The 55,222-nt window shown below is 65.4% G+C and carries 54 protein-coding genes and 3 tRNA genes (2 of these 57 only partly in view); 23 read left to right on the top strand and 34 right to left on the bottom strand.

The genetic code is table 11. The features are described 5' to 3' along the window. The 4 genes from AC1D09_RS04800 to AC1D09_RS04785 all read right to left on the bottom strand — a co-directional run. Positions 1-160, bottom strand: partial view of an ABC transporter permease gene (locus tag AC1D09_RS04800; RefSeq protein WP_477660656.1) — the 5' end (the start) only. 1,043 nt of this gene lie to the left of the window's left edge; the window shows 160 of its 1,203 coding nt (coding positions 1-160); the start codon lies at positions 158-160; the stop codon falls past the left edge of the window. Beyond that, entirely contained in the window at positions 157-813 is a 657-nt protein-coding gene (locus AC1D09_RS04795; RefSeq protein WP_477660655.1) for an ABC transporter ATP-binding protein, read from the bottom strand. Before AC1D09_RS04795 ends, AC1D09_RS04800 begins: the two co-directional genes overlap by 4 nt. After that, entirely contained in the window at positions 810-1,313 is a 504-nt protein-coding gene (locus AC1D09_RS04790) for a Fur family transcriptional regulator (protein ID WP_477660654.1), read from the bottom strand. The genes AC1D09_RS04795 and AC1D09_RS04790 overlap by 4 nt, the downstream gene beginning before the upstream one ends. Before the next feature lie 104 nt (positions 1,314-1,417). Next, positions 1,418-1,801, bottom strand: a complete 384-nt coding sequence (locus tag AC1D09_RS04785) for a hypothetical protein (RefSeq protein WP_477660653.1) — start codon at positions 1,799-1,801, stop codon at positions 1,418-1,420. Between the two features lie 170 nt (positions 1,802-1,971). Between AC1D09_RS04785 and AC1D09_RS04780 the strand changes: the two genes are divergently transcribed. Then, a complete protein-coding gene (locus AC1D09_RS04780; protein ID WP_477660652.1) occupies positions 1,972-2,943 on the top strand; it encodes a M14 family metallopeptidase in 972 nt (323 codons plus the stop codon). 41 nt (positions 2,944-2,984) lie between these two features. On the opposite strand, the gene msrA is transcribed toward AC1D09_RS04780, so the two are convergent. From msrA to AC1D09_RS04765, 3 genes are all read right to left on the bottom strand, one after another. Beyond that, positions 2,985-3,527 carry a peptide-methionine (S)-S-oxide reductase MsrA gene (msrA, locus tag AC1D09_RS04775; protein ID WP_477660651.1) on the bottom strand — a complete coding sequence of 181 codons (543 nt, stop codon included), beginning with the start codon at positions 3,525-3,527 and terminating at the stop codon, positions 2,985-2,987. A gap of 104 nt (positions 3,528-3,631) precedes the next feature. Further along, positions 3,632-3,910 carry a hypothetical protein gene (locus tag AC1D09_RS04770; RefSeq protein WP_477660650.1) on the bottom strand — a complete coding sequence of 93 codons (279 nt, stop codon included), beginning with the start codon at positions 3,908-3,910 and terminating at the stop codon, positions 3,632-3,634. 227 nt (positions 3,911-4,137) lie between these two features. Beyond that, positions 4,138-5,022, bottom strand: coding sequence for a LysR family transcriptional regulator (locus tag AC1D09_RS04765; protein ID WP_477660649.1), 885 nt, complete (start codon positions 5,020-5,022; stop codon positions 4,138-4,140). Positions 5,023-5,166: 144 nt separating this feature from the next. Here AC1D09_RS04765 and AC1D09_RS04760 point away from each other — a divergent pair, with 144 nt between their 5' ends. The 9 genes from AC1D09_RS04760 (at position 5,167) to AC1D09_RS04720 (ending at position 16,129) form a co-directional block, all read left to right on the top strand. Beyond that, positions 5,167-6,363, top strand: a complete 1,197-nt coding sequence (locus tag AC1D09_RS04760; protein WP_074575656.1) for an acyl-CoA dehydrogenase — start codon at positions 5,167-5,169, stop codon at positions 6,361-6,363. A 28-nt stretch (positions 6,364-6,391) separates the two neighbouring features. Continuing rightward, the gene (locus AC1D09_RS04755) at positions 6,392-7,171 is read left to right on the top strand and encodes a YdcF family protein (protein WP_477660648.1); all 780 of its coding nucleotides are present in this window, start codon (positions 6,392-6,394) and stop codon (positions 7,169-7,171) included. Positions 7,172-7,329: 158 nt separating this feature from the next. Beyond that, the gene (locus tag AC1D09_RS04750) at positions 7,330-8,022 is read left to right on the top strand and encodes a TetR/AcrR family transcriptional regulator (protein ID WP_477660647.1); all 693 of its coding nucleotides are present in this window, start codon (positions 7,330-7,332) and stop codon (positions 8,020-8,022) included. Beyond that, positions 8,019-9,224 (top strand): efflux RND transporter periplasmic adaptor subunit, encoded by a 1,206-nt coding sequence (locus tag AC1D09_RS04745; protein WP_477660646.1) that lies wholly within the window; start codon positions 8,019-8,021, stop codon positions 9,222-9,224. Before AC1D09_RS04750 ends, AC1D09_RS04745 begins: the two co-directional genes overlap by 4 nt. 12 nt (positions 9,225-9,236) lie before the next feature. After that, positions 9,237-12,485 carry an efflux RND transporter permease subunit gene (locus AC1D09_RS04740; RefSeq protein WP_477660645.1) on the top strand — a complete coding sequence of 1,083 codons (3,249 nt, stop codon included), beginning with the start codon at positions 9,237-9,239 and terminating at the stop codon, positions 12,483-12,485. A 74-nt stretch (positions 12,486-12,559) separates the two neighbouring features. Beyond that, positions 12,560-13,249, top strand: a complete 690-nt coding sequence (locus tag AC1D09_RS04735) for a protein-L-isoaspartate O-methyltransferase family protein (protein ID WP_477700956.1) — start codon at positions 12,560-12,562, stop codon at positions 13,247-13,249. A gap of 51 nt (positions 13,250-13,300) precedes the next feature. Further along, entirely contained in the window at positions 13,301-13,657 is a 357-nt protein-coding gene (locus AC1D09_RS04730) for a rhodanese-like domain-containing protein (protein ID WP_007865951.1), read from the top strand. A 45-nt stretch (positions 13,658-13,702) separates the two neighbouring features. After that, positions 13,703-15,061 carry a TolC family outer membrane protein gene (locus AC1D09_RS04725; RefSeq protein WP_477660644.1) on the top strand — a complete coding sequence of 453 codons (1,359 nt, stop codon included), beginning with the start codon at positions 13,703-13,705 and terminating at the stop codon, positions 15,059-15,061. Positions 15,062-15,112: 51 nt separating this feature from the next. Further along, positions 15,113-16,129: a cupin-like domain-containing protein gene (locus tag AC1D09_RS04720; protein WP_477660643.1), complete on the top strand. Its 1,017-nt coding sequence runs from the start codon at positions 15,113-15,115 to the stop codon at positions 16,127-16,129. A gap of 177 nt (positions 16,130-16,306) precedes the next feature. Here AC1D09_RS04720 and AC1D09_RS04715 read toward each other — a convergent pair whose 3' ends face one another. The 3 genes from AC1D09_RS04715 to AC1D09_RS04705 all read right to left on the bottom strand — a co-directional run bounded on the left by AC1D09_RS04715 (position 16,307) and on the right by AC1D09_RS04705 (position 20,294). Then, entirely contained in the window at positions 16,307-17,635 is a 1,329-nt protein-coding gene (locus tag AC1D09_RS04715; protein WP_477660642.1) for a 3-deoxy-D-manno-octulosonic acid transferase, read from the bottom strand. Further along, positions 17,632-18,648: a lipopolysaccharide heptosyltransferase I gene (gene waaC / locus AC1D09_RS04710; protein WP_477660641.1), complete on the bottom strand. Its 1,017-nt coding sequence runs from the start codon at positions 18,646-18,648 to the stop codon at positions 17,632-17,634. The genes AC1D09_RS04715 and waaC overlap by 4 nt, the downstream gene beginning before the upstream one ends. A gap of 260 nt (positions 18,649-18,908) precedes the next feature. Beyond that, positions 18,909-20,294 (bottom strand): phosphomannomutase/phosphoglucomutase, encoded by a 1,386-nt coding sequence (locus tag AC1D09_RS04705; protein WP_477660640.1) that lies wholly within the window; start codon positions 20,292-20,294, stop codon positions 18,909-18,911. Between the two features lie 239 nt (positions 20,295-20,533). On the opposite strand from AC1D09_RS04705, the gene AC1D09_RS04700 reads away from it, so the two are divergent. The 8 genes from AC1D09_RS04700 (at position 20,534) to AC1D09_RS04665 (ending at position 26,623) form a co-directional block, all read left to right on the top strand. Then, positions 20,534-22,042 carry a DNA-3-methyladenine glycosylase 2 family protein gene (locus tag AC1D09_RS04700; RefSeq protein ID WP_477660639.1) on the top strand — a complete coding sequence of 503 codons (1,509 nt, stop codon included), beginning with the start codon at positions 20,534-20,536 and terminating at the stop codon, positions 22,040-22,042. A 196-nt stretch (positions 22,043-22,238) separates the two neighbouring features. Beyond that, positions 22,239-22,760, top strand: a complete 522-nt coding sequence (locus AC1D09_RS04695; protein WP_477660638.1) for a methylated-DNA--[protein]-cysteine S-methyltransferase — start codon at positions 22,239-22,241, stop codon at positions 22,758-22,760. Continuing rightward, positions 22,757-23,710, top strand: coding sequence for a DMT family transporter (locus AC1D09_RS04690; protein WP_477660637.1), 954 nt, complete (start codon positions 22,757-22,759; stop codon positions 23,708-23,710). Before AC1D09_RS04695 ends, AC1D09_RS04690 begins: the two co-directional genes overlap by 4 nt. After that, positions 23,707-23,877 carry a hypothetical protein gene (locus AC1D09_RS04685; RefSeq protein WP_175456055.1) on the top strand — a complete coding sequence of 57 codons (171 nt, stop codon included), beginning with the start codon at positions 23,707-23,709 and terminating at the stop codon, positions 23,875-23,877. Before AC1D09_RS04690 ends, AC1D09_RS04685 begins: the two co-directional genes overlap by 4 nt. Before the next feature lie 129 nt (positions 23,878-24,006). Next, entirely contained in the window at positions 24,007-25,188 is a 1,182-nt protein-coding gene (locus tag AC1D09_RS04680; protein WP_477700955.1) for a serine hydrolase domain-containing protein, read from the top strand. A 49-nt stretch (positions 25,189-25,237) separates the two neighbouring features. Continuing rightward, a complete protein-coding gene (locus tag AC1D09_RS04675) occupies positions 25,238-25,645 on the top strand; it encodes a hypothetical protein (RefSeq protein WP_477660635.1) in 408 nt (135 codons plus the stop codon). A 40-nt stretch (positions 25,646-25,685) separates the two neighbouring features. Beyond that, positions 25,686-26,192 carry a DMP19 family protein gene (locus tag AC1D09_RS04670; protein ID WP_477700954.1) on the top strand — a complete coding sequence of 169 codons (507 nt, stop codon included), beginning with the start codon at positions 25,686-25,688 and terminating at the stop codon, positions 26,190-26,192. 56 nt (positions 26,193-26,248) lie between these two features. Next, entirely contained in the window at positions 26,249-26,623 is a 375-nt protein-coding gene (locus AC1D09_RS04665; RefSeq protein ID WP_477660633.1) for a VOC family protein, read from the top strand. Between the two features lie 105 nt (positions 26,624-26,728). Here AC1D09_RS04665 and AC1D09_RS04660 read toward each other — a convergent pair whose 3' ends face one another. From AC1D09_RS04660 to pip, 22 genes are all read right to left on the bottom strand, one after another. Then, positions 26,729-27,274 carry a hypothetical protein gene (locus AC1D09_RS04660; protein ID WP_477660632.1) on the bottom strand — a complete coding sequence of 182 codons (546 nt, stop codon included), beginning with the start codon at positions 27,272-27,274 and terminating at the stop codon, positions 26,729-26,731. Positions 27,275-27,679: 405 nt separating this feature from the next. Next, positions 27,680-28,864, bottom strand: a complete 1,185-nt coding sequence (locus AC1D09_RS04655; protein ID WP_477660631.1) for a S41 family peptidase — start codon at positions 28,862-28,864, stop codon at positions 27,680-27,682. Positions 28,865-29,028: 164 nt separating this feature from the next. Beyond that, positions 29,029-29,688: a DUF1345 domain-containing protein gene (locus tag AC1D09_RS04650; RefSeq protein WP_477660630.1), complete on the bottom strand. Its 660-nt coding sequence runs from the start codon at positions 29,686-29,688 to the stop codon at positions 29,029-29,031. Positions 29,689-29,734: 46 nt separating this feature from the next. Continuing rightward, complete coding sequence (locus AC1D09_RS04645; protein WP_477700953.1) at positions 29,735-30,889, bottom strand: aromatic ring-hydroxylating oxygenase subunit alpha; 1,155 nt, start codon at positions 30,887-30,889, stop codon at positions 29,735-29,737. Positions 30,890-30,961: 72 nt separating this feature from the next. Then, complete coding sequence (locus tag AC1D09_RS04640; RefSeq protein ID WP_477660628.1) at positions 30,962-31,786, bottom strand: siderophore ferric iron reductase; 825 nt, start codon at positions 31,784-31,786, stop codon at positions 30,962-30,964. Further along, positions 31,783-33,666 carry an IucA/IucC family protein gene (locus AC1D09_RS04635; protein WP_477660627.1) on the bottom strand — a complete coding sequence of 628 codons (1,884 nt, stop codon included), beginning with the start codon at positions 33,664-33,666 and terminating at the stop codon, positions 31,783-31,785. The genes AC1D09_RS04640 and AC1D09_RS04635 overlap by 4 nt, the downstream gene beginning before the upstream one ends. Continuing rightward, positions 33,663-34,277 (bottom strand): GNAT family N-acetyltransferase, encoded by a 615-nt coding sequence (locus AC1D09_RS04630; RefSeq protein WP_477660626.1) that lies wholly within the window; start codon positions 34,275-34,277, stop codon positions 33,663-33,665. The genes AC1D09_RS04635 and AC1D09_RS04630 overlap by 4 nt, the downstream gene beginning before the upstream one ends. After that, positions 34,267-35,496, bottom strand: a complete 1,230-nt coding sequence (locus tag AC1D09_RS04625; RefSeq protein WP_477660625.1) for an MFS transporter — start codon at positions 35,494-35,496, stop codon at positions 34,267-34,269. Before AC1D09_RS04625 ends, AC1D09_RS04630 begins: the two co-directional genes overlap by 11 nt. A gap of 17 nt (positions 35,497-35,513) precedes the next feature. Next, on the bottom strand, positions 35,514-36,827 hold the full coding sequence (locus tag AC1D09_RS04620; protein ID WP_477700952.1) for a lysine N(6)-hydroxylase/L-ornithine N(5)-oxygenase family protein: 1,314 nt from the start codon (positions 36,825-36,827) through the stop codon (positions 35,514-35,516). 117 nt (positions 36,828-36,944) lie between these two features. Continuing rightward, positions 36,945-39,341, bottom strand: a complete 2,397-nt coding sequence (locus tag AC1D09_RS04615; protein ID WP_477660623.1) for a TonB-dependent siderophore receptor — start codon at positions 39,339-39,341, stop codon at positions 36,945-36,947. 124 nt (positions 39,342-39,465) lie between these two features. Continuing rightward, entirely contained in the window at positions 39,466-40,533 is a 1,068-nt protein-coding gene (locus AC1D09_RS04610; protein ID WP_477700951.1) for a FecR family protein, read from the bottom strand. A gap of 81 nt (positions 40,534-40,614) precedes the next feature. Next, complete coding sequence (locus tag AC1D09_RS04605; RefSeq protein ID WP_477660621.1) at positions 40,615-41,172, bottom strand: sigma-70 family RNA polymerase sigma factor; 558 nt, start codon at positions 41,170-41,172, stop codon at positions 40,615-40,617. Positions 41,173-41,411: 239 nt separating this feature from the next. Beyond that, positions 41,412-41,488, bottom strand: a tRNA-Asp gene (locus AC1D09_RS04600). Positions 41,489-41,591: 103 nt separating this feature from the next. Next, positions 41,592-41,667 (bottom strand) — tRNA-Glu (locus AC1D09_RS04595). A gap of 78 nt (positions 41,668-41,745) precedes the next feature. Next, positions 41,746-41,821: transfer RNA gene (locus AC1D09_RS04590), tRNA-Ala, on the bottom strand. Between the two features lie 77 nt (positions 41,822-41,898). Next, the gene (gene gltX / locus AC1D09_RS04585; protein ID WP_477660620.1) at positions 41,899-43,293 is read right to left on the bottom strand and encodes a glutamate--tRNA ligase; all 1,395 of its coding nucleotides are present in this window, start codon (positions 43,291-43,293) and stop codon (positions 41,899-41,901) included. Between the two features lie 8 nt (positions 43,294-43,301). Further along, positions 43,302-44,519, bottom strand: a complete 1,218-nt coding sequence (locus AC1D09_RS04580) for an O-succinylhomoserine sulfhydrylase (protein WP_477660619.1) — start codon at positions 44,517-44,519, stop codon at positions 43,302-43,304. Between the two features lie 2 nt (positions 44,520-44,521). Then, a complete protein-coding gene (gene purF / locus AC1D09_RS04575) occupies positions 44,522-46,042 on the bottom strand; it encodes an amidophosphoribosyltransferase (RefSeq protein ID WP_477660618.1) in 1,521 nt (506 codons plus the stop codon). Between the two features lie 34 nt (positions 46,043-46,076). Further along, the gene (locus AC1D09_RS04570; protein WP_477660617.1) at positions 46,077-46,562 is read right to left on the bottom strand and encodes a CvpA family protein; all 486 of its coding nucleotides are present in this window, start codon (positions 46,560-46,562) and stop codon (positions 46,077-46,079) included. Positions 46,563-46,568: 6 nt separating this feature from the next. Then, the gene (locus AC1D09_RS04565; RefSeq protein WP_477660616.1) at positions 46,569-47,363 is read right to left on the bottom strand and encodes an SPOR domain-containing protein; all 795 of its coding nucleotides are present in this window, start codon (positions 47,361-47,363) and stop codon (positions 46,569-46,571) included. A gap of 69 nt (positions 47,364-47,432) precedes the next feature. Next, positions 47,433-48,743 (bottom strand): bifunctional tetrahydrofolate synthase/dihydrofolate synthase, encoded by a 1,311-nt coding sequence (gene folC / locus AC1D09_RS04560; protein WP_477700950.1) that lies wholly within the window; start codon positions 48,741-48,743, stop codon positions 47,433-47,435. A 131-nt stretch (positions 48,744-48,874) separates the two neighbouring features. Next, positions 48,875-49,807, bottom strand: coding sequence for a prolyl aminopeptidase (pip, locus tag AC1D09_RS04555; RefSeq protein ID WP_477660905.1), 933 nt, complete (start codon positions 49,805-49,807; stop codon positions 48,875-48,877). A 169-nt stretch (positions 49,808-49,976) separates the two neighbouring features. On the opposite strand from pip, the gene AC1D09_RS04550 reads away from it, so the two are divergent. Together AC1D09_RS04550 and AC1D09_RS04545 are read left to right on the top strand one after the other, a co-directional pair. Further along, entirely contained in the window at positions 49,977-50,321 is a 345-nt protein-coding gene (locus tag AC1D09_RS04550) for an ArsC family reductase (RefSeq protein WP_477660614.1), read from the top strand. Positions 50,322-50,816: 495 nt separating this feature from the next. After that, entirely contained in the window at positions 50,817-51,512 is a 696-nt protein-coding gene (locus AC1D09_RS04545; RefSeq protein ID WP_477700949.1) for a glycine zipper 2TM domain-containing protein, read from the top strand. A gap of 91 nt (positions 51,513-51,603) precedes the next feature. On the opposite strand, the gene AC1D09_RS04540 is transcribed toward AC1D09_RS04545, so the two are convergent. Both AC1D09_RS04540 and AC1D09_RS04535 read right to left on the bottom strand, forming a co-directional pair. Next, positions 51,604-52,377 (bottom strand): anti-sigma factor, encoded by a 774-nt coding sequence (locus tag AC1D09_RS04540; RefSeq protein ID WP_477700948.1) that lies wholly within the window; start codon positions 52,375-52,377, stop codon positions 51,604-51,606. An 85-nt stretch (positions 52,378-52,462) separates the two neighbouring features. Further along, positions 52,463-53,038, bottom strand: a complete 576-nt coding sequence (locus AC1D09_RS04535) for an RNA polymerase sigma factor (RefSeq protein WP_477663966.1) — start codon at positions 53,036-53,038, stop codon at positions 52,463-52,465. A gap of 174 nt (positions 53,039-53,212) precedes the next feature. On the opposite strand from AC1D09_RS04535, the gene ppnP reads away from it, so the two are divergent. From ppnP to AC1D09_RS04520, 3 genes are all read left to right on the top strand, one after another. Beyond that, the gene (gene ppnP / locus AC1D09_RS04530) at positions 53,213-53,539 is read left to right on the top strand and encodes a pyrimidine/purine nucleoside phosphorylase (protein ID WP_074575699.1); all 327 of its coding nucleotides are present in this window, start codon (positions 53,213-53,215) and stop codon (positions 53,537-53,539) included. 28 nt (positions 53,540-53,567) lie between these two features. Continuing rightward, positions 53,568-54,905 carry an argininosuccinate synthase gene (argG, locus tag AC1D09_RS04525; RefSeq protein ID WP_477700947.1) on the top strand — a complete coding sequence of 446 codons (1,338 nt, stop codon included), beginning with the start codon at positions 53,568-53,570 and terminating at the stop codon, positions 54,903-54,905. 108 nt (positions 54,906-55,013) lie between these two features. Continuing rightward, positions 55,014-55,222: the 5' end (the start) of an AAA family ATPase gene (locus AC1D09_RS04520; protein ID WP_477663964.1), read on the top strand. Its footprint extends 754 nt past the window's final position; 209 of the gene's 963 nt are visible here — the first part of the coding sequence; its start codon is at positions 55,014-55,016; its stop codon lies off the right edge, out of view.

The following is a 55,222-nucleotide window of genomic DNA, read 5'->3' as shown; positions in this document are numbered from 1 at the left end:
CGATGCCAGCCAGGTCGCGGTCAAAAGCCTGGTTGATCTGGTGTCCCACCAGCAGCAGGAAGGTGATGGACGCCAGCCCCAGCGTGAGCAGCAGCAGGTTGAGCGCCGCGGCCAGCGGACGCGACCACAGGTAGCGCCAGGCGAAAACAATGGTCTTCATGGCTGGCGGCGCCCCAGCTGCAAGGCCTTGAGGCCTTTTTCGTCTTTGAAAAACTCGGCCACGCGGGCGTCATGCGTGGCAATCACCAGCGTCGCGCCCTGCCGCCGCGCCGTGGCCCGCAGCAAGTCCAGCGAGGCCGCGGCAGCCTCGTCGTCCAGGCTGGCCGTGGGCTCGTCCGCGAGGATCACCTGGGGCTTGAGCAGCACCGCGCGCGCCAACGCCACGCGCTGCGCCTGGCCGCCCGAGAGCTGCGCCGGCTTGCGCTGGGCCAGCGCCTGCACGTCCAGCGCGGCCAGCGCCTCGGCGATGCGGGCCTCGTCGGCCGGCCGGCCCGCGGCCCACTGCGCCATGGCCAGGTTGCCGTGCACCGTGAGCGCCGCGCTCAAATGCAGTTTTTGCGGCAGAAAGCCTATGGTGGCGGCCCGCCAGGCATCGCCCGCGACCTTGCCCAGCGCCTTCATGGCCTGGCCCGCCACCGTGATCTCGCCCCCGGCAGGCGCCAGCAAACCGGCGGCCAGCGCCAGCCAGGTCGACTTGCCCGAACCCGACGCGCCGCGCAGCAGCAGCACGCCGCCCTGGGCCACGTCCACGTCCTCGAAGCGCAGTTCGGGGCCTCCGGCGTAGCGGTAAACAAGCTCGCGCGTGCTGATCATGAAGAGGCCGTGCCCGGTGCGGTGCTCGCGCAGTCGGCGCACACGCCGCGCACCGCGAAGTCCATGCTCATGCCCTGGTAGCCCAGGGCCTTGAGCGCCTGCAGCGCGGTCTGCGCGGCGCGCTCCAGGTCGTTGGCATTGGCTTTTAAAGCCCCCGAGAACGCGCCGTCCAGCGGGCTGTCGCGGTGGCAGCTCTGGCATTCAAAGTGCGGGATCGCATGCACGCTGCTAGGCATGGCCTGGTAGCGCCGCACGCGATTGGCGTCGACCCGGCACAGCAGCAGCCCCACCTGCGTGAGCCGGTCTATCAGGCGGTACAGCGTGACGCGGTCCAAGGCCACTTCGGCGTCGCCGGCCAGCGCCGCCTGCAGCTGCGCATGGGTGTAACTAGTGTCTGGATGCGCCAGCAGCCAGCCCAGCACCCGCCGTGCCGCCGCAGTGCGGCGCAGCCCGTGGGCGGACAGCAAGGTGTCTATGGGGTCGTACGGACGGTCGGTCATGGGATGTGAAGTGCTGCGGACGTCAATTAACGCAATCGAGTTGCATTATTACCGCAATTACACCCCTTCCAATCCCTGCTTTGTGTAAAGCAGCCGAAACGGGCTCAGCTTTCAGGCCGTGTATCAGGCCAAACCACAGGCCGTTTCGCCACGGGCTTGCCCTTGCCGCTGGCCGTGGCCAGCCCGCCGAACAGCACGATCAACACCAGCCAGCCCAGCATCACGTCCCAGAAATGCTTGAGCAGGAAATACGGCGCCAGCAAGGTCGTGAACCAGTAGCTCAGCGGGCCGAAGCGCTCACTGACCACGCCGCCGCCACCGTAACCGCAGCGTATGGCCGGGTTGTCAAAACCGGCCGATGCGCAGCCCACCCACTGCAATACCTTGGCCGAGGTGAACATGCTCACGACAGGCGTTCCAAAGGCCAGGACAAACAGGGCCAGGCTGATGAGCAGCGCCAGGAAAAGGGTTTTACAAACAGCGTGCATGCGTTTTTTAAGATTGCTTTTCGCCGGATTGTTGTGCCGCATCGCGCGATGCCCGACCACGATGGAAGCTAATGTATACCGCCAACGGCGGCACAAGCCGGCGCTGCGCTATAAGCTCCTATGAACGCGCCATGCCCGGCGCTCCACCCATTCACCTCACGGTAACAGCCATGCCCCCCAAACACCCCACCCACCTGCGCGCCCACACCTACCACGGCCTGGCCCCCGGCCTACGGCTGCTGGTCACCGGCGCCGTGCACGGCAACGAAACCTGCGGCACGCGCGCCATCACGCAGCTGCTGGAAGAAATCGACGGCGGCGCGCTGGCCATAGCGCGCGGCACCGTGACCTTTGTACCGGTGACCAACCCGCTGGCCTACAGCCTCAAGCAGCGCATGGGCGAGCGCAACCTCAACCGCAACATGGCGCCCAGCGCGATCCCGCAGGACTTCGAGGACCGCATCGCCAACGTGCTGTGTCCGCTGCTGGATGCGCACGACGTGCTGCTGGATTTGCACTCCTTCCACACCGGCGGCGCGCCCTTTGTGATGATCGGGCCGCAGAACAACCACGGTGCGCTCGAGCCCTTTTCCCATGCAGCCGAGGAAATGCAGCTGGCGCTGCACACCGGGCCGCACCGCATCGTCGAAGGCTGGCTGGAGACCTATGCGCGCGGCGTGAAGCGGCGCACGGCCTCGGCCGAGGCCGGCAGCGGCAGCCGCGCGCAAAGCCTGGTGACCGACCCGAACTACGGCGTGGGAACAACCGAGTACATGCGCTCGCGCGGCGGCTATGGCGTGACGCTGGAATGCGGCCAGCACGACGACCCGCAGGCGGTGCTGGTCGCGCGTTACGCGATCCTGCAGACCCTGGGCTTGCTGGGCCTGGTGGAGCAGCAAGCCGCGCCGGTTCCCATGGAGCGCGAAATCCTGCGCCTGGTCGATGTCATGGACCGCGAACATGAGGGCGACAGCTTCACCCGCGAATGGCGCAGCTTTGACGCGGTGAAAGCCGGCGAGGCCATAGGCACGCGGCACGGCGGCGAAGCCGTCACCGCGCCGGCCGACGGCTTTGTGGTGTTTCCGAATCCGCGCGGCGAGGTCGGCCAGGAGTGGTTTTACTTCGCACAGCGGCGCGTGTAAGAACCCTGAACAACCTTATCCGCAGATAGACAGCGCCAGCTTCAGTCCTTCACCCGCGAAGCAAAAGTCTTGCGGAATTTCTCGACCTTGGGGCCGACCACAAAGGCGCAATAACCCTGGTTGGGGTTGTTCTCGAAATAGTCCTGGTGGTAGGCCTCGGCCGGCCAGTAGTTCTCGACCGGTAGCACCTCGGTGACGATGGGCTTGCCGAAAAGCTTGTCCTGGCTGGCCTGGCGTATGAAGTCGTCTATGACTTCCTTCTGCTCGGGCGTCGAGTAATAAATGCCGCTGCGGTACTGCGTGCCGGCGTCATTGCCCTGGCGGTTCAGGCTGGTCGGATCGTGGATCACAAAAAAGATCTCGAGGATTTCCTTGAGCGTGATCTGGTCCGGATCGTAAGTCAGCTTGACCACCTCGTTGCTGCCGGTGCGGCCGGTGCAGACTTCCTCATAGCTGGGCCGCGCGGCCTGGCCGTTGCTGTAGCCCGATTCGACGTCGGTGACGCCGCGCACCTTGACGTAGACCGCCTCTGTGCACCAGAAGCAGCCGCCGCCCAGGGTGATGGTTTGAAGGGATGAGGACATGGCTATCTCCGCTGAAAACCGTTGGTCGTGAAATGAGCGGAAATCTTACGCCGCGGGCCGCGCAAGCGCCGTGGCCGCCTCGCTTGCCCTTGCCCGGCAGGGGCTCAATCGCGGCGGCGCGGGCCCTTGCTGCGGTGCATGGGGCCGACGGCGCGGCGCATCAGCCGCAGCAGCACCAGCGCCGTGACGGCACCGGCAACGGCCAGGCCCAGCGAGCCCATGCTGAACACCGTGTCGTTGGTCTTGCCTCGGCTCAGGATGGCGGCCACGAAGTCGCCGCCTATATAGGCGCCGAACACACCGACACCTAGATTTTCGAGGATAAGGATTTTTTCGCGGGTGCCCGCGAGCAGGCAGGCGGCGCCGCCGAAGAGGGCACCCACCACACACCAGATATACAGGTTGATGCCGTTCTCCTGAGGACTATGAACTGCCCCATGGTCGCAGTTTTGGGCCCCCGGCGGTGGACATACTTTCCGCAAGGTCTTTCTCTTTCTTCTGGAGCCGCTCACAAAACCCAGCGAAGCGGTCCTGGCTAGGCGCGCCGCCGCAGACAGTGCACCAGCACGGCAAGGCGGCGCAACAACGCCAGGAGGGTTTTGTGAGTGGCTCAGGCCGGCGCAATCGCGCGCACCGCCTTGACAAAAGCCGCCAGCGCCTGGTGGTCGCGCGCGGTTTTCCAGAGGCAGTGCGTGTCGTAAGGCGTGGTGGCCGCATCCAGCGGCACAAAAGCCGCGCCGGCCATGGCCGACTGACGCAGCGCGGCCGGCACCAGCGCCACGCCCATGCCTTGCGACACCAGCGAGACCACGCTGAGCCAATGCCGCAGTTCGTAGCGCATCTCGGGGTAAAAGCCGGCTTCGGTGCAGATCGCCAGGATGCGCTCGTGGTAATCGGGCGAGACCGCGCGCGACACCACCGCAAAGGGCTGGCCCTGCAGGGCCGAAAGCGACAGCGAGCGCTTGCGCGCCAATGCATGGCCGGCGGGCAGGCAGCAGACCAAAGCCTGGCTGGACACCAGGATTTGCGAGAGCTCGGGCGGCACGCGCGTGGTGTGCACAAAACCCAGGTCCAGCCGGTCGTGCGCCAGCTCCACCAGTTGCTCGCTGGAGCTGAGCTCCTTGAGCGTGAGCCGCAGCAAAGGGTGCCCGGCCTGGAAGCGCTCCAGGATGGCGGGCAGGCCGCTGTAAAGCATGGTGCCCGAAAAGCCTATGGCCAGGCTGCCGGCCATGCCCTGGCCCACATCGCGCGCATGGCCGGCCGCCTGCGCGGCCTGGTCCAGCAGGGCGCGCGCCGCCGGCACAAAGGCCTGGCCCGCGGCCGTCAGGCTGACCTGCTTGCTGCTGCGGGTGAACAGCTTCGCGCCTATGGAGGCTTCCAGCTGCTGGATATTGAGCGACAGCGGCGGCTGCGAAATCGACAGGCGCCGGGCCGCGCGGCCGAAGTGCAGTTCCTCGGCCAGGACCAGGAAATAACGGAGGTGGCGGAATTCCATGAATATGTTTTTTATATCATTGAATCAATAATTGATATTAGACAACTATTCATGCTTGTCAAACAATCGTGCATGGCCGCCGGCGCCCCGAGCCGCGCCCCTACACTGCAAACCAAGCTTCCCTTCTTTCGGAGACACCAACCCATGAAAACCACCTTCAACTGGCAAGACCCGTTCTTCTTCATGGAGCAGCTCAGCGAGGACGAACGCGCCATCGCCGACGCGGCCCACGCCTTCTGCCAGGAAAAGCTGCAGCCCCGCGTGCTGATGGCGGCGCGCCATGAGAAGTTCGACCGCGAGATCATGAATGAGGCGGGCGCCATGGGCTTCCTGGGCTCCACGATTGAAGGCTATGGCTGCGCCGGCCTCAATTACGTGAGCTACGGCCTGGTGGCGCGCGAAGTCGAGCGCGTGGACAGCGGCTATCGCAGCGCCATCAGCGTGCAAAGCTCGCTGGTCATGCACCCCATCAACGCCTACGGCAGCGAAGCGCAGAAGCAGAAATACCTGCCCAAGCTGGCCACCGGCGAATGGGTGGGCTGCTTCGGCCTGACCGAGCCCAATCACGGCTCCGACCCGGCCAGCATGCTGACGCGCGCCAAGCCTGTCGACGGCGGCTTTATCCTCAAGGGCGCCAAGATGTGGATCACCAACAGCCCCATCGCCGACGTCTTCATCGTCTGGGCCAAGCTGCAGGATCCGGACGGCAAGGTCGGCGGCCAGGAAAGCATTCGCGGCTTTGTGCTGGAAAAAGGCATGAAGGGCCTGACCGCGCCCAAGATCGAGGGCAAGATGAGCTTGCGCGCGTCGATCACCGGCGAGATCGTGATGGACGACGTGTTTGTGCCCGAAGAGAATTTGCTGCCCAATGTGAGCGGCTTGAAGGGCCCCTTCGGCTGCCTCAACAAGGCGCGTTACGGCATCGCCTGGGGCGCCCTGGGCGCGGCCGAGGACTGCTGGTTCCGCGCCCGCCAGTACACCCTGGACCGCCAGCAGTTCGGCCGCCCGCTGGCGCAAAACCAGCTGATCCAGAAAAAGCTGGCCGACATGCAGACCGAAATCACGCTGGGCCTGCAAGCCTGCCTGCGGGTGGGCCGGCTCATGGACGAAGACAAGGCCGTGCCCGAAATGATTTCGCTGATCAAGCGCAACAGCTGCGGCAAGTCGCTGGACATCGCCCGCATGGCACGCGACATGCACGGCGGCAACGGCATCCATGACGAATACCACGTGATCCGCCACATGATCAACCTGGAAACCGTCAACACCTATGAAGGCACGCACGATGTGCATGCCCTGATCCTGGGCCGCGCGCAGACCGGCCTGCAGGCCTTCTATTAAGAAGCGCCTTTTCTTTCTGTAGCCGGCCATGGACCCAGGCGCGCTCAAGCCCGTGCTGGCCGCCCTGGCGCTGCCGCCGGTCTCTCCGCTGCTGCTGGCCTTGCTGGGCCTGCTGCTGGCCGGGTGCAACAAAAAAAGAAGCGGGCTCGCGCTGGCGACCATTTCCGTGCTGCTGCTGGCGCTGCTCAGTTGCCACGGCACGGCGGTATGGCTGGCGCGCACGGCCTTGCCGCAATTCGCGCCGCTGGACCTGGCCGAGCTCAAGGCCCGGAAAGTGCAGGCCATCGTCATCCTGGGCGGCGACGTGCTGCCGGTAGCGCCCGAATACGGCCACAGCCAGCCGAGCGCGGCCACCGCCGCGCGGCTGCGCTACGGCGCCTGGCTGGCCCGTCAGTCCGGCTTGCCGCTGGCTTTTACCGGCGGCCTGGGTTGGGCGGCCCACAGCACCCAGACCGAATCGGAGGCCGAAGTCGCCGCCCGCGTGCTGCAGCAGGACTACGGCCTGGCGCTGCGCTGGCGCGAATCCCAGTCGCGCGACACGGCGGGCAATGCGCGCCTGATGGCGCCGCTGCTGCGCCAGGCCGGCGTCCAGCGCATCGCGCTGGTGACCCATGCCTGGCACATGCCGCGCGCGATCCTGGCCTTTGAACAGGCCGGCCTGGCCGTCACGCCCGCCCCCATGGGCTATGTGCTGCCGGCGCAAAGCGAGCTGCTTGAATGGCTGCCCTCGGCCCAGGGCCTGCAGGCCTCGCGCCAGGTGCTGCGCGAGTGGCTGGGGCTGGCTGTTGGGCATTTTCTGCCGGCATAAAGCCCGCCCCCGCTGCATCCCCTGTGGCGCCAAAGCAGCGTCCACCAAGGCTTTACCGCGGGTTTACCTTTGAGTCCAGGCACCCCGGCGACACTCAATACTTTGGGTTGACGGTCGGAAAGTAAGCAGATATATTACTAACCAGTCAGTCAGTAACTATGTCTCTTTCCAAACTTTTCCACGACAACACAGCGGTCGCCGCCAAGCGCGAGCGCCGCAAGGAAGCACGGCCGGGCGAACTCCTGGATGCCGCATTGGACCTTTTTGTGGAAAAAGGCTTTGCCGCCACCCGCGCCGAGGAAGTCGCCGCCCGCGCCGGCGTCTCCAAGGGCACGCTGTTCCTTTATTTCCAGAGCAAGGAAGAGCTGTTCAAGGCCGTGGTGCGCGAGAACATCTCGGGCCGCTTCACCGAGTGGCGCGCCGAGCTGGAAACCTTTGAAGGCACCACCTCCGAATTGCTGGCCTACTGCATGAACAGCTGGTGGGAACGGGTGGGCCTGACGCGCGCCTCGGGCCTGACCAAGCTGATGATGAGCGAGGCCAAGAACTTCCCCGACATCGCGGCCTTCTACCAGCAGGAAGTCATCATGCCCGGCCACGGCCTGATCCGCAGCATCCTGCAGCGCGGCGTGGACCGCGGCGAGTTCCGTCCCATGGACCTGGACTACGCCGTCTACGTCGTGATCGCCCCCATGATTTTCCTGATCCTGTCCAGGCACTCGGGCGGCGTGTGTTTAAGCAGCGAGATTGACCTGGATCCCCAAAAATACATCGCCTTCCAGGTGGAAACCATTCTGAACGGCATCTCCGCGCCGGCCGTTGCCGCCGTGGCCAACAGGAAGGCCGCATGAAGCGCTGGGCCAAGTGGGCGGTCGCCGGCCTCATCGTGCTGCTCATCGCGGGCGGTGTGTTGCGCGCGCTGGGCGCGCGCAAGGCCCAGCAGCAGGCGCTGGCCGCCGGCAGCGCGGCCAGCAAGGACATGGGCCTGGTGGAGCTGGCCGCCACCGACGTGGTCAAGGCCCAGGTGCGCGAGCTCGTGCAGGGCCTGCCCGTCTCCGGCTCGCTCAAGGCCGTCAACTCCGCCGTCATCAAGGCCCGGGTCGCCGGCGAGCTCCAGGGGCTGGCGGTGCGCGAGGGCGATGTGGTCAAGGCCGGCCAGGTGATCGCGCGCATAGACGCCGCCGAATACCAGTCGCGCGTGCGCCAGGCCCGCGAGCAGGCCGAATCCGCCAAGGCCCAGGTCGACGTGGTGCAGCGCCAGTACGACAACAACAAGGCGCTGGTCGACCAGGGCTTTATTTCCAAGACCGCGCTGGACACCTCGCTGGCCAACCTGAACGCCGCGCAGTCCACCTACAAGGCCGCGCTGGCCGCGACCGACGTAGCCGCCAAATCGCTGGACGACACGGTGCTCAAGGCGCCTATCTCCGGCCAGGTGTCGCAGCGCCTGGCGCAGCCCGGCGAGCGTGTGGGCATAGACACCAAAATCGTCGAAATCGTCGACCTGAGCCGGCTCGAACTCGAGGCCACGCTGAGCGCCACCGACTCCATGGAGGTGCGCGTAGGCCAGAGCGCCCAGCTGCAGATTGAAGGCAGCCGCCAGCCCGTGACGGCCGTGGTCGCGCGCATCAACCCCAGCGCGCAGGCCGGCAGCCGCAGCGTGCTGGCCTACCTGAACATCGACAACCCGGGCGTTACCGGAACTCCAGGCGAAGCCGGCACCCCGCCGCTGCGCCAGGGCCTGTTCGCCCAGGGCACGCTGGGCACGGCGCGCGCCTCGCTGCTGGCGCTGCCCGTCAGCGCCGTGCGCACCGACAAACCCGCGCCCTATGTGCAGGCCGTGGAAAACGGTGTGGTGGCGCACAAGACCGTCGAGCTGGGTGCGCGCGGTGCCGCCGGCGGCGACAGCGTGGTGGCTGTCAAAGGCCTGGAAGAAGGCGCGCTCGTCGTGCGCGGCGAAATCGGCGCGCTGCGCGAAGGCACCAAGGTGCGCTTCACGCAGCTGCCCTCCGCGCAGCCCGCCGCCAGCACGCCCGCCAAACCGGCGCCCTGAGGCTTCACGCGCATGTGGTTCACGCAGGTCAGCCTCAAGAATCCCGTGTTCGCCACCATGGTCATGCTGGCCATCGTGGTGCTGGGGCTGTTTTCCTACCAGCGCATGCAGGTCGACCAGTTTCCCAACATCGACTTCCCGGTGGTGGTGATCACCGCCGAATACCCGGGCGCCTCGCCCGAAATCGTTGAAAGCGAAGTCACCAAGAAGATAGAGGAAGGCGTCAACTCCATCGCCGGCATCAACGCGCTGACCTCGCGCAGCTACGAAGGCCAGTCCGTGGTCATCATGGAGTTCCAGCTCTATATCGACGGGCGCCGCGCCGCCGAGGACGTGCGCGAAAAAATCGCGGCCATCCGGCCGAGCTTTCGCGACGAGGTCAAGGAGCCGCGCGTGCTGCGCTTCGACCCGGCCAGCCGCGCGATCTGGTCGGTGGCTGTGCTACCGCAGTCCGGCAAGGGCAAGGCCATGGACGCGGTGGAACTGACCAACTGGGCCGACCAGGTGCTGAAAAAACGCCTGGAGAACGTGCGCGGCGCGGGCTCGGTCACCCTGGTGGGCGGCACCAAGCGCGAGATCAACGTCTACCTCAATCCGCAGGCCATGGAATCGCTGGGCATCACCGCCGACCAGGTGGTCAACGCCGTGCGCAACGAAAACCAGGACCTGCCGGTGGGCGCCATCCGTTCGCTGCAGCAGGAGCGCGTCGTCAAGATAGACGCGCGCATGAAGCGGCCCGAGGACTTCGGCAAGATCATCGTGGCGCGCAAGAATACCGGCAGCGGGGCAGCCGCGGCGGTCACCGTCGACCAGGTGGCCCGCATCGCCGACGGCGCGCAGGAACTCGACAGCCTGGCGCTCTACAACGGCCAGCGCACCTTGCTGCTGACGGTGCAAAAAGCCCAGGACGAAAACACCATTGCCGTGGTCGACGGCCTGAACAAGGCCGTGGCCGAGCTGCAGCCGCTGCTGCCGCCTGGCGCGCGGCTGGAACTCATCACCGATGGCTCGCGCCCCATACGTGTGGCCGTCGAGAACGTGCGCCGCACGCTGATCGAAGGCGCACTGCTGACGGTGCTCATCGTCTTCCTGTTCCTCAATTCCTGGCGCTCCACGGTGATCACCGGGTTGACACTGCCGATCTCCATCATCGGCACCTTTTTGTTCATGAATCTGTTCGGCTTCACCATCAACATGATCACGCTGATGGCGCTCTCGCTGTGCGTGGGCCTGCTGATCGACGACGCCATCGTGGTGCGCGAGAACATCGTGCGCCACGTGCAGATGGGCAAGGACCCGTACCGGGCCTCGATGGACGGCACCCAGGAAATCGGCCTGGCCGTGCTGGCCACGACGTTCTCCATCGTGGCCGTGTTCCTGCCCATCGGTTTTATGGGCGGCATCATCGGCAAGTTCTTCCACGAGTTCGGCGTGACCATCGTGGCGGCGGTGCTGATCTCCATGTTTGTGAGCTTCACGCTGGACCCCATGCTCTCCAGCGTCTGGCACGACCCGGCGATTGAAGCGCACGGCCGGCAGGGCGCGCCCGTCACCTTCTACGACAAGACCATAGGCCGCGTCACCGGCTGGTTCGACCGCGCCACCGAATCCCTGAGCGACAGCTACCAGGGCATACTGCGCTGGTCGCTGGGCCACAAGCTGGCCACGCTGGCCCTGGCGGTGCTGATTTTTGTCACCAGCATCTTCATGGTGCCGCTGCTGGGCACCGAGTTCGTGCCCAAGGCCGACTTCTCCGAGACCACGCTGAATTTCTACACACCGGTGGGCTCTTCGCTGGAAAACACCGAGGCCAAGGCGCGCCAGGTCGAGGCCATCGTGCGCGAGTTCCCGGAAGTGAAATACACGCTGGCCACGCTCAACACCGGCAATGCTCAGGGCAAGATGTACGCCAGCGTCTATGTGCGCCTGGTGGACCGCAAGGCGCGCACGCGCAGCGTCGACGAGATGTCGGGCGTGCTGCGCGAGCGGCTCAAGCTGGTGCCCGGCATCACGGTCACGCACGTCGGCCTGCTCGATTCGGTGGGCGGCAACAAGCAGGTGGAGTTTTCCCTGCAGGGCAGCGACCTCAAGGAACTTGAGCGGCTCACGCGCGCGATCAGCGACAAGATACGGGGCATCCCCGGCCTGGTGGACCTGGACTCCAGCGTCAAGGCCGACAAGCCGGTGATCGAGGTCGACGTGCGGCGCGACGCGGCCTCCGACCTGGGCCTGTCGGTGTCGCAGATCGCCGCCTCGCTGCGCACCCTGGTGGCCGGCCAGACGGTGGGCAACTGGCGCGCGCCCGACGACCAGACCTACGACGTCAATGTGCGCCTGGCGCCCAGCGCCCGCACCGCGCCGCAGGACCTGGAGCGCCTGCCCTTCATGAGCAGCACCATGGGCAGCAATGCCGACGGCTCCTCGCGCGTGGTGCGGCTCAACCAGGTGGCGACCGTGAAGGAATCCACCGGGCCCAACCAGATCAACCGCCGCGACATGGCGCGCGAGGTCGCCATCAACGCCAACGTCTACAAGCGCTCGGCCGGCGAGGTCTCCAAGGACATCAAGGCCGTGCTCGATGACTTCAGCTTCCCGCCCGGCTACCGCTACCAGTTCAGCGGCTCCACCAAAAACATGGCCGAGTCCTTCGGCTACGCGGTCTCCGCGCTGGTCATGGCCATTCTGTTCATCTACATGATCCTGGCCAGCCAGTTCAAGAGCTTTTTGCAGCCCATGGCGCTGATGACCTCGCTGCCGCTGACCCTGATCGGCGTGGTGCTGGCGCTGCTGCTGTTCCGCTCCACGCTGTCGATGTTCTCCATCATCGGCGTGGTGATGCTGATGGGCCTGGTCACCAAGAACGCCATCCTGCTGGTCGACTTCGCGATCCGCATGCGCGCCGACCGGCTGGACGTGGACGGCCACCGCGTGCCCGGCATGGAGCGCGGCGAGGCCCTGCTGCATGCGGCCAAGGTCCGGCTGCGCCCCATCCTGATGACCACACTGGCCATGATCTTCGGCATGGTGCCGCTGGCCTTTGCCCTGACCGAAGGCTCCGAGCAGCGCGCCCCCATGGGCCAGGCCGTCATAGGCGGCGTGATCACCTCCTCGCTGCTGACGCTGGTGGTGGTGCCCGTGACCTATTGCTACCTGGACGACCTGGGCCAGTGGTTCAAGCGCAAGTTCGGCCCCAAAACCCGGCACGCCGCCGCCCCTGAAACACCGCCCGCCCAACCCGCGCCTGTCATGGCCGGCCGCTAAAATCAAAGGTTTATCTCGTGAACCCCCTCTTCACTTCCCTTTCCTCCCCAATTTCGCCCAACCACAGGTCCGCCATGAACTACGAACAAGCCCGATTCAACATGATTGAGCAGCAAATCCGCCCCTGGGAAGTGCTGGACAACCAGGTCCTTTCCCTGCTCGCCGTGGTCAAGCGCGAAGACTTCGTGYCGGCGGCCCACAAGGCCCTGGCCTTTGTCGACATGGAAATCCCGCTGCCGCCCCAGGCCAACCCCAGCCAATGCATGCTGGCGCCCAAGGTCGAGGCCCGCATCCTGCAGGAACTGGCCGTGCAGAAGCACGAAAAAGTGCTGGAAATCGGCGCCGGCTCCGGCTACATGGCCGCCCTGCTGGCGCACCGCGCGCAGCAGGTGATCACGCTTGAAATCGACCCCACGCTGGCGCAGATGGCGCGCGACAACCTGCAGCGCGCCGGCGTCTACAACGCCGAGGTGCGCACCGGCGACGGTGCCGCCAAGCTGGCGCAGGCCGTTGCCGGCAACGACCCGCTGCGCGGCCCCTTCGACGTCATCGTGCTCAGCGGCTCGGTCGCCGAGGTGCCGGCCTCGCTGCTGTCCCTGCTCAAGGTGGGCGGCCGCCTGAGCGCCATCGTGGGTTTTGAGCCCGTGATGCGCGCCACCCTGGTCACGCGCGTGGCCGAAGACGCCTGGCGCACCACCCAGGCCTGGGACACCGTGGCGCCGCGCCTGCTGAACTTCCCCGAACCCTCGGCCTTCAGCTTCTGAATCTGAAGCCGGCGGTAACACCCGATCACGACACACCTGAAAGCGCCACCCATGGTTCCCCAGCTCAATCCCGCCGACTTCAGCGCCTGGCGCGACAACGCCGGCGCGGGCGCGCCCGCCCTGCCCGTGGTGCTCGACGTGCGCGAGCCCTGGGAACTGCAGACCGCCTCGGTCAAGGAAGACGGCTTCCGGCTGGTGCATATCCCGATGCGCGAAATCCCGGCTCGCCTGCCCGAGCTACAGGAGGCCGGCGCCGGCCAGCCTATCGCCTGCCTGTGCCACCACGGCATGCGCAGCCTGCAGGTGGCCAACTACCTGACGCAAAGCGGCTTCACCGAAGTCGTCAACCTGCAAGGCGGCATCAATGCCTGGTCGCAGCAGGTGGACCGCTCCGTGCCGGTGTACTGATCCCGTTTTTATTCGCCGATCCATTCATTTCTTCAGGACTCTTAAATGACCACGCCCAAGAAACCGCCGGCCCGCCCGGTGATGTTGCCCCTGTCGATTGCGGCCGCCGTGGCACTGCTGGCCATGGCCCCCCTGGCGCGAGCCCAGAGTCTCGTCGAGCTGTATGAATCGGCCCGCGCCTTCGACGCTTCTTACCAGTCGGCCAAGCTGCAGTACGACGCCAACCTCGCCAAGGCCGACCAGGCCAAGGCCGGCATCCTGCCGACGGCGGGCATCTCGGCCGGCGTGTCGCGCACCGCGTTTGAAAACACGGCCCCGGTGATAGACCGCAGCTTCAACACACAAAACGCCACGCTCAATCTCTCGCAGCCGCTGTACCGCCCGGCCAACTGGGCCACCTACCAGCAGGCGTCCCGGCAGGTGGACCTGGCCAAGGCCCAGCTGGAAACCGCCGACCAGGACCTGATCGTGCGCACCAGCCAGGCCTACTTCGACGTGCTGGCCGCGCAGGACACCCTGACCTTTGTGCGGGCCCAGAAAGCCGCGGTGGCCGAGCAGCTCGCCTCGGCCAAACGCAACTTCGAGGTCGGCACCTCCACCATCACCGACACCCGCGAAGCGCAGGCCCGCTACGACCTGGTGATCGCCCAGGAGCTCGCCGCCGAAAACGACCTGCGCGTCAAAAAAATCGCGCTGGACACCCTGGTCGGCAAGACCGAAACCCAGCCCAAGCCGCTGAGCAGCCCGGTCGGCCTGCCGACCATCACGCCGGCCGACGTCGACACCTGGGTGTCGCAGTCCGAACTCGTGCACCCCAGCATCCGCCAGGCGCAAAGCAATGTGGAGATCGCCGAGCTGGAGGTGAACAAGGCCGAAGCCGGCCACAAGCCCACGCTGGACGCCACGGCCAGCTACAACGTCACGCGCAACCCCTCGGGCACGGCCACCACCATTCCGCCCTTTGCCTTCCGCACCAACACCACGACGGTCGGCGTGCTGCTCAACGTGCCGCTGTTCGCGGGCTTTTCCACGCAGAACCGCGTGCGCGAAACCCTGTCGCTGCGCGACAAGGCCAAAAGCGACCTCGAAGGCGCGCGGCGCACCGTGGCGCAGGCCACACGCACCGCCTACTTCGGCGTGCAGTCGGGCCAGGGCCAGGTCAAGGCGCTGGAGGCGGCCGAGCTCTCAAGCCAGAGCGCGCTGGACGCCAACAAGCTGGGCTACCAGGTCGGCGTGCGCATCAACATCGACGTGCTCAACTCGCAAAGCCAGCTGTTCCAGACCAAGCGCGACCTGGCCAAGGCGCGCTACGACGTGCTGCTGGGCGACCTCAAGCTGCGCCAGGCCAACGGCACGCTGACGCCGGAAGACCTGCAGAAGATCAACGCGCTGCTGGCCCGGTAAACTCCGGCCAACCACTCCAACAAAGGCCCCCGCGCCGGGACCAGAATTTCCATGCTGATGCCTGTCGACAACAACGCGATTCCCCTGCCCATCGAAGCCGAACGCGTGCACGATGCGCCGGTGCACGTTCCCAAGGGCCCCAGCTTTGAGCTGATCGAGGAAACCACCTGGGAAGAACTCCAGCGCACCGGCCGCCGCCAGCCGTTTGACAAACCCGTGCTGGTCAAGGGCGGCATCCACCACTGGCCAGCCTGGAAAAAATGGTCGTTTGAATTCCTCGCCGACGTCTGCGCCGGCAAAGGCGCCGAGGTGCCCGTCAAGTTCACCGACGGCCTGGTCGAGCAAGGCGTGACCAAGGGCCGCCCTTTCCTGCCGGTCGCGCCCTACCTGCGGGAACTCGGCAAGGCCGCGCAGCGCACGCCAGACCCCATGGCCGGCCTCTTGCCCAAGCCGGTGCGCGACGGCTACAAACCCGGCGAGCGCTTTCACCTGAACTGGGCCCACATGCAGTCGTTCAAGCCGACGACCTTGTACCTGGCGCAGTGGGACATCCTCGAGAAATACCCCGAGCTGCGCCGCGACCTGCTCATCAAGAGCCTGTGGCCCGGCCGCATGACCTGGGAATACGTCTTCATGGGCCCGGCCAACACCGTGACCGGCCTGCACAACGATTTCCCGCACAACTGGTTTGTGCAGCTACAGGGCGTCAAGGAATTCATTCTTTTCTCGCCCGACCAGCGCCAGCACATGTGCCCGGCGGCCAAGTACGACTGGGGCGCCACGCTCAGCGACATCAACGTCTCGCGCCTGCCCGAACAGGTCCGCGAACTCGCCTCCTTCGAAAAAGCCCACGGCTACCATGCCCGCGTGGAAGCCGGCGACGCGCTGTTCATTCCCAAGCGCACCTGGCACTCGGTGGTCTCGGTGGAGCCTTCCATCAGCCTGGGCATGTTCGGCCTCACGCCCTGGGAAGTCGCCACCGGCGGCGCCTGGGCCACGCTGCGCGACTGGGCGCACCATCTGGGCCTCTACGCCCGGAACAATTGCACCTGCCACCAAAAGGTGTAGCCCCCACGGTCGCTCACTTCGTGTGCTCCCGAGGCCTTGCAGGCCGCGGCTCGCGAGACGCTTCGCCTCTGTCGCCCGTCCAAGCCTGCGCAGGCAGGCTTGGAGCCGCGGGCTCCAGCCCCTCGGGGGCCGCTGCGCCTGCGGTCTGGCAAAGCCAGTCCCCCGGCCCCTGCCTGGTTAAGGCAGAAAAACCTGCAGCGCAGCCAAGGTCCTGGCTGTGGCACCGCGATTGCGGTCGGCAAAGGCCAGGCCTGCCGCGACCGCCGCGGCGTGCGCATCAGGCCTGTCCATCCACTTGCGCGCGGTGCGCACGCCCTGCTCCATGTCGACCACGCGGCGCGCCGCGCCGGCATCCACGGCGAGTTCGGCGGCCTCGGTGAAGTTAAAGGTATGCGGGCCCATGACGACCGGGCAGCCGCAGGCCGCGGCCTCGATCAGGTTCTGGCCGCCCAGGGGCGCGAAGCTGCCGCCCAGCAAGGCGACGTCACTCATCGCGTAATAGAGAGCCATCTCGCCCAGCGAATCACCGAGCCACACATCGGCCTGCAGCGCCTCGCCGGTCGGGCCTCCTGCCGCGTCATCCCAACCGGATCGGCGCGACACACGCAGGCCGCGCTGGCGCACCAGCGCCTCCACCTCGTTAAAGCGCTGCGGGTGGCGCGGCACCAGCAAAATCCTGAAGCGGCTTCCGGTCTCCTGCGGCGGGGCGTCCTCCGCCGGCGCATGTTCGGACTGGGCCATGGCGCTGATCTGTTGCAGGAACTGCTCCTCCTCGCCCTCGCGCGAGCTCGCGAACATCATCACCGGCAGTGCCAGCGCGCGGCGCCAGGCCTTGCCTTTTTCCTGCTGGGCGTCGTCCAGCGAGGCATCAAACTTGAGGTTGCCGAACACGCCGCTGACCGCCGCGCCGGCCTGGCGAAAGCGGCGCGCGTCGTCGTCCGTCTGCGCGTACACCGCCGACAGCGCGGCATAGGCCGGTACCGAGAGCGGCGACATCCTGAGCGCCTGCTTCAGCGATTTTTCGGACAGCCTCCCGTTGACCAGCGCCAGCGGCATGGCGCGCGCTTTCGCGGCGGCCACCAGGTTGGGCCAGATTTCGGTTTCCATCAGCAGGCCCAGGCGCGGCTTGAAGTGTTCAAAAAACCGCGCGACCACGCCTGGGCTGTCCCAGGGCTGCCAGACCTGCACGTCGCCGGGCTGCAGCAAGGCCACGCCCTCGGCACGCCCGGTGGCCGTGCCGTGCGTGAGCAGGATGCGCAGGCCTGGGTGGCGTTCACGCAAGGCCTTGAGCAACACGGCCGCCGCGCGGGTCTCGCCCAGCGAGACCGCATGCACCCAGACCAGTTCGGAACGGGCTTCGGCCGGCTGCGTGTAGCGGCCGAAGCGCTCTTCGACCGCCTCCAGGTAACCGGGCTCCTGCTTGGCGCGGCGCGCCAGCTTGCGGCGCAGCAGCGGCTGCCCGCAGAACATCAGCAGCGAATAAAGTTTCAGGGCCAGCGTGCTCATGCGGCGGCCCCGGCCGTGCTACAGGCCAGCCAGGCCTGCCAGACGGCTTCGACACCCGGCGCGGGCTGCGCGAACACGCTGACTTGCCGGCCGCCGTGGCCCAGCGCATCAGGCCCGGTGCGCCAGGCGGTGTCGAAGTTGTAGATCTGCACATGCGGCAGGTCCAGCGCGACGGCGATATGGCTCACACCGCTGTCCACGCCGATCACGCCCGTGCATTGCGCGAGTTCTTCGGCCAGCGCGTCCAGCGCCAGCGCGGGTGGCACCAGGGCCGACCCCGCCGCCGCGCCATTCAGCGCCGCGGCCATCGCCTCGCTGGCGGCCCGCTCCGCGGCATTGCCGTGCGGCAGCATCAACTGGTAGCCGGCCGTGTTCAGGCGCTGGCCCAGCGCGACCCAGTGGCTCAAGGGCCATTCCTTGTCGGCGCGCGAAGTGCCGTGGATGAAGGCGATACGGCCCTTGGGGAAGTGCTCATGGGTCTTTGCGGGCGCCGCAGCCACTTTCAAGCCAAAGTCAGCGGCGGCCGCAAAGCGGTAGCCCAGCGCACGCGCGGCAAGTTCACGCGAACGCCGCACCGCATGGATATGCGGCTCCACCGCAATCGCCACATCGGCCACCCAGCGCGTGGGCGCTTCATAGCCCGAGCCGTCGGTCTGGTTGGCCAGGGCATACCGTTTGCCGCCTGGCGCCAGCCGGGCCAGCCGGGCCACCAGGGCGGACTTGGTCAGGCCTTGCAGGTCGATCACGGCGTCATAGGCCTCTTGCTGCAAGTCGTGCTTGAAGGCACGCCAGGCCTGGCGCGTGGCGGCCGTCCAGAAGGATTTGCGCCAGCGCCGTATCTCGCAGGGAATCACACGGTGCAGGCCCTCGCTGCGCGCCAGCAAGGAGGCGAAGGACTTCTCCACCACCCAGTCAATTTGCGCATCCGGCAAGGCCGCGCGTATGTCCTGGACCACCGGCAGGGTATGCACCACGTCACCGAGAGAGGACAGCTTGACCAGGAGAATTTTCATGAGAGGCCATTCTATGGCCCCAGGACATGGCCCCCACGCTCCCCCACTGCGTGTGGGTCGCTGCCCCCCCAAGGGGGCCGCTGCGCCTGCGGCCCGGCAAAGCCGGTTCCGCGGCCCCGGCTAGCATGAAGAGTTCAGGGCGTAACTAGCGGGGTACCCACCAGTGGGGGCCGAGGGCCCGGCTTCGCCGGCCCCAGGCGCCGCCCCCTGGAAGGGGGGAACAGGCTACACGAAGTGAGCCTGGACGGGGGTGGGCGTATTTAATGCGCCGCGGCCGCCAGGCTGGCGTCGGGTTTGACGCTGCGCAGCAAGGCCAGCATATCGGCCTCTATGCGCTCCATGGCCTGCTGGGTATGGCCCTCAAAGCGCAGCACCAGCACCGGTGTGGTGTTGGACGCACGTATCAGGCCAAAGCCGTCGGGCCAATCCACGCGGACCCCATCAATCGTGGAAATCTTCGCCGGCGCCGCAAACTTGGCCGATTTGATCAAAGCCTCCACCACGGTATGCGGCTCGCCTTCCTTGCAGGCCACATTGAGTTCGGGCGTGCTGAAGCTGGTGGGCAAGGCATTGAGCACGATGCCGGCGTCGGGTACGCGGCTCAGGATCTCAAGCAGGCGGGCGCCGGCATAGGTGCCGTCGTCAAAACCGTACCAGCGCTCCTTGAAGAAGATGTGGCCGCTCATCTCGCCGCCCAGCGGCGAGCCGACTTCCTTCATCCTGGCCTTGATCAGCGAATGGCCGGTCTTGTACATCATGGGCACGCCGCCGGCGGCCTCGATCTCGGGCGCCAGGCGCTGCGAGCATTTCACGTCGAACAAAATCGTGGCGCCCGGCTCGCGCGAGAGCACGTCGCGCGCGAACAGCATCATCTGCCGGTCGGGGTAGATGTTCTGGCCGTCCTTGGTGACGATGCCCAGCCGGTCGCCGTCGCCGTCAAAGGCCAAGCCCAGTTCAGCATCGCCGCTTTGCAGGGCCTTGATCAGGTCCTGCAGGTTCTCGGGCTTGCTCGGGTCCGGGTGGTGGTTGGGAAAGTTGCCGTCCACTTCGCTGAAGAGCTCGGTGACTTCGCAGCCCAGCGCGCGAAAGATCGCGGGGGCCGAAGCGCCGGCAATGCCGTTGCCCGAATCGACGACGATTTTCATGGGGCGCTCCAGCTTGATGCCGGAGACGATGCGCTCGCGGTAGGCCGTGCCCACGTCGACCTGGCGTATGCTGCCGCCCTGCGCGGGCAGCACCCAGTCCTCGCCTTCAATAACGCGGCGCAGCGCCTGGATGTCCTCGCCGTAGATCGCGCGGCCGGCCAGCACCATCTTGAAGCCGTTGTAGTCCTTGGGGTTGTGGCTGCCGGTGACCTGTATGCCGGAGCCGGCCAGCGTGCTGGCGGCAAAGTAGAGCATGGGCGTGGTCACCATGCCCACATCGATCACGTCAATGCCGGTGGCGGCCAGGCCGCGCATCAGCGCCGCGCTCAACGAAGGCCCGCTGAGCCGGCCGTCGCGGCCCACGGCCACGGCTTTTTCGCCCTCCGCCAGCGCCGCCATGCCAAAGGCCTTGCCCAGGGCCTCGGCCATCGCTTCATGGATGGTGGACGGCACAACGCCGCGTATGTCATAGGCCTTGAAGATGGACGGGTTGATTTGCATCGGGGACGGTTCCTGGGGGGGTGCGGGAATGGGTTCGCAAGCGGATTCATTGTAGGTGGCGGCCCCGCCGCTTCCTGTAGGCGGCAGCCGTTTCCGGCCAGTCCGTTCAGACTATTGCGGGGCTTCCGCAAAAGGCCGAAAACCCGCCGAAAGTCCGCCAAAAAGCAGGCCCACGGCGGCCCCAGGGACATGTCCGAAAACGGCCAGTTAAAACCAGCCCGCGGCGTATCATTTCTTCCATGGACCGCGACAACACCCCTCTGGCCGACAACGACTGCTACCTCGCCCTGAAGGCGCGCGACGCGCGTTTTGACGGCAGCTTTTTCACCGGCGTGACCTCCACCGGCATTTATTGCCGGCCGGTCTGCAGCGTGAAAACGCCCAAGCGCGAGAACTGCCGTTTCTTCCACCATGCGGCACAGGCCGAGAACGCCGGCTTTCGCCCCTGCCTGCGCTGCCGGCCCGAGCTGGCACCGCATTCGGTGGTGTGGTCCATCCAGGACGCTTCCTACATCCTGGCCCACCAGGCGGCGCGCCTGCTGGACGAGCCCGAGGTCTGGGCCGGTGAAGCCCCCTCGGTCGACAAACTCGCAGCGCGCCTGGGCGTGAGCGACCGCCATGTGCGACGCATCTTCGAGGCGCAGTTCGGCGTCTCGCCCATGCAGTATTTGCAGACACACAGGCTGCACACCGCCAAACAGCTGCTGGCCGACACCGACCTGCCGATCACGCAGATCGCGCTGATCAGCGGCTTTGCCAGCGTTCGCCGCTTCAACGCGGCTTTTGTCGAACACTACAAACTCAACCCCACGCAGCTGCGGCGCCAGGGGCCCGAGCGCAGCGGCAAGGTCGGCGAAGGCTCCACCATACGGCTGGGCTACCGCCCACCCTACGATGTGCAGGCCATGCTGGCTTTTTTCAGCAAACGCTGCATCAGCGCCATTGAGTTCATCGATGCGGAGGCGGACATGCCCTGCCTGGGCCGGACCTTGAGCATCGAATCGGGCGGCAAGCACCACACGGGCTGGCTGCTGGCGAGTTTTGAGCAAGAGCGTTCGCGCCTGGTGCTGCGCGTGAGCGACTCGCTGCGCGAAGTGCTGCCGCTGGTGATACGCCGCGTACGCACCACCTTTGACCTGGACGCCGACCCGACGGCCATCAACGGTGTGCTGCATGCGGCCTTCCCCGACGGCGACGGCCTGCGTGTGCCGGGCGCGCTGTGCGGCTACGAACTCGCAGTGCGCGCCGTGCTGGGCCAGCAGATCACCGTGGCTGCCGCACGCACCCTGGCCCAGCGCATGGTGGACCGTTTCGGCGAAGCGGTGGAAACGCCTTGGCCCCAGCTGACGCGGCTCTTCCCCGCCCCCGCCGTGCTGGCGGCCGCCAGCGGCGACGCGCTGGGACAGCTGGGCATCGTCAAGCAGCGCCAGGCCGCGATTGTGGGCATTGCCCAGGCGGTGGCCGACAAGCGCCTGCAGCTGCACAGCGGCGCCGACGTGAACGCCACGCTGGCCACGCTCAAGGAACTGCCCGGCATAGGCGACTGGACCGCGCAGTACATCGCCATGCGCGCGCTGCGCTGGCCCGATGCCTTTCCGGCGGGCGACGTGGCGCTGCACAAGGCCCTGGACGTGCAGGGCCGAAAGAACCCGGCCCGCGAAGCGGAACTCGCTTCAGCGGCCTGGAAACCCTGGCGCAGCTACGCGGTGATACGCGCCTGGAGCGGCACGCTGGAGCGCCCCGGCTGACGGCGATTCATGCGTGAGCGGAATGAATGCAGTGCCCCGATTTCATTGGACGGTTCAGCGCCCCGGCGCGAACATCGCCGTTGGATCATCGAGCCGACCTTTGCCCGCAAAACACCAAGCCAGCCAAAGCCGCCTCATTAGGACTCAAAAAGACCTGATAAGGCAGACACTCGAAACCATTCAAAAGGTGAACAAGATGAAATTCGACAACTCCATCGTCCAGACAACCTTTCACAGCCCCTTGGGGGAAATGATCATCGCCGCCACCGACAAAGGCCTGGCCGGCGTCTGGTTTGCCGGCCAGCGGCATTTGCCGCCGCAGCTGGTGAAACCCTATGTGTGGCGCGAAGACACGGGGCACCCGGTGCTCAGGCAAACCATCGCGCAGCTGACGGAATACTATGCCGGCACGCGCACGACCTTCGATCTGCCGCTGGACCTGGGCCACGGCACGGCCTTCCAGCAGTCGGTGTGGCAGGCCTTGCTGGCCATCCCGCAGGGCGGCACCCTGAGCTACGGCCAGGTGAGCCAGCGCATAGGCAAACCCGAGGCGGTGCGCGCCGTGGGCGCCGCGGTAGGCCGCAACCCGGTCAGCGTCATCGTGCCCTGCCATCGTGTGCTGGGCGCCGACGGTTCGCTCACGGGTTATGCTGGCGGGCTGCACCGCAAAACCGCCTTGTTGAAACTCGAAGGCGCACTTCAGGAGAACATGCTGTGAGTTCCAGTCCTTCCGGCATCGCCGCGCCCGTGGGCGCGGTGGCCGCCCGACCCAAGAGCTGGGTCGCCGATTTTGTGATGCTGGCCGCCATCTGGGGCTCGTCCTTTCTGTTCATGCGCATCAGCACGGTGGAGTTCGGCCCGCTGCCGACCGCCGCCGTGCGCGTGGCCATCGCCGCACTGTTCCTGCTGCCCATTGTGTGGCTGCGCGGCCTGCTGCCAGATCTGAGGAAAAACTGGAAAAAGATTTTTTTCATAGGCGTGCTCAACTCGGGCATTCCCTTTGCGTGTTTTTCCTTCGCGCTGCTGTCCATCACCACGGGCCTGTCGGCCATCCTCAATGCCACCGTGCCCATGTTCGGCGCGCTGATCGCCTGGCTGTGGCTCAAGGACAAGCCCAATGGCTCGCGCATCCTGGGCCTCATCGTTGGTTTTGCCGGCGTCGCCATGCTGGCCTGGGACAAAGCCACCTTCAAGCCCGATGCCTCGGGCGTGGCGCCGGGCTGGGCCGTGCTGGCCTGCCTGTTTGCCTGCCTTTGCTACGGCATCTCGGCCAGCTACACCAAACGCTACCTCTCGGGCATGCCGCCGCTGGTGACGGCGGCCGGCAGCCAGATAGGCGCGACCCTGGGCCTGGCCCTGCCCGCCGCGTGGCTGTGGCCCGCGCAGATGCCCGGCATGCACGCCTGGCTGGCGCTGCTGGCCGTAGGCGTGGTCTGCACCGGCCTGGCCTACATCCTGTTCTTCCGCCTGATTGAAAACGCCGGCCCGCCGCGCGCACTCTCGGTCACCTTCCTGGTGCCGGTGTTCGCCGTGATCTATGGCGTGATCTTCCTCGGCGAGCATGTGACGGCCTGGATGGTGGTCTGCGCCGTGGTGATTGTGATTGGCACGGCGCTCTCGACCGGCTTGCTCAAGCTGGGCCGCAAACCTGAACAGCAGAAGGCATGACGTCGGCTCGCAAGACCAAGCTCAAGATCAAGCTGGCCGCGCCCAAGCCGCGTAACCCCTTGGTGGCGGCAGCGGCGCAGCGCAAGGCCGGTTCGCACCGCAAGTCCGAAGCAAGCCTGCGCAAGAAAGAAAAGATGGCGCTCAAGAAGCAGCTGTTTCAGCTGTAATACGCCGTCATGCGCGTGTCGCCCGAGCTGGGTGAGAATCGGGGCTCCATCAACCTGGTTCACACAACAAGGGCGACTCACATGCTGCAGTTTCATGCTTCCAGCCAGACCGGACGCGCTATCACTTCCATGGTTTCAACAACGGGCTTGCGCGCCCTGCTCACTGGCCTCTGCCTGATCGCCTCCGCAGGTAGCGCGCAGGCCCAGGACTCGCTCGATGCCATGGTCAGCGCGGAAGCCAAGGAGGCAGGCTTTCCCGCGCTGGCCGCCGCGGTGGTCAGCAAGGGCCAGCTGATGGCCGTGGGCACGGGCGGCACGCGCCGTGTCGGTACCACCATCCCCGTCACGCACCAGGACCGTTTTCACATAGGTTCGGACACCAAGGCCATGACCTCCCTGCTGGCCGCCATGATGGTGGAGGCCGGCAAGCTGCGCTGGGACAGCACGTTTGAGCAGGTCTTTCCCGAACTCGCCGCCGGCATGGATGCCGGTGTCAAACGCGTCACGCTGACCCAATTGCTGTCGCACACCAGCGGCCTGCCTTCGGACAACGCGGACTTTGACGCGCTGCTGGCCAAGGTGGTGTTCCAGCCGGGTAACCTCAACGACCAGCGCTACTGGATGGTCCAGCAGACCGTCACCAAACCACTGGCCCGGGAGCCCGGCGCGTCCTTTGCCTATTCCAACCTCGGCTACACCCTGGCCGGCGCCATGATTGAGCGTGTGGGCGAAAAATCCTGGGAAGAGCTGATCACGGAGCGCGTGTTCACGCCGCTCAAACTCACGAGCGCCGGCATAGGCCCGCAAGCCACGCTGGGCCGCATAGACGCGCCGCTGGGCCATGCCGTGGTCGACGGCAAGCTCAAGGCCATGATAGGCGGCCCCGAAGCCGACAACCCCCTGGTCATCAGCCCGGCCGGCACCGCGCATATGTCGGTGCTGGATTTTGTGCAGTGGGGCAGCTGGATGGCGGGGCAAGGCAAACGCGCGCCCTTCCTGGTCAAACCCGAAACCATGAAAAAACTCGTGACGCCCGTGGTCTCCATGTCGGCCGCCTCGACCGCCTCCACCACGGTATCGGGCGCGGCACGGTACGCGCTGGGCTGGGGCTCCACCCAAATGGCCTGGACGCCCTACCCCGTCGCTTTCCATGGCGGCTCCAACAATATGAACAAGGCCTATATCTGGGTGGACACCGAACGCGACGCGGCCATCGTCGTCATGGCCAATGTGGCGACGCCGAATACCGACGATGTGATGCAGAAGCTGGCCGGCAAGCTCTATGCGCGTTATGTGAGCCCGGCGAAGTAGATCGGGATATATTGGCGTGGTTTGACAGCCCCACACTACGGAGGAAAGCATGAGCGACACAATTTGGGTCCGCAGAAAGTCCAGGGTCGGCACCGATGATTCAGGCGACGACTACGACCACTCGCTGTTTTGCAAGGCTTCTGAAGCACTCGATGAACTCGCCAAAAGCCTGGGTGTGCGTGCGCTGTCAGACTTCATCGACACCACCGACATGCAGTACAACTTTTCCGAGGACGATCTCCCCGAATCGTGGATTGCCGAAAACGAAAAGTGGTTTGCGCCCGCCGATGCCTTGCCCTCGCTCACCAAAATCATCGAGCGCTTGAAATCAGGCGAAGTCAAAGGCATCAAGGAAAAGCTGCGCCCCGAACTCATCGAGGAACTGGAAGACTGCCTGGCCAAGGTATCCGAGGCCGAGCAGGAGGCGGACCAGTTCCATTTTTGCCTGGTGATGTAAGGCCCGGGGCCCACCAATGCCGCCCTACGCGCCGCCGTCCGTGCTTGAGCCGTCCCTGCGCGCCCTGCAGGACTATATGCACCGCTTCTACCCGGAGCGCGCCCACAGCGACCCCATACCGCTTGACTTCTGGTCGGTCGCCGATGACGATCTGTTCCTCGAAATCCTGAGTTACATGCCCCTGCATATCAGCGAAGAAGCGCAGGCCAGGTTTGCCGAGTGGCCCCTCGCCTTTCAACTCGCATTTCCGGTCTTCTGGCTGGAAGACGACTATGAGTTCAACGGCTGGACCGCACTGACCAACGCGGGCGAGGAGCTTCTTCAGCTTGCCGTCGATGCCTACGACCGTATCGGCATGCACGCCGAAGCACAAGCCCTCGCCAAGGCATTGGTATCGGTTCGTAAAGCACCTGCCGATGAAGAGGCTGCCGAGCGAGCGTACAAGTCGGTTCCGAATCCGTATGCGGATGATGAAGCCAAGTTCGAGGAGTTGCTGCGCTTCTTTCGCAGTAATCCGCAGCTTTGGCAGGAAACGAATCAGCCCTGAACCATCCGTCGGGCAACGCCAGGCCTCGCTCAGGCCCATACCTTTCAGGAGAACCCATGTTTGACCACGTCAAATTCGGCGTCAGCGACTATGCGGCGAGCAAGGCCTTCTTCCTTAAGGCGCTTGAGCCGCTCGGCGTCACTATTGCCTCGGAGGGGCCGCCGGCCTATGGCGTTGAGCTGAGTTCAAAGGCCAAGGCTTCCTTGTGCCTGTTCCAGACCGAGGAGAAACCAGCGCATCTTCACCTCGCGTTTATCGCCAGCAATCGCCGGCAAGTCGAGGATTTCTATCGCGCGGCGCTGGAAGCGGGCGGTAAGGACAATGGCGCACCCGGCCTGCGCCCCCACTACCACGCGAACTACTATGCGGCTTTTGTCATTGGTCCGGATGGGCACAACCTCGAAGCGGTTTGCCACGAACCCGAGGCCTGACCCTTCCGTCAAAACTAGGGGATAGGGCCTACGTGAGTCAGGATTCGATGGAATTCAACAATTGCAGTTCCATGTTGAACGAACCGTTAGCCGCTATTGGCACTCTTAGCTTCCTGCGCGAACACATGACTGAGGACCCAACAGGTTTTTCAAGTCCATCTTCGTCAGCGGCAACTGTTGGATGCCGGTGGAAGTTTGCACCGTTGCGCGCAGGGTGCATCCACCCGCCGATCCTCCGTAGGTGAGTTCGTACGTCGCATTGGGCTCGGCGACGAAGCCAACATTGAACTTGCAGGAGGAGACGGAAAATGAACCCGCGGCGCCTGTTCCCACGCCCACTCCAACATTCCCCACGACGTTTAGCACGAGGAAGGTGCCTGGAGAAACCGTCGTAACCCGAGTCGTTCCGGAATTGATGTTCTCCCTGTTGTCACCAAAAAACCACATGTCTGTGCAATCGCCCTTGTGCGACTCCATGGCCCGAACCCAACTTCCGCTCGCATTGCGAAGTCGGACTGTCGCAACGTCAGGCCCGGCAGCTGCCTTGTACACGAAGGGAGTGCCGCACGACGAAAGCAACACGGTCACCGCCAGCAAAGAAAGGCAGCGCCACACGGAATTTTTTGCTTGAGTTTGAGTATGCATCGTCATGGCTAAGGTTTAAGGTAATCAGACCAGAACGCCAGCGGCGAAGTCGCCTTAGGCTTGGACAACAACAGAAGAAACATATGCTACTTGCATATCCAGCAAACGCTCGCGAGCAGGCTATAGAGAAACCAGAGCCCTGAAAACACAGCGACACCGATGACTAAAAGGCAGCCCGTGGCCCCTGAAGCGGCGAAATTCTGCTCTTTGTGGCTCGAATCCCGAGACGCGTGACGCGCCCTGTTGCACGTATGGCAAACAGGAACGCCCAAACTATTGAAAGCTCCGCACGTTTTGCATTCCCAGTCGCTCATCGTCGCTTAAGGGTTCACATGAGAGACGCCGACCGGGTCGCGGGTCGGCGTCCTCTCGATGGAAGAGTTGGCTATAACGTAAAAATACCTCTCCATCTCATGATGGCGCACGAAGCCAGCCGATCGCCTTGCTCAAACCAGCATCCTGGTCCGTCCCTGCGTCTTCCAGTCGCTGGAGCTCTGGCGCCTGCAGGTCCGGCTCCAGGCCGTTCCCTTGCAATTGCCGGCCACCTGGCGTTTTGTAAAACGCGGTGGTCAGCTTGATTGCCGCGTCTTTCGACAACGGCCTGATCGTCTGAATCGTTCCCCGGCCGAAGGTCTTGCTTCCCATCAATTTGGCCCGGTTGTTGTCTCTCAATGCCGCTGCGATGATCTCTGCGCCGGACGCAGTACCCGCATTGACAAGAACAAGCAACGGTACGGACTTCATGGCCTCAGGCCAGTCGTCGCGTTTTGCATAGCTGCTTTTCAGAATCTCGTCTCTGTTTGCCGTCCAGGCCTTGTTCGATTCGGACAGGCGGCCCTCCGTGCTGACGACAGGCGCATCCGGAGGCAAGAACATCGCCGCCAGTTCGATCGATGACAGCAGCAGCCCGCCGGGGGAGTTTCTCAGGTCGAGTACCAGACCACGCAGGGGGCCGGCGGCTTGAAGCTTGCGGAACTCCGCGCGCACATCGGCTGCCGTGTTGTCGTTGACGCTGGGAATGCGCAAATATCCGATGTCAAACGGTGTCCGCCGTGAAGATACCCGCTTGAGAGGGGCCGGCTCTCTCACCAGCGCAAGCGAGCGGTTCTCCATCTCGCCCGGGCGCCTGATGGTCAGGTTGACGGTTGTACCGGGCTTTCCCCGCAACCTCTTTACAGCGTCCTGGGCCTCGCTCTCCTCCATGGAATGGCCATCGATCTCCAGGATGTAGTCCTTGGGGCGGAGCCCGGCTCGAGACGCGGGAGAGCCATCAATGGCCGCGACCACGGTTGGCAAACCGGCACGAACGACTATCTCGACACCAATGCCGACAGCATCTTTTGAAGGCCCTCGCAGGAGGTCTTCGAACTCCTCTTTGTCCATGAAGGTGGATTGCGCGTCCAGCTTATTCAGCATGCCCTTCATGCAGGAGGCCAGGACTGCGGTGCCTTCTACGGGCTTCACATAATCCGTCTGGATCATTCCGTAGATGGCGGCGACTTTTTTCAACTCATCCAGCACTTCAGGACTGAGCTTCTGCGCTTGGGCCAGGGCGGGATTCATCGAGATCCCCCAAAGACCAATAATCAGAAGCAATGATGTTCGACCGTGGTGAGAAAAAAACATCTTTTAAGAACTCCGCTAAAGGTGTACAGCAAGCTTATGGCCATTGCGCCCGCAAGATCTGCAAGGCGATTCTAGGCGGCCAGCATGGTTGCCGCCTCCTCAATATGGACTAGCGCGAAGCAAGCAGCCGATTCCTACTGCAACGCTCCCGCCACCACATTGATGCTGAGCGCCAGGATCAGCATGTTGAAGCCGAAGGACAGCACGCTGTGCACCAGCGTGAGCCGGCGCATCTCGCGCGAGGTGACCTGCACGTCGGAGACCTGCGAGGTCATGCCAACCACGTGGGCGTAGTACAGGAAGTCGAAGTAATCCGGGTCCAGCCCGCCGGGGAACTGCAGGCCGGGGCCGTCGGGCTCCTTGAGCTTTTCTTCCTGGTAATAGCGGTGCGCATAACGAAACGCGTAAATCGTTTGCATGAACAGCCAGGAGGCGGCCAGCGCCGCGACGGAGAGCACGATCTGGAAAGTGCGCTCCATGCCCGAGAGGTTTTTGGCCTGCTGCATCACGAGCGTGATGGCCGCGACGCAGGCCATGGTGGCCAGCAGCATCAGCAAGAACAGCACGACGCTGGGCTCGTCCTGCGCCTGTGCGCGTTCGCGTGTGCGTTGGGCGTCAAAGCGCACGCACAGCCACCAGGCCAGGCCCAGGTAAACGCTGACGCCGGCGCACCAGCCCAGCAGGCCGCAGAACTGCCAGCCCAGGGGCAGCGGCAATGCCGCCACGATCAATCCGGTCACCAGGCCCAGGGTGAGCCGCTGCGGGCCCGTGGTTTCGGAGAAATGTTTGCGCATGGCTGCATTGTGGGGCCGGCAGCCCTCCGGCTTCAAGCCCACGGCGTCAAGCCGGGCAGTCTGCCCCCATGGTGCGTCGGTACCACTCGTGGAAATGCCGCATGCCGTCTTCCAGCGGCGACTGGTAGGGCCCGGTGTCCGAGACGCCGCGCGCCAGCAGCGCGCGCCGGCCCGCGTCCATGCGCTCGCCGATCTCATCGTCTTCCCTGGCGGTTTCCATATAGGCGGCGCGATGCGCTTCCATGAATTCCGGCTCGAAGGCGGCGATCTCTTCGGGGTAATAAAACTCGACCACGTTGACCGTCTCCTGCGGCCCTTTGGGGTAGAGCGTGGACAGCACCAGCACATGCGGATACAGCTCGATCATGTGGGTGGGAAAGTAGGTGACCCAGACCGCGCCGAAATCGGGCGGCGTGCCGGTGCGGTATTGCAGCAGGCGCTCATGCCATGTGCTGTAGATGTCGGAGCCGGGCGTGCTCAAGGACTCGTGCACGCCGACGCGCTGCATGCTGTACCAGTCGGCAAAGTCCCAGCTCAGCTGGTCGCAGCTCACAAAGCTGCCCAGGCCTGGGTGGAAGGGCGCGACGTGGTAGTCCTCCAGGTAGACCTCGATAAAAGTCTTCCAGTTGTAGTGGCAGGGGTGCACCTCGACGTGGGCCAGCACATAGTCCGAAAAATCGAATTCCGGCCTTTCAAACAGCGGCGCCATGTCCCGCGCCGGGTCGCGCGGGCCTTCGAACAGCAGGCCGTGGCAGTTGCGCAGGGGAAAGCGCTGCAGGTTTTTGCAGGGTTTTTGCTCGAACTGCGGCGCGCCCAGCAGCTCGCCGCTGCTGTTGTAAGTCCAGCGGTGCAAGGGGCAGACAATGTGCCCGCCGGCCGCCGCAAGATTGCCCTTGGGGTTGGCCGGCCCGCTCACGTTGCCGGTCTCGCCGCCCAGGATCAAGGCCTGCCGGTGCCGGCAGACATTGGACAGCAGCTCCACACCTTGCGGGTTGCGCACCAGCACACGGCCGCCGCCTTCCTGCGCAAGGCGATGCCAGTCGCCGACCTGAGGCACGGCTTTTTCGTGGCCTATGTAGCGGGCGGCCTTGTTGAAGATCAAAGCCTGTTCTTGCGCGAACAGGGCTTCGTCGAAGTAAGCGCTGACGGGCAGCTGCGGAGCCGCCGGCATGAGATGCACCAGGCGTGCGATATCGTTCATGGAATTCTCCAGGGCGTGGCAACGCGCGCCGGCCTTCAAAGGCAGGCCGCATCGCAAAATCAATGGCCCGGACTACAAAGGATCGGCCTGCAATCGGGCGATACGCTTGTCGAGCGGGAGCTTGGGACAGGTGCTGCATTTCTCGCCGTCATGGCGGCGAAAGTAATGGCAGCAGACCTTGCGGTCCAGCGCCAGCGCGGGCGTCCCGTCGCGTGCGCGGTAGGCAAACATGCCACAGCCGCCGCTGATACCCAGTTGCGCCAACCACGCCTCTCCCAGCGCGGCGACCCTGGCGTCCTCAAAAAGACCAGGGCTGCTGCGGTGCACCAGCAGCAGCGCACCCAGCACACACTCGGCCTGCAGCCGGTCGGCGGCGCGGCCGTGCAGGGCCACCAGCGGCATGAGGGCCGTGCGCGTGGCATCACACAAGCTGCGCAACTCGCCGGCCGCCAGCCGCATGCGCGAAGCCAGCGACTCGGCTTTCATGGGCGCATGCGCCGGCAATTGGAAACCGCTGGGGAATCCGGCCACCACGGGCTGCGTGAGGCCGGCAAGCACAGGCACATGGCTGTCCAGGTGGGCGGCGATCACGCCGAGGTAGACCGGCTGCCAGATCGCCAGCCCCCAGCAGCGCAGCGCCACATAGTGGGCACCGGCTTCGGGGTAGGCCTGTGCCCAGTGACGGCACAGCGCCTGCAAAGGAGCTGCCGCCGCTACCGAGCCGTCATAGCGCAGCGCGCCGGGCGCCGCCGCCCCGCCCTGCTCTCCGCGCAGCGCGGGTGCGATACCCGCGGCCAGTTGCAACACGCGGGCAAGGTCGGCATCGGGCGCGTTGGCCCATGCCGGCATCGGTGCAACCTCGTGCACCGAATCCCCTGACCGCATGTCAAAACTCATGCGACGCTTTCCACCACCGGTTCCGCCACGGACCGGGTCGCGGCGCGGCGGCGCATGCCGGCAATCGGGTTCACCAGGTTGCCGGCCATCTTGAGGCTGGACGCGGGATCGGCCAGGTTGACCATCTGCACGTTGTTGCCCAGCTGCAGGCGGTTCAGGCAGGAATGCAGGAACTCGGGCACAAACATGTCGTAGTGCGCGAACTTGGCGGCCATCTCGGGATGGGCGTCCTCGTAGTCGCAGACGCAGTCGGCCACCGCGCGCCAGAAGTCGTCTTCGCTGCAACAGGCGTTTTCGACCAGCACCTGGTTGATGTGGCGCAGCACGCCGTCGAACACGTCGATAAAGATGCCCAGCAACTTGAAATGGTCGGGCACATCAACCGCCAGGCGCTCGACACGCTCGGGCAAATTCGCCTTGGCCTCGATGTTGAGGATGGCGCACTCCTCGGCGATGTCTTTCATGATGGCGCGCACCGGCACATGCTTGTCGAGCACCAGGATCAGGTTCTCGCCGTGCGGCATAAAGGTGAGGTCGTGTTTGTAGAAGCAGTGCAGCAGCGGCGTGAGGTAGGCCTTCAGGTAGCTCTTGAGCCAGGCTTGGGTAGCGAGGCCAGAGCGGCGTATCAGCTCGGGCAGCAAGGCATGGCCGTCCTTGTCGACGTGCAGCAGCGCGGCCATGGTCATCAGGCGTTCGCCGGGCTTGAGCAAGGGCAGCGGGCTTTCTCGCCACAGCGCCGAGAACATTTTTTTGTACGGCGTGTCCACCGGTATCGCGGCCTCGTAGTAATGGTTGCGAAAGCCTATGGACGCGACTTCGCGCAGGATGGTGAAGCCGTTGGCGCGCAGGAAGGCATCGCCATCCACCAGCTTCTTGATGAATTCGTTGATGGCCGGTGTGCCCGACATGTAATACGGCGACAGGCCGCGCATAAAGCCCATGTTCAGGATGGACAGCGAGGTTTTGACATAACGCTTGCTGCGGTCGCTGGTGTTGAAGAAAGTGCGTATGGACTGCTGGGCGATGTAGCTGTCGCGGCCGTAGGCCAGGCAGATGATCTTGCGCTGGGCCACATAGCCGGCGAAGGCGATGGACAGCTTGTTGAACCACTGCCAGGGATGGGCCGGCATGAAGTTGTAGTCGGCCGGGTCGACACCCAGCGCGGCGACCTCGCGGGTAAAGCCGTCCACGGTCTCCTGCCCGAGTTCCTCGGCCAGCAGCTGTTCATAGCTGAGCGTGGAGATGCTGGAGAAAGCCGCATGGTCCTTGTGCACGGCCAGCCAGATCACGCGGATCTGCGAGCCGGCCTCGGGCGCGTAAGCCTGGTAGTCGGCCGCGGTGAAACCCAGGCGGCCATTGTTGGCGACAAAACCCGGGTGGCCTTCGGTCATGGCGACTTCAATCGTCTGGAAGTCGGTGGCGTCGGCCAGCTGGGCGCTGCTGGGGGCATCGGCCTTCGTGCGCTTGTAGGCGCTGCCGAACAAGGTGCTGCTGATCTCGTCGAGGTAAATCGGCAGCAGCTCATCGCGTATGCCCAGCCGCTGGCGGCATTCGATGATGAACTGCAGCGCGTCCAGCGGCTGCTCGGCGCCCTTGAGGTATTTGTGGATGGAGTCGGGCTTGATAAACCAGTGGCGCAGCGCCAGGCGCCTGGCCTCGAACTGGTAGCAGGCGGCGCCGTCGTCCGAGAACAACTGGTAGAGCGCGAAGCCGCCTTCACGCGGGCGCAACTGCTCGGGTTCGACGATGAGCTCGTGGGCGTATTCGGCGATGGCCTTGCGCAGCAGCAGGCGGTTGGCCTGGGCCCAGGCCTCGGGCGTCAGGTGGGCGGCGAATCCGGCCGGGTCGTGCGCGGTCTGATGGGCGATGGTGACGTTCATGAATGGACTTCCTCTAGGGTGGCGGCCGTAGCCTGTTCAAAATCCCGCCGTGTGCAGAAGGCGAGGCTGGCGATCTTCTCGGGGAAGACCACATCGCGGTCGTAGGCAAAGCCCGCCGACCGGTTCAAGGCATGGACCTTGTGATTGCTGGCATCGGGCTCGACGACGATGCGCCGTGCGCCCAGGTGCGCGAACATAAAGCGCATCAGCGCATGGAACACGCTGCGCGAATAGCCGGCGATGCGCCGCTCGGGCGGCGCGATAAAGATGTGCATGCCCAGGTCGCCGGGGCGTACCTCGTAAAAGGCCCGGATGCGGTCCTGCGCGGGGTCGTAGCATTCGGCCAGAAAGGCCGGCCGGCCGCCTTCCCAGCCGATGTAAGGCGTGGCGCTGCCGGAATCCAGCATGCGCTGGTAGGCCTCGCGGACCTCGGCTTCGCTTTTGTCCTGCATCAGCCAGAAGGCAGCGCGCTCCTGGATAAACCAGCGGTGCAGCGTGGGGATGTCCTGCGGTATGCGCAGCGGGCGGAACACAAAACCGGCTTCGTCGCGGTAAGGCCGGATCTCGGCGTCGGCGCGGCGGTGCAGCGTATCAATCATGTCAATTGGCATGGACAGGCTCCTTCAGGGGGTTGGCATTGCCGCCTTCGGCCAAATGCCCGGCGCTGGGCACTTTAAGGATCAGACGGTCCAGCAGCGCGGTGAGCACAAAGCCGCCGGCCGCCAGCAGAAAGGGCAGATGCAGGCCGTAGCGATTGACGATGGCGCCCGCCGCGAAGGAGGACAGCAGCACGCCCATGTTCTGGAAGAAGTTGGTGATGCTGTAGTCCTGCGCATAACGCTGGGGCGTGGACAAGCGGAACAGGTTGACTTCCAGCTTGACGATGATCTGGAAGAAAGCCCAGCCGTAGAGCACGCGCCCCAGCACCACCAGCAGCGGATCGGGCGCGGCATGCAGCAGCAGGCCGGCGGCGCCCAGCAGCAGGTTGCCCAGCGTGTGGTCGGGCAGCTCGCCGCCGCGCGCGCGCAGCCAGGCATGCAGGCGCAGCGCGGCGATGGCCACCACACCGGGGATGGCAAAGGCCATGCCGGAGAGCAGCTCGCTGTCGTTGCCGGTGATCTTCTGCCAGTAGAGCGCAAAGAAGGGGCGTATCAGGTAGGCGCTGAAGTCGAACATCAGCATCACGAGTGCCAGCTTCAGGACGGGCAGGCGGGCCAGCAGGCCGACGCGGCGCGCCTCGGTGGCCTCGGCCAGCGCCTGCGCGCCACTGTTGACGCGGATGATTTTTCCGCTGCGTATCAGGTAGAAGCAGACCGCCATCTGGAAGTAGTCGCCGGCCGCCATGGCAAAAATGCTGGCGCGCGGCCCCCAGGTCTGCAGCACAAAGCCGCCCACCACCGCCCCGAAGATGGCGCCGAAATGCACCACCACCGAGAGAATGCCTATGGTGGCCGCGTGCTCTTCCTTGGGGGTCAGCCGCATCATGTAGGGGTACATCAGCAAATAGCTGCTTTTGCACATGAACATCAGCATGGACAGCACCCAGTAGATCTCGACGGTGGGCGCCCAGTCGCTCAGCAGGCTGAAGGTGCCGGCCGCGAACTGTGTGTAGACCAGCAGGTGTAGCGGCTCGACGCGGCGCGCCACGCGCGCCCAGAAGGGTAGCGTGCACATCACGGCGATGGAAATCGCCGCCACGTAAGCGCCCACATGCACGGGGCTGTCTAGCCCATAGCGCGCGCTGAAGAACTGCGGGTAGAACGGAATCAGGATGGCGTCGCTGATGACGGCCAGCACCGTCATGGTGATGATGTGGAATCTGAGCTTCATGCTGTATGCCTCAAGCCTCAGAGCAGGACAAAGTCCGCGGTGGACGGGATGCTGAAATCCTGGATCGCAACGCGCCGCTCTATCTTGTAGTGCTCGACGCCGGTCAGTTCCCGCAGGATGTAGGAGTTGCGGTAGCAGCTCATCCCCAGGTCCTGGTTGGTCATGCCGTGGGTGTGCTGGCCGGCGTTCTGCACAAAAATCTCGCTGCCGTTGAAATCGGCGGCATAGTTGCGCGCCAGCCGGTAGCGCCCCTGCTCGTCCCAGCGCAGCCGATGGCGTATGCCGTCGACAAAGGGCGGGATGTTCTCACGGTAGCCGGTGGCGAAGACCAGGCCTTCGCTGCGGTGCGCATAACGCGCCTCGCAGTCGAGCTGGCGGAATTCGATCTCGTAGCAGCCCTTGCCCGCGTCGTAGCGGCAGCCCTGCAGCTCGCAATTGGTGATCAGGTGGGTGCGCAGCGGCCCCTGCTTGCGCCTGTCGTCCAGGAGGTCGTAGATCTGGTTGATCAGGCTGGCATTGACGCCCTTGTACAGGCTGTCCTGCGCGCGGATGACGCGCTCCTTCTTGCGGTCGTCGAGGTTGTAGAAATAGTCGATGTAGTCCGGCGAGAACATCTCCAGCGTGAGCTTGGTGGTTTCCATCTGGAAGAAGCGCGAGGAGCGGGTGATCCAGGTCAGGCTGTAATCGTGCGCCTCGGCTTCTTTCAGCAAGTCGTGGTAGACCTCGGCCGCGCTCTGGCCGCTGCCGACGATGGTGATGGAGCTTTTTGTCTGCAGTTCGGCCTTGCGGCTGATGTAGTCGGCGGTGTGCAGGTAGCGGTGGCCGTCCGGCGCGCAGCACTGGGGGAACATGGGCTTGGAGCCCACGCCCAGCACCAGCTTGCGGCAGCGCATGATGAAGGGCTCGCGCTGCGGCCCCTGCACGCCGGTGACCACATAACAGCCGGCCTCGGCGTCGTGCACGATCTCCTGCACCTCGTGCTCAAAGCGCGCCTTGCCCAGCCGCGCCGCGGCCCAGCGGCAGTAGGCGTTGTACTCGGCGCGCGTCAGGTAAAAACTTTCGCGGAAGTAGTAGGAGTAAATCTTCCCCTCTTCCTTGCAGTAGTTGAGGAAGCTGAAGTGGCTCGTCGGGTCCGCCAGGCTGACCAGGTCGGCCAGGAAGGGGTTTTGCAGCGTGGTGTTGTCGATCAGCATCCCGGGATGCCAGTTGAACTCCGCGTTGCGCTCCAGAAAGACCGCGTTCAGGCCGGCGATGGGCTCGGCCAGGCAGGCCAGGCTCAGGTTAAAAGGCCCCAGCCCTATCGCAACAAAGTCATAGATATTCTTGTTCATGGCACTCAACTCCCTGATGGACTGGCACGCCGGGGCGGCGCGCCACGTTGGTCGAAAAGAATTCCCGCGGCCGGTTGCTGCACCGGCCGCTTTTCCTAACAGTGCTTTACCACTGCCCTACCACTGGTAGGTCACGGTCGCGGTGGCGCTGCGCGCGTCGCCCCAGTAGCAGTACTGCTGGCTCAGGCAGGAGGCCACATAGCTCTTGTCGAAAAGGTTGTTCACGGCAAGGCGCAGGTTCGCACCCTTGAACGAAGGGTTCAGCTGGGCCAGGTCGACGCGCAGCATCAGGTCCACCAGGGTGTAGGGCGGTACCTTCATGCTGTTGGCGTTGTCAACCCAGCTGGAGCCCACGTAACGCACACCCCCACCCGCGGTGTAGCCCGGCGCGAAGTTCCAGTCGCCCCAGAGCGCGGCCATGTGGCGCGGCGCCTGGTAGGGCGTGTTGCCGGTAAAGCCGTCCGAGGACTCGGTGAACTTCATGTCGGTGTAGCTGTAGCTCGCGATCATCGACACGCTGCGGCTCAGCTGCGAGCGGGCTTCCAGCTCCAGGCCGCGCGAGCGCACCTTGCCGGTGGGCTCGAAGTAGCTGGCGCCCACCGGTCGCGTGGCGACATTTTTTTGCGACAGCTCGTAGACCGCCGCCGACAGCAGGGTGTTGGAGTCCTTGGGCTGGTAGCGGATGCCGACCTCGAGTTGCTTGGTCTCGGCGGGCGCCAGGTTGTTGCCCTGCCGGTCGTTGCGCAAGCTGGGGTTGAAGCCGTCGGAATAACCCACATAGGGCGCGACGCCGTTGTCGAACAGGTAGACGACGCCCGCCCGCTTGGTGAACTTGGAGCCGCTCCACTGGGCCGGGTTGCCGGTGCCGTACTGGTTGGAGGCCTTGGCCCAGTCCATGCGGCCGCCCAGCGTGAAGCGCCAGCGGTCCAGCTCGGTCTGGTTTTGCAGGTAAAGGCCGGTCTGTTCGAGCTTGCGGTCTATCGGGTCGCTGGTCACGCCGGCCAGGCCCGGGGCGCCGTAGCTCGGGGTGAACACATTGATGGGCAGCGCGCTGCCCGATTCCCAGTTGCCGCTGACGCGGCGCTTCTGGTAGTCCAGCCCGGCCAGCACGGTGTGCTTGAGCGCGCCCGTCTGGTAATGGCCTTCGAGCTGGTTGTCGATGGTGTTGCCGCGGGTTGATTCGTTGGCGCCCGAGTAATAGCGCGTCAGCTCATTGGCGCCGGCCCAGCCGTAGCCGTAGATCTGGCGCAGCGTGGTGTCGGCCCGCACGTGGCGGAAGTTCTGGCGGAACTTCCAGCTGTCGTTAAAGGCATGTTCAAACTGGTAGCCAAGGAAGCTCTGCTTGCGCTGGTATTTTTCGACGCTGGGGTCCCCATCAAAAAAGTAGCGCGAGATCAGCTGGCCGTTGTGGCCCGCATTGAGGCTGGCGTCGGCGGGAACGCCGCTGTGGTAGCTGCCATTGGGGTCGTCCTGCAGGTAGGCCTGCAGCAGCAGGCGTGTGTCGGTGGAGGGGTTGATCGCCAGGGACGCGGCCAGCGCCTGGCGCTCTTCCTTGACGGTGTTGAACTGCGAATCGAGTGAGCGCGACAGCGCCGTCAGGCGAAAAGCCATCACGCCGTCCTTGTCGATGGGGCCGGAGAGGTCTACGGCGGCTTCGCGGCGGTTGCGGTTGCCCAGGGTGAGCTGCACTTCGCGGTAGGGCTGGTACTGCGGCGTCATGCTGGTCAGCGCCACCAGGCCGCCCGGCGAGGCGCGGCCGTAAAGCACCGAGGCCGGGCCGCGCACCACGTCGATGCGCTCGAGGAAATAGGGGTCAACCTGCATGGAGGTGTAGCTGCCCTGGTCGCTCAGCATGCGCAGGCCGTCGAGCAGGGTGCTGTCCACACTGCTGTCCTTGAAGCCGCGCAGGGCCACGTAGTCGTAGCGGTTGGAGGAACCCACCAGGCCGGTGAAAACGCCGGGCGAGTAGTTCAGCGCCTCGGGAACGCTGCGCGGCTTCTGGTCTTCGAGCTGCTGCTTGGTGATCACCGAGATGGACTGCGGCGTCTCGAGGATGGGCGTGTCGGTCTTGGAGCCCGCGGCGCTGCGTTTGGCGACATAACCATTGCCGCCGCTGGTCGCCGTTTCCTGCTCGGCGCCGGCCGTCACGGTCACCACGCGCAAGGTCTGCGCGCCAGGCGCCACCGCTGCGGCTGAAGCCGGCTTCACGACAAACACGTTGCCGTCTATGGCCGCCGCCAGGCCGCTGCCGGCCAGCAGGCGGTCCAGCGCCTCTTGCGGCGTCAGCCGGCCGGAGACAGCGGGCGCCGTCTTGCCGGCGACCAGCGCGGGCTGCACCATGAGTTCCAGCCCGGCCTGCCGCGCCAGGGTGTTGAGCGCCTGGGCCAGGGGCTGCGCCGCCATGCTGATCTGCAGGGGGGTGGCCGCGCCTTGGGAGCCTTGGGAATAAACCACCGAGCTGCCGAGGGCCAAAGCCAGGGCCAAGGGGGGCAGGTGGAAGCGGGAACGAGGCATGCGTGCAAATCTCCGAAGAAGGGGTAAATAAGAATCCTTCTCAAGTAGACGCATGGGCTTTGGGAAACCCTAGGTCGTGCGCAATTTTTTTTGCGCCGCGGAATTGCCCCCTGCTAATAGCCGCTTAATGCCCGGCGGAGATGATCTCGGCCTCGCCGCCCTGCTCGCGCAGCCGCACCGGCAGGACCTGCGGTAGCAGGCGGGCGAAGTTGCCCGGCCGGCGCGGGTCGAAGGTGCCGGTCACGCGCAGCGCGGCGACGGCCGGGTCCCCCACGCTCAGGTGCGCCGGGCCGTAACGCTCGAACTCGGCCAGGGCCTGGGCCAGCGGCGTGTCGTCAAAACTCACGCGGCTTTCACGCCAGGGCGCGATGCCCGCGGCGGAAACGGCGGAGACTGCACCCAGCAGCCCCGCCATGTCGCTGGCGATCTGCTGGCCGGCGACAAGTTCGACGGCCGCCTCGTTCACGCTGGAACGCCCGGCTTGCGCCACGCGCACCCGCCCTTCTTCCACGGCGACCTGCACGCCCGCCCGGCCCGGCACGCCCGGCGTGTAGCGCACCGAAAAGCGCGTGCCGACCACCGTGATGCGCAAAGGGCCGGCCAGCACGTCGAAGGGACGCCCCGCATCGCCCGCGACCTGGAACATGGCCTGGCCCTGCGGCAGGCGGACCTCGCGGCGCCCGCGGTAAATCGCCACCTCGGCGGTGCTCAGCGTGTCCAGCCGCAGGCGGCTGCCCTCGGGCAAGGTCACTTCGAGCTGCTGGCCGCGCGCGGTGGCGAAACTCTGCGTGTACAACGCTTGCTGCTGCCAGAGGTTCCAGGCCAGGTAGCCGCCGCAGGACACCATGAGCGCCACGGCGGCCAGCGCGGCTTGCGGTGTCCAGCCGGCGAGTTCACGCCACCAGGTGCGCCGACGCGGTGCCGCATGGGCGGCGGCTGCCTTGTCGTCGGCGAAGTTCCGCCTCAGTGTGCGGAGGCCCTCCTCAGGCAATGCGTCGAGCGCGCGCCAGTCGTCCTGGTGGCGCGCGAAGGCCGCGCGGTGGGCGCTGTCCGATGCAAACCAGGCCTGGAAGCCGGCCTCGTCCTCCGCATCGAATGGCCCGCCGGAACGCCGGACGAACCAGTCCAGCGCCGCCTCGTCGGTTTCTGTGGACGGTGCGGCTGGCGGTTGGGCTGGCGGCGGGGTATTCATGGCGTGCTTATCGGCTCCTGGATGTAGACGCACGAGCCCGCCAAAACCCTAGGCCTGGGAAACAGGAATGTTGGCAAAGGCTCATTCGCGGGCGGGTTTTCTTCTTCTCAGTTTCGGTAGCGGGGCCGCGGCGGGCGTTCCATCCAGCGCATCGCGGCAGCGCCTGCAGGCGTCCAGGGCCAGCTTGATGTGCTGCTCGACCATTTTTCGCGATATGCCCATCAGCTCGGCCACTTCAGAATGCGGCAGGCCGTCGAACTTGTGCAGGATAAAAGCCTCGCGGCAGCGCAGAGGCAAGGCGTCTATGGTGGCCAGCAGGGCGTCCACGCCCTGCGCCGAAGAAGCGGCCGCGTCGGGCTCGCAGGCCTGCGGCGCCGCGAGATTGTCGAGCTCGGCCGCAGAGGCCTCGGCATCCGGCTGCAGCGCCTCGCCGCGCACCTCCCTGCGGCGGTACTGGTCGACCTGCAGGTTGCGCACCGTGCGGTAGAGCAGCGCGCGCGGCTCGGGCACGGCCTGGCCCGAATGCTGCACCGCCAGCACGCGCGCGTAACTCTCCTGCACGATATCGGCCGCGGCATCGCGGTTGCGCAACGTGCGGGAACAGAAGTTCAGCAGTTCTTGGTAATAGCGCTCAAGCACAGGTCGGTCAATGCCATGGGGAAAGACGAACCCCTCCAAGCGGCAGACGAGATGTGGCGGTGGCTGACCAGGCGCGCGCGTCGTAGATGGGAATTATTCTCATTATGACCGAATCGCGCCGCGGGCTCCACGCTGGGGGAGCACCGTTACCTTTGATACCAGCCGGGCATGCGGACATGCACAAGGCGACAGCCAAAGAAAAAGGGCCTGCAAGAAATCTTGCAGGCCCTTTTCGGATCTGGCGGAGTGGACGGGACTCGAACCCGCGACCCCCGGCGTGACAGGCCGGTATTCTAACCAACTGAACTACCACTCCTGGTAGTGACAACATTCGCTCTTTCGAGCCAAGTCGCCTGCCCTTGCGGGACGGCGGTTGTCAACTTGCGCCTTGGGCATCACGCGCGAGGCGTGATGAATGCTGGCGACCCCACGGGGATTCGAACCCCGGTACTCACCGTGAAAGGGTGATGTCCTAGGCCTCTAGACGATGGGGTCAAAACCTTGGAACTTCCGGAACGGGCCCTGCTGTGACACAAGAACCGTACAAACTCTCAAATTCTTCGCGACAAACTTTGGTGGAGGTAAGCGGGATCGAACCGCTGACCTCTTGCATGCCATGCAAGCGCTCTCCCAGCTGAGCTATACCCCCTTCAAGCCATTGCAAGTTACCCTGCAATTGTGTCGAGCCTTGAATTATAGCCCGAAAATTCGGGCTTTTTCAAATCTTCAAACAAGCTTGAGCCGGGACACCACATCTTCGCGTTTCATGAGCTCCAGAATCGCGTCCAGCGAAGGGGTTTGCGGCGTGCCCAGCACCAGCACGCGCACCGGCATGGCGAGCTGCGGCATCTTCAGGCCGGTGTCGGCCAGCACCTGCTTGATGGCCGCGGAAATCGCGGCCTTGCTCCACTCGGCGCTGCCCAGGGCGTCGGCGAGTTTGGCCAGTGCGGGGCGCACAGCCTCGGTCACATGCGTGGCCAGGTCTTCGGCGCCGGGCTGGCCGCCGGTGACCAGGCGCTGCAGCCAGCCAGCCAGTTCCACCAGCGTGCTGCAGCGGTCCTTGAACAGGCCGCAGCCGCGCGCGATCCAGGCCGCGTCCTGGCCCGTGACGCCCTGCGCCGCGAGAAAGGGAACGACCGCCTCGGCGAGCTTGTCATCAGGCATGGCCTTGAGGTGCTGGGCATTGACCCAGCGCAGCTTGGCTTCGTCGAACTGCGCGGCGCTCTTGCCCAGGTGGTCCAGGTTGAACCAGGCAATGAACTGCTCGCGGCTGAAGATTTCATCGTCGCCGTGGCTCCAGCCCAGGCGGGCCAGGTAGTTGACCATGGCGTCGGGCAGATAGCCTTCGGCGGCGTACTGCGTGACCGGCTTGGCGCCGTTGCGCTTGCTGAGTTTTTCGCCCTGCTCGTTGAGCACGGTCGGCAAATGGGCGTAGACCGGCGGCTCCTTGCCCAGGGCCCTGAAGATGTTGATCTGGCGCGGCGTGTTGTTGACGTGGTCGTCGCCGCGTATCACATGGGTCATGCCCATGTCGATGTCGTCGACCACCACGCAGAAGTTGTAGGTCGGCGTGCCGTCGGGGCGCGCGATGACCAGGTCGTCGAGTTCGTCGTTGCTGATCTCGATGCGGCCCTTGACCTTGTCGTCCCAGACCACGCTGCCGCCCTGCGGGTTCATGAAGCGCAGCACCGGCTGCACGCCTTCGGGCACGGGCGGCAGGGTCTTGCCGGGCGCGGGACGCCAGGTGCCGTCGTAGCGCGGTTTTTCCTTGGCGGCCATCTGCTTTTCGCGCAGGGCGTCAAGCTCGGCCACGCTCATGTAGCAGGGGTAGACCAGGCCGTCCGCGCGCATCTGCGCAAGCACGGCCTTGTAGCGGTCCATGCGCTGCATCTGGAAGAAGGGGCCCTCGTCGTGGTTCAGGCCCAGCCAGCGCATGCCTTCGATGATCACGTCAACGGCCTGCTGGCTGGAGCGCTCCACGTCGGTGTCTTCGATGCGCAGGATGAAATCGCCGCCGGTGGCGCGGGCAAAGGCCCACGGGTACAGCGCGGAGCGGATGTTGCCGAGGTGGATGAAGCCGGTCGGTGAAGGGGCGAAGCGGGTGCGGGTCTTTTGCGTCATGGGAGCTGTCATGCGATGCGGTCCAGGCCGCGGGAAAGGTCGGCCTTGATGTCGTCCACGTGGTCCAGCCCGACGGCCACGCGCAGCAGGCCCTGGCCTATGCCGGCGGCCTGGCGCTGCTCTTCGCTGAGGCGCCCGTGCGAGGTGGTGGCCGAGTGGCTGATGATGGTCTTGGTGTCGCCCAGGTTGGTGGCGATGCTGAGCACCTGCGTGCTGTTGATGACCTGGAAGGCGTTGGCGCGCGCCGCTTCGGGCGTGTCGCCGCGCACGTCAAAGGACAGCACCGCGCCGCCCAGACCCGATTGCTGGCGCATGGCCAGCGCGTGCTGCGGATGCGAGGCCAGGCCCGGGTAATAGACACGCTTGACGGCGGGCTGGGTCTCCAGCCATTGCGCGACGGCCAATGCGTTGGCGCTCTGGGCCTGCATGCGTATGCCCAGCGTCTCCAGCCCCTTGAGCACGACCCAGGCGTTAAAGGGCGCCAGCGTCATGCCGGCGGTGCGCACAATCGGGCCGAACACGTCGACGATGAGCTTGGACGGGCCGCACAGCGCGCCCGCCATCACGCGGCCCTGGCCGTCCAGGTACTTGGTGCCCGAATGCATGATCAGGTCGGCGCCGAACTCGACGGGACGTTGCAGGGCCGGCGAGCAAAAGCAGTTGTCGACCGCGAGCAGCGCGCCCACGCTGTGCGCCAGGTCGGCCAGCGCGCGGATGTCGCACACTTCAGTCAGCGGGTTCGTCGGCGTTTCGGCGAACAGCAGCTTGGTGCCGGGGCGCAGGGCGGCCTTCCACTCGCTGAGGTCGGTCTGCGAGACAAAGGTGGTTTCCACGCCGAACTTGCCGAACTCACGGCCTATCAGGGCGATGGTCGAGCCGAACATGGAGCGAGAGCAGATCACGTGGTCGCCGGCCTTGAGCAGGCCCATGCACATCATGAGGATGGCGCCCATGCCGGTCGAGGCGCCTATGGCCGCTTCCGTGCCTTCGAGCGCGGCGAGGCGGCGCTCAAAACTCGTGACCGTGGGGTTGGAGGTGCGGCCGTAGGTATAGCCTTCCGTCGGGTCGGCAAAACGCCGCGCCGAGGTCTCGGCATCGGGCTGCACAAAGCCGCTGGTCAGGTACAGCGCCTCGGAGTTTTCGCCGTGCTGGCTGGGCTCCAGCGCCACGCGCACGGCCAGCGTGTCGCGGTGCAGGTTGTCGGGCAGTTTTCTTTTGCTGGTCATGCTCAGGCTTCTTGCGGGTTGGGCAGCGCCAGGCGCGAGGCGTCCACGTCGCCGTCTTCCGCGGCGGCATCAGCACGCTGCGAGTTCATCGCGGCAATGGTTTCGGCCGTGACGTCGCCCGTGATGTAGACGCCGTCGAAGCAGGAGGCGTCAAAGCCGTCGAGCTTGGCGTTGAGCGAGCCTATGGCGCGTTTCATGCCGTCCACGTCCTGGTAGATCAGCGCGTCGCAGCCTATGACTTCACGGATCTCCTCGATGCTGCGGCCGTGGGCCACGAGCTCGCCCGGCGTGGGCATGTCGATGCCGTAGACATTGGGAAAGCGCACGGGCGGCGCGGCGCTGGCGAGGTACACCTTGCGCGCGCCGGCGTCGCGCGCCATCTGCACGATCTCGCGGCTGGTGGTGCCGCGCACGATGGAGTCGTCGACCAGCAGCACGTTGCGGCCCTTGAACTCGCTGGCGATCACGTTGAGCTTCTGGCGCACGGATTTTTTGCGCACGCCCTGCCCCGGCATGATGAAGGTGCGGCCCACGTAGCGGTTCTTGACGAAGCCTTCGCGGTAGGGAATGCCCAGCAGGTGCGCCAGCTGCGTGGCGCTGGGGCGGCTGGATTCGGGAATCGGGATGATCACATCGATCTCGCTGGGCGGCACGGTGGAGACCACGCGCTTGGCCAGCGTCTCGCCCAGGTTCAGGCGGGCCTGGTAGACCGAGATGCCGTCCAGCACCGAGTCGGGACGCGCCAGGTAGACGAATTCAAAAATGCAGGGGTTGAGCTTGGCATTGGGCGCGCACTGCTCGGCATGCACCACGCCTTCCATGTCCACATAGACGGCCTCGCCCGGCGCGATGTCGCGCTCGAACTGGTGCGAGGTGCCTTCCAGTGCCACCGATTCGCTGGCCACCATGACGGTGTCGCCGCCCTCGTTCTGCCCGCGCCCTATGCACAGCGGGCGGATGCCGAAGGGATCGCGGAAGGCCAGCAGGCCGTGGCCGGCGATCAGCGCGACGACGGCGTAGGAGCCCTTGACGCGCTTGTGCACGCCGCGCACCGCGGCGAACACGTCGACGGGCTTGAGCGGCAGGCCGCGCGTGGTTTTTTCGAGCTCGTGCGCCAGCACGTTGAGCAGCACTTCGGAGTCGCTGTCGGTGTTGATGTGGCGGTGGTCGGTGTTGAAGAGCTCGGCCTTGAGCTCGGCCGCGTTGGTCAGGTTGCCGTTGTGCGACAGCACCAGGCCGAAGGGCGCGTTGACATAAAAAGGCTGGGCTTCGTCCTCGCTGTAGGCATTGCCGGCCGTCGGGTAGCGCACCTGGCCCAGGCCCACCGTGCCCGGCAGCGCGCGCATGTTGCGGGTGCGGAACACGTCGCGCACCATGCCCTTGGCCTTGTGCATGTAGAACTTGCGCCCCTGCTGCGTGACGATGCCCGCCGCATCCTGGCCGCGGTGCTGCAGCAGCAGCAGGCCGTCATAGATGAGCTGGTTGACGGGGGCTTTGCTGACGACGCCGACTATCCCGCACATGGTGTTCCGATCATGATGAGTTGACTCTTCAAAGTTAGGTTAAATATTTCGCAAACTGTTCGGGCAACACCGGCTTCAAGGCTTTGAGCATGGCCGCCAGCACCGGCGCGCCTTTCGATTCCCGCCACCAGTCGCTGGTTTTCAGCGCCGTCATGTCGATCACGACGGTCGCGGCCAGCAACAACACCACGCCGCGCAGCACGCCGAACGCGGCGCCCAGCACACGGTCCACGGGCGCCAGGCCGACCGCCGCCACCAGCTTCTTGATCAAAAACGCCAGCAGCCCCGCCGCGAATACCGCGGCGATGAAGATCAACACAAAGGCCGCCGCATAACGCACCGGGTCGGCGGCCGACTGCACGGGCAATCGGGCGGCCAGGTCGGGCGCAAACCATTGCGCCACAAAAAACGACACCACCCAGCCCAGCACCGACAAGACCTCGTACACCAAACCGCGCCATGCGCCCAGCAGCATGGAAAAAACCAGCACCCCCCCAAAAATCCAGTCAACAGCCGCCACGGATCATTACAAGGTCAGGATGGCGGCCGGCAAATCAAGGGCCTTGATTTTTCCGGCCGCTTTTTCCGCCTCGGCCTTGGTGGCAAATGGGCCCACACGGACCCGTATGCGCTTGCCGTCCTTGGTTTCCGCGACCTGTGTATAGGTTTTCAGCCCGGCTTTTTCGAGCTTCAGGCGCGCCTCGCGCGCCTTGGCGACGTCGGCAAAAGCGCCCACCTGCACCACCAGCCGGCCTTCGGCCTCGGCGGCTGCCGGTTTGGCGGCCGGCGGCGTGGTGCCGTTGAGCAAGGCGCTGGCGCGGGCGGCGTCGGCATTGGCGACGGGCTTGGGTTCGGGCTTGGCGGCCGGTTTGGGCTCAGGCTTGGGCGCCGGCTTGGCCTCGGGTTTGGGCTCGGGCTTGGCCACGGCCGGTGCGGACGCAGCGGCGGCGGGCTTGGACGGCAGGATTTCTTCCTTGGGCGCCAGGCTGGCGGCAGCGGCCACCTTTTCGGCCGGCGCAGCGGGAGTGGGAGCAGGCGCTGCCGCCGGCGCGGGGGCCGCGGCGGTAGCCGCAGCCGGCACGGCCAGCGGCTTGACCGTGGCCTTGCCGGGGATTTCGATGGGGATGTCGACCGGGATGGGCCGGGGCTGGGTGTCGAACAGCAGCGGAAAGCCCACCACGCCTATGAGCACCAGCACGGCCGAGCCGATCAGCCGGTGCTTGGCGCGCTTGCGCATCACTTCCACGCTTTCCGGTTGAGCGGCTGGCCCGGCATTGGGGGCAGTGTTGGCGCCGCCCCGGCGGAAGTTGAAAAACGGCATGGTGTGGCTTGAATCCGATAAGGGTGACGTTAGCGGTGAACGTGGGCTGAAAGCCCTCCAAAAACCGCTTCAGGGGGCCAGGTGCGGGGCCGAAAGACGCGGCACGCCGTCCTTCAAAATGCCGCCCACCGTGTAGAACGAGCCGAACACGACAATTCTATCAGCGGGGGTTGCGGCCTTGACCGCCGCCTGCAGCGCTGCTTCAGGGGAGGCGTAGCTGCCGGCGGTGGCGTCGGGCCGGGTGTTGGCCGCCGTCCAGCGGGCCTGCAAATCGGCCGCGGTGACGGCCCGCGGCGTCGGCAAATCGGTGAAATACCACTTGTCGATCAGCGGCGAAACACGCGCCAGCATGGGGGCCAGGTCCTTGTCGGCCATGGCGCCGAACACCGCATGGGTGCAGGGGTAAAAACCCATGGCGTCGAGGTTTTCGGCCAGCGCAGCCACCGAATGCGGGTTGTGCGCCACGTCCAGCACCAGTGTGGGCTGGCCGGGCACGATCTGGAAGCGGCCGGGCAGCTCGACCATGGACAGGCCGTTGCGCACCGCCTGGGCCGTCACCGGCAGGCGGTCGCGCAAAGCCGTCAGCGCCGCGAGCACACCCGAGGCATTGACCAGCTGGTTGGCGCCGCGCAGCGCTGGGTAAGCCAGACCGGCATACCTGCGCCCACGCCCGGCCCAGCCCCATTGCTGCTTGTCGCCCGAGAAATTGAAGTCGGTGCCGAAGCGCCACAAGTCAGCGCCTGTTTTGGCGGCGTGGTCAACAATGCTTTGCGGCGGCATGGGGTCGCTCACGATGACCGGCTTGCCGGCGCGCATGATGCCGGCTTTTTCGCGGCCTATGCTTTCGCGGTCGGGGCCCAGGTATTCCATATGGTCCAGGTCTATGCTGGTGATCACTGCGCAGTCGGCGTCCAGCATGTTGACGGCGTCCAGCCGCCCGCCCAGGCCGACTTCCAGGATCACCACATCGAGTTTCGCGTCGGCCAGCAGCTGCAGGATGGCCAGGGTAGTGAATTCAAAATAGGTCAGCGAGATCGCCTCGCCGCCCTGCGTGCGGGCCGCCTCGACGCGCGCGAACTGGGCCACCAGCTCGGGCGCCTTCACGATGTCGCCGCGCACGCGGCAGCGCTCTTCAAAATGCACCAGGTGCGGCGAGGTAAAGACACCGGTGCGGTAGCCGGCCTGCAGCAGGATGGCCTCGAGCATGGCGCAGGTCGAGCCCTTGCCGTTGGTGCCGGCCACGGTGATGATGGGGCAGTCAAAGGCCAGGCCCATGCGTTGGGCGACGGCGCTGATGCGCGTCAGGCCCATGTCTATGCCCACGGGGTGCAGGTGCTCGCAGTAGGCCAGCCAGTCGTCGAGAGTGTTGAGGTTTTGCATACAGCCTCCCATTGTCGCAAAGCTCGAATACCCCCGTTGGCGCTCACTGCGTGTAGCACCCTCCCCCCTTGCAGGGGGCGGCGCCTGCGGCCTGGCAAAGCCAGTTCCGCGGCCCCTGCTACGAAAGATGCCTAGCTGGCGAAACGGTCCGTTGCAGCAACAAGCCTTTGCAGGATGCCAGGCTCGTTAAATGCATGGCCGGCATCGGCGACCAGCTGGAAATCCGCCTCGGGCCAGGCGCGGTGCAGATCCCAGGCGGTTTTGGCCGGTGTGGCCACGTCGTAGCGGCCTTGCACGATCACGCCGGGAATGCCGGCCAGCTTGTGCGCGTCGCGTATCAGCTGGCCCTCCTCCAGCCAGCCGGCGTGCACAAAATAATGGTTTTCGATGCGCGCGAACGCCAGCGCGAAGTCGTCGCCGCCGTGCAGCGCGGTGAAAGCCGGGTCCGGCAGCAGCGTGATGGTCTGGCCTTCCCAGAGGCTCCAGGCGCGGGCGGCGGCCAGTTGCGCAGCCCTGTCGCTGCCGACCAGGCGTTTGCGGTAGGCGGCCATCAGGTCGCCGCGCTCGGCCTCGGGGATGGGCGCGAGAAAAGCCTCCCACAGGTCGGGAAACAGCCAGGAGGCGCCCTCCTGGTAGTACCACAGCACTTCGGCGCGCCGCAGCGCGAAGATGCCGCGCAGTATGAGCTCAGACACCCGGGCCGGGTGCGCCTCGGCATAAGCCAGCGCCAGCGTGCTGCCCCAGGAACCGCCGAAGACCAGCCAGCGATCCACGCCCAGCAGGCTGCGCAGCCGTTCGATGTCGGCCACCAGGTGCCAGGTCGTGTTGTTGTCCAGCGAGGCGGCCGGGCGCGATCGGCCGCAGCCGCGCTGGTCGAACAGCAGCACGCAGTAGCGCTCGGGGTCGAACAGGCGGCGGTGCTCGGGCGAGCAGCCAGCGCCCGGGCCGCCGTGCAGGAACACCGCCGGCTTGCCCTTGGGATTGCCGCACAGCTCCCAGTAAATTGAATGGCCGTCGCCGGTTTCCAGGACGCCGGTGCGAAAAGGCTCTATGGGCGGGTACAGCACGGCGGGAGATGAAACAGGCGTGGCCGAAGCAGCGGTCATGAATGAGGGATCCGTGAAATGGTGGGAGCAAACAGGGGTTGCCGGACGGCCCGGCGCTGTTTGATTATTCCAGCCCCGCAATTGGCCTGCTGGCGCACCGTCTTCCCGCATCTGCCAGAATCTTTGCATGATCATTCTTTACGGCATCCCGAATTGCGACACGGTCAAGAAAGCCAGGACCTGGCTAGCTGAGAACGGCGTCGAATACCAGTTCCACGATTTCAAAAAACAGGGCGTGCCGCCCGAGCAGCTCAAGCGCTGGGCCCAGGCCGCCGGCTGGGAAACGCTGCTGAACCGCAAAGGCACGACCTGGCGCAAGCTGGACGCGGCGGCGCAAGCCGGTGCGGCCGACAGCGCCGGCGCCCAGGCCCTGATGCTGGCCAATCCCAGCGTCATCAAACGGCCCGTGGTGGACTGGGGCAAGGGGATTACGGTCGGTTTTGATGCCGCAGGCTGGGCGGGCCGGATTTAACCAGCGCGCGTTACGCGCCACACAAACAGGTGTTTTTTCACGTTTTTGGGCCAGTTTGGCCACGCTTTACCCAAGAACCTGTTTACGGCCTAAACGGGGCCGCGCAAGTACCTTCTCGGGATGGGATGCAAGGCGCGGTGCGACGCCCATAGTTCACCTATGGGCTAGCGCCGCAACGCCGCAGACCGCCCGAGAAGGCACTTGCCCTCCGGGTTGGGGTGAAATCGGGCGATTGAGCCACCCAGGCCCTTGCATGGGCATTAGCCCATGCGGCGTTCCCGGTCGGCCCACTCATCCCGATTGCACCCCAACGCGGCCCCGTTTAGGCCGTAAACAGGTTCTTAGGCCAGCTTTACAGCCGATTTACCGAACTCCAGGCCCCAAAACGGCTCTGACTTACTAAAATCGTTCCAGCCGCCAGAGCCGTCGCCCACACCACGGGCAGCATCCTCCGGCGGCGCAACTTCAGCGATTTGCTGAAAAGGGGTTCAAACCATGAAAAAAGCACTCGTCCTTTCCACCATCGCCGCGGCCGCAGGCCTTGCCGCCGTGCCCGCCTCCGCCATGGACATCCTGGCGCGGGTGATCTCCAGCACGCCGGTGGTGCAGCAGGTCGCCGTGCCGCGCCAGGTGTGCACCAACCAGCCGGTCATCACGCAAAGCCCCAATTCCGGCGCGGGCGCCTTGATGGGCGCACTGGCCGGCGGCGCGGCCGGCAATGCCATCGGCAACGGCGGCGGCCGCGCGGTGGCCACGGTGATAGGCCTGGTCGGCGGCGCCATGATCGGCGACCGCATCGAGGGCAACAACCAGCAGGTCCAGAACATGCAGCAATGCACGACGCAGACCTATTACGAAAACCGCCCCAGCCACTACAACGTGGTCTATGAATACCAGGGCACACAGTACAGCACCCAGATGGCCAACGACCCCGGCCAGTACGTGCGCCTGCAGGTCACGCCGGTCGGCGCCATGGCGCCCGCGCCGCAAACCTTCCAGTCCGCGCCCCAGCAGCCCCAGGCCTATATGCAGCCGGCGCCCGAGCCTGTTTATGTGCAGCCGACCTATGTACAGCCCGTGGTCTATCCGGCCTACTATCCCCGGCCCTACTACGCGCCTTATTACGCCCCCATAGGCCTGTCGCTGAACTTCGGCTACAGCCGGGGCTACGGCCACCACCACTGGCGCTAAAACCCGTTAGAGCCGCCGGTTCCGGCTGAATCAAAAAAGGGGCGTTATCAACGCCCCTTTTTGCTGCCCGCCTGGAATGACCAAATGACCGTTACTTCGGCGTTTCCAGGAGCGCGCCCTTGAACAGCACCGGCCCGGTCGGCCCGCTGCCCGGCGGCACGCCGCCCTTGGGCTCCAGTGTGATCGCCAGGGTCGGCACCTGCCGCATATCGGTACCCACGGCAGCCAGGCGAACCACAGGGTCGGCATTGAGCACACCCAGCGATTTGGGCGCCGCACCGGGCGGCAGGGCCCACAGCTCCAGCGATTTGTCGGCTTGTTCCCGAAAGCCGCCCACGCGCTTGAGCACCAGCGTCTTGTTTTTCGGGTCAAAAGTCACCAGCAGCGAGGCCGCGGCCTTGTCGTCGGTCAGCACGGCCACGTACTCAATCTCCGGCGTGGCCGTCAATCTGGCCGACAGCTCGCCGACCTGCCCGCTGAGCCGCGAATTCACATTGAGCCCGACCACAACGGCCAGCACCGCCGCCAGCGCGCCCGCCGCACTCATGCCGCGCCACAAGCCCAGGCTGGCCCACCAGCCGCCCACCGCCGGCGCGGCACCACGCGCGGCCTGCATGGCGCGCGCCTCCTTGTCGGCCCTGACGAGGTTTTCAATACGCGTCCAGACCGCCGGGCTGGGCGCCGCCTGCGGCTGCAGTTCGGCCACGGAAGCCAGCCGGCTTTGCCAGACCAGTGCCGCGGCGCGCAAGGTGGCGTTGTCGCGCGCCAGCGCCTCAAAACGGCGGCGCGCGCCGCCGCGCAAAGTGCCCAGCGCGTAGCTGGCCGCGAGTTGCTCCATCAGGGCGGGGTTGTTTTGAATATTCATAAATTTTCCGCCGGGCCGCCCCAAGGAAAATTAGCCCCCTCGGGGGGCAGCGTAGTACGCGAAGCGACAAGCGTGGGGGTCATATTCATGCAAACCTCGCCATGCAGCCGCGCAGCTGTTCCAGGCCGCGGCGTATCCAGGTCTTGACCGTGCCCAGCGGCAGCTTCAACTGCTCGGCCAGCTCGCTGTGGCTCAGGTCGCGCAAATAGGCCAGGCTCACCACTTCACGCTGTTTTTGCTCCAGCCGGCCCAGGCACTGGTGCAGGGCCCAGGCCTGCTCGCTGGCCTGGGTGGTGTCCATGGGGTTGGGCGAGTCACCCGCCACGGTGTCGGTAAGCACGTCGTCCAGCTCCTGCATCAGGTCGGCCCGGTCGGAAGCGCGGCGGCGCAAAAAATCCAGGCCACGGCTTCTGACAATCAGCCCTAACCAGGCCATGGGCGGCGAGAGGCTGGCCTTGTAGTCGCCGGCAATGCGCCAGATGGTCAAAAACGCCTCCTGCAGCACGTCTTCGGCCCATTCGCGCTTGCCCACCACACGCACCGCCACGCCGTACAGCTTGGACGAGCTCAGGTCGTAGAGCTCGCGCAGGGCTTTTTCATCGGCCCCGGCCACACGGTCTATCAGCGCAATCAATTGAAGATCCGGGCTTTCTGCTTTCATGGACAACATTCTGGGTTATTCATGGGGGTACGCGATAGAGGGCCGGGTGGATTCAAGGCCGGCACGGCCCCAAGGCCCGCCGTGACCTAAAATCAGGGGTTTTTGGCGGCGGACCGCGATGCGCGGCGCTTTCTTCGCCTTTTCTCGCCTTTTTCCACCTTTTCAGCCCTCCTCATGCCCACCGAAAAAATCGACAACGTCAGCGTCAGCACCCAGGCCAATGTGTACTTTGACGGCAAATGCGTGAGCCACGGCATCACCTTCGCCGACGGCAGCAAAAAATCGGTGGGCGTGATCCTGCCGGCCACCCTTACCTTCAACACCGGCGCGCCCGAAGTCATGGAATGCGTAGCCGGCGCCTGCGAATACAAGCTGGCCGGCAGCGACAGCTGGGTCAAATCCTCGGCCGGTGAAAAATTCAGCGTCCCCGGCAACGCCAAGTTCGAGATCCGCGTCGCCGCCGGCGAAGCGGCTTACCACTACATCTGCCACTTCGGCTGATCCTTCCCACGCCTTCCAGGAAACCCCCATGGCCACCATACTCCAGAACCTCCCCGCCGGCCAGAAAGTCGGCATCGCCTTTTCGGGCGGACTCGACACCAGCGCCGCCTTGCACTGGATGAAGCTCAAGGGCGCGATTCCCTACGCCTACACCGCCAACCTGGGCCAGCCCGACGAGCCCGATTACGACGAGATTCCGCGCAAGGCCATGCAGTACGGCGCCGAAAAAGCCCGGCTGATCGACTGCCGCAGCCAGCTGGCCGCCGAAGGCATTGCCGCCCTGCAAAGCGGCGCCTTCCACATCACCACTGCGGGCGTGACCTACTTCAACACCACGCCACTGGGCCGCGCCGTGACCGGCACCATGCTGGTGTCGGCCATGAAGGAAGACGACGTCAACATCTGGGGCGACGGCAGCACCTTCAAGGGCAACGACATCGAGCGTTTTTACCGCTACGGCCTGCTGACCAACCCAGGCCTGAAGATTTACAAACCCTGGCTGGACCAGCTCTTTATCGACGAGCTCGGCGGCCGCGCCGAAATGTCGGCCTTTATGACCAAGGCCGGCTTCGGCTACAAGATGTCGGCCGAAAAAGCCTATTCCACCGACTCCAACATGCTGGGTGCCACGCACGAGGCCAAGGACCTGGAAGAGCTCGCCACCGGCATGAAGATCGTCAACCCCATCATGGGCGTGGCCTTCTGGAAAGACGAGGTCGAGGTCAAGCGCGAGGAAGTCACGGTGCGCTTTGAAGAAGGCCGGCCCGTGGCGCTGAACGGCAAGACCTTCCCCAGCATGGTCGAGCTGATCCTGGAAGCCAACCGCATAGGCGGGCGCCACGGCCTGGGCATGAGCGACCAGATCGAAAACCGCATCATCGAAGCCAAGAGCCGCGGCATCTACGAAGCCCCCGGCCTGGCGCTGCTCTTCATCGCCTACGAGCGCCTGGTCACCGGCATCCACAACGAAGACACGATTGAGCAGTACCGCGACAACGGCCGCAAGCTGGGCCGCCTGCTCTACCAGGGCCGCTGGTTCGACCCGCAGGCCATCATGCTGCGCGAAACCGCCCAGCGCTGGGTGGCCAGCGCCATCACCGGCGAGGTCACGGTGGAACTGCGCCGCGGCAACGACTATTCCATCCTGAACACAGTCTCGAGCAACCTGACCTACAAACCCGAGCGCCTGAGCATGGAAAAGGTCGAGGACGCGCCCTTCTCGCCGGCCGACCGCATTGGACAGCTGACCATGCGCAACCTGGACATCGTGGACACCCGCGACAAGCTGGGGATTTACACGCGCTCAGGCCTGCTGTCGCTGGAGCCCGGCGCGGCCATCCCGCAGCTGGGAAAAACCGGCGAATAAGCCCGACGACTCCGCAACAAAGCCGCCTTAGGGCGGCTTTTTCGCGCGCGCGTGCGGCGCAGGTTCCGCCAGGCACTGGGCTACACTGCCGCGTCAAGGGAGTAGACCATGGATCAAATAACCATCGAGCGCTGGACGGCACCGGACGCCGCCCGGTTTGCGCAGCGCATCGTGCGGAACATCGAGAAGGTGCTGCAGGGCAAGCATCAGGGCGTGGAGCTCGCGCTGGCCGCGGCCATTGCCGGCGGCCACCTGCTGATTGAAGATGTCCCGGGCCTGGGCAAGACCATGCTCGCCAGAGCCCTGGCCATTTCCAT

This window comes from Polaromonas sp. P1_A2, assembly GCF_056406895.1.
This window is presented reverse-complemented; position numbering and strand designations above follow the sequence as displayed.

What these genes read in the sequence shown, in the direction of transcription:
- AC1D09_RS04795 (WP_477660655.1), bottom strand. Translation starts at nt 813, where the DNA reads ATGATCAGCACGCGCGAGCTTGTTTACCGCTACGCCGGAGGCCCCGAA.
- AC1D09_RS04790 (WP_477660654.1), bottom strand. Translation starts at nt 1,313, where the DNA reads ATGACCGACCGTCCGTACGACCCCATAGACACCTTGCTGTCCGCCCAC.
- AC1D09_RS04785 (WP_477660653.1), bottom strand. Translation starts at nt 1,801, where the DNA reads ATGCACGCTGTTTGTAAAACCCTTTTCCTGGCGCTGCTCATCAGCCTG.
- AC1D09_RS04780 (WP_477660652.1), top strand. Translation starts at nt 1,972, where the DNA reads ATGCCCCCCAAACACCCCACCCACCTGCGCGCCCACACCTACCACGGC.
- msrA (WP_477660651.1), bottom strand. Translation starts at nt 3,527, where the DNA reads ATGTCCTCATCCCTTCAAACCATCACCCTGGGCGGCGGCTGCTTCTGG.
- AC1D09_RS04765 (WP_477660649.1), bottom strand. Translation starts at nt 5,022, where the DNA reads ATGGAATTCCGCCACCTCCGTTATTTCCTGGTCCTGGCCGAGGAACTG.
- AC1D09_RS04760 (WP_074575656.1), top strand. Translation starts at nt 5,167, where the DNA reads ATGAAAACCACCTTCAACTGGCAAGACCCGTTCTTCTTCATGGAGCAG.
- AC1D09_RS04755 (WP_477660648.1), top strand. Translation starts at nt 6,392, where the DNA reads ATGGACCCAGGCGCGCTCAAGCCCGTGCTGGCCGCCCTGGCGCTGCCG.
- AC1D09_RS04750 (WP_477660647.1), top strand. Translation starts at nt 7,330, where the DNA reads ATGTCTCTTTCCAAACTTTTCCACGACAACACAGCGGTCGCCGCCAAG.
- AC1D09_RS04745 (WP_477660646.1), top strand. Translation starts at nt 8,019, where the DNA reads ATGAAGCGCTGGGCCAAGTGGGCGGTCGCCGGCCTCATCGTGCTGCTC.
- AC1D09_RS04740 (WP_477660645.1), top strand. Translation starts at nt 9,237, where the DNA reads ATGTGGTTCACGCAGGTCAGCCTCAAGAATCCCGTGTTCGCCACCATG.
- AC1D09_RS04730 (WP_007865951.1), top strand. Translation starts at nt 13,301, where the DNA reads ATGGTTCCCCAGCTCAATCCCGCCGACTTCAGCGCCTGGCGCGACAAC.
- AC1D09_RS04725 (WP_477660644.1), top strand. Translation starts at nt 13,703, where the DNA reads ATGACCACGCCCAAGAAACCGCCGGCCCGCCCGGTGATGTTGCCCCTG.
- AC1D09_RS04720 (WP_477660643.1), top strand. Translation starts at nt 15,113, where the DNA reads ATGCTGATGCCTGTCGACAACAACGCGATTCCCCTGCCCATCGAAGCC.
- AC1D09_RS04715 (WP_477660642.1), bottom strand. Translation starts at nt 17,635, where the DNA reads ATGAGCACGCTGGCCCTGAAACTTTATTCGCTGCTGATGTTCTGCGGG.
- waaC (WP_477660641.1), bottom strand. Translation starts at nt 18,648, where the DNA reads ATGAAAATTCTCCTGGTCAAGCTGTCCTCTCTCGGTGACGTGGTGCAT.
- AC1D09_RS04705 (WP_477660640.1), bottom strand. Translation starts at nt 20,294, where the DNA reads ATGCAAATCAACCCGTCCATCTTCAAGGCCTATGACATACGCGGCGTT.
- AC1D09_RS04700 (WP_477660639.1), top strand. Translation starts at nt 20,534, where the DNA reads ATGGACCGCGACAACACCCCTCTGGCCGACAACGACTGCTACCTCGCC.
- AC1D09_RS04695 (WP_477660638.1), top strand. Translation starts at nt 22,239, where the DNA reads ATGAAATTCGACAACTCCATCGTCCAGACAACCTTTCACAGCCCCTTG.
- AC1D09_RS04685 (WP_175456055.1), top strand. Translation starts at nt 23,707, where the DNA reads ATGACGTCGGCTCGCAAGACCAAGCTCAAGATCAAGCTGGCCGCGCCC.
- AC1D09_RS04680 (WP_477700955.1), top strand. Translation starts at nt 24,007, where the DNA reads ATGGTTTCAACAACGGGCTTGCGCGCCCTGCTCACTGGCCTCTGCCTG.
- AC1D09_RS04675 (WP_477660635.1), top strand. Translation starts at nt 25,238, where the DNA reads ATGAGCGACACAATTTGGGTCCGCAGAAAGTCCAGGGTCGGCACCGAT.
- AC1D09_RS04665 (WP_477660633.1), top strand. Translation starts at nt 26,249, where the DNA reads ATGTTTGACCACGTCAAATTCGGCGTCAGCGACTATGCGGCGAGCAAG.
- AC1D09_RS04660 (WP_477660632.1), bottom strand. Translation starts at nt 27,274, where the DNA reads ATGACGATGCATACTCAAACTCAAGCAAAAAATTCCGTGTGGCGCTGC.
- AC1D09_RS04650 (WP_477660630.1), bottom strand. Translation starts at nt 29,688, where the DNA reads ATGCGCAAACATTTCTCCGAAACCACGGGCCCGCAGCGGCTCACCCTG.
- AC1D09_RS04645 (WP_477700953.1), bottom strand. Translation starts at nt 30,889, where the DNA reads ATGAACGATATCGCACGCCTGGTGCATCTCATGCCGGCGGCTCCGCAG.
- AC1D09_RS04640 (WP_477660628.1), bottom strand. Translation starts at nt 31,786, where the DNA reads ATGAGTTTTGACATGCGGTCAGGGGATTCGGTGCACGAGGTTGCACCG.
- AC1D09_RS04635 (WP_477660627.1), bottom strand. Translation starts at nt 33,666, where the DNA reads ATGAACGTCACCATCGCCCATCAGACCGCGCACGACCCGGCCGGATTC.
- AC1D09_RS04630 (WP_477660626.1), bottom strand. Translation starts at nt 34,277, where the DNA reads ATGCCAATTGACATGATTGATACGCTGCACCGCCGCGCCGACGCCGAG.
- AC1D09_RS04625 (WP_477660625.1), bottom strand. Translation starts at nt 35,496, where the DNA reads ATGAAGCTCAGATTCCACATCATCACCATGACGGTGCTGGCCGTCATC.
- AC1D09_RS04620 (WP_477700952.1), bottom strand. Translation starts at nt 36,827, where the DNA reads ATGAACAAGAATATCTATGACTTTGTTGCGATAGGGCTGGGGCCTTTT.
- AC1D09_RS04615 (WP_477660623.1), bottom strand. Translation starts at nt 39,341, where the DNA reads ATGCCTCGTTCCCGCTTCCACCTGCCCCCCTTGGCCCTGGCTTTGGCC.
- AC1D09_RS04610 (WP_477700951.1), bottom strand. Translation starts at nt 40,533, where the DNA reads ATGAATACCCCGCCGCCAGCCCAACCGCCAGCCGCACCGTCCACAGAA.
- gltX (WP_477660620.1), bottom strand. Translation starts at nt 43,293, where the DNA reads ATGACGCAAAAGACCCGCACCCGCTTCGCCCCTTCACCGACCGGCTTC.
- AC1D09_RS04580 (WP_477660619.1), bottom strand. Translation starts at nt 44,519, where the DNA reads ATGACCAGCAAAAGAAAACTGCCCGACAACCTGCACCGCGACACGCTG.
- purF (WP_477660618.1), bottom strand. Translation starts at nt 46,042, where the DNA reads ATGTGCGGGATAGTCGGCGTCGTCAGCAAAGCCCCCGTCAACCAGCTC.
- AC1D09_RS04565 (WP_477660616.1), bottom strand. Translation starts at nt 47,363, where the DNA reads ATGCCGTTTTTCAACTTCCGCCGGGGCGGCGCCAACACTGCCCCCAAT.
- folC (WP_477700950.1), bottom strand. Translation starts at nt 48,743, where the DNA reads ATGCAAAACCTCAACACTCTCGACGACTGGCTGGCCTACTGCGAGCAC.
- AC1D09_RS04550 (WP_477660614.1), top strand. Translation starts at nt 49,977, where the DNA reads ATGATCATTCTTTACGGCATCCCGAATTGCGACACGGTCAAGAAAGCC.
- AC1D09_RS04545 (WP_477700949.1), top strand. Translation starts at nt 50,817, where the DNA reads ATGAAAAAAGCACTCGTCCTTTCCACCATCGCCGCGGCCGCAGGCCTT.
- AC1D09_RS04540 (WP_477700948.1), bottom strand. Translation starts at nt 52,377, where the DNA reads ATGAATATTCAAAACAACCCCGCCCTGATGGAGCAACTCGCGGCCAGC.
- AC1D09_RS04535 (WP_477663966.1), bottom strand. Translation starts at nt 53,038, where the DNA reads ATGAAAGCAGAAAGCCCGGATCTTCAATTGATTGCGCTGATAGACCGT.
- ppnP (WP_074575699.1), top strand. Translation starts at nt 53,213, where the DNA reads ATGCCCACCGAAAAAATCGACAACGTCAGCGTCAGCACCCAGGCCAAT.
- argG (WP_477700947.1), top strand. Translation starts at nt 53,568, where the DNA reads ATGGCCACCATACTCCAGAACCTCCCCGCCGGCCAGAAAGTCGGCATC.